The organism is Reinekea blandensis MED297 (assembly GCF_000153185.1).
GTDB classification, from domain to species: Bacteria; Pseudomonadota; Gammaproteobacteria; order Pseudomonadales; family Natronospirillaceae; genus Reinekea; species Reinekea blandensis.
This window is the reverse complement of sequence record NZ_CH724150.1, coordinates 588,683-646,353: the sequence shown is the minus strand read 5'-3', so window position 1 is coordinate 646,353 and position 57,671 is coordinate 588,683. Positions and strand designations below refer to the sequence as shown.

Here is a 57,671-nt window from a genome sequence, read left to right as displayed (position 1 = left end):
CAAGACGACTCAGGTCGTGGCAGGGCCTGGCGCAGGGAGTAAGCTGCGCAAAGCTGAAGAGCTGGGTGTACCGGTGATGGATGAAGCTGAGTTTGTTGAATGGCTCACCCAACAGGGGCTGTGGCAAAGCTGACAACAAAAAAGTCTGTGTAACATTTGTTTTGCAAACTGCCGCACGAGGTTTTAACCTCGCAATCGGTACACTGGTAAGAATGTGGATTAACTGGGTTGAATCATGGATCAAGAAACCATCGTATACGGAATCATCAAAGACGTACCATCTGGCGACGCTGGGTTTCAGCTGAAAAGTCGTCTGATGAACTGCGATGCCTTACTTGAGCTGAACGAAACGGACACCTTTCCGTACCTGACCAGCAGCATGTTTTCAATTCCTGAAGAAGACCTGGAACACGGCACCTATCAGACTCAGGTCATTCACTTTGCAGCGTCCTACCAGGCGGTTGAATATCACTGGGAAGAATGGATGGCTAAGTTTGAGGCTCTGTTGAAGAAGATGTATTGGGTCTCCGCCACCGTTCACCTCGAAACCGAACTGTCTGGCAAGCACACCTTTTACTGGGAAAGCCCGGGGGCCTACCATGCCCCGAGTGACGAACTGTCGGTTCGGTGCGAATGGGAACAGGAACTGTCGTTCCGAATGAACTCTTAATAGGCGCGCGAATGATTGTACCTGCAGACCAGCTCAGCCAGGAGGCGCTTCGGGGCGTGATTGAAGAGTGGCTGACCCGTCAGGCTCAGGAAGCTCTGGTCGATCATTCTGAATGGCCAACACAAGTTGAAAACGTTAAACAGCAACTACTGAGCGGGCGATTATTGCTTACCTGGGATGATGAACAGCAGTCGTTGAACATCCAGCGTGCCGAGGACTTGTCCTGACCGGTCCCAGACTCACCCCTTGAATCAACCACGAAGAACACCACTATTCCCCGAAACAAGTGAAATATTTTCTGCTGGAGCCCTGCATGCTGACCACTGTATTGTTGATTATTGCGCTGTTGATTATTGCTGGACTGGCGACTTATGCCTGGATCCTGGTACGCCGGGTACGCACTATTCAAGCGGAACAGGCCCGAAAACAGGCTCAACAGCAAGCCAAAGATGAAGCGCAACGAGACTATATCGTCAACAGTCTACGAATCATTTCAGGAAACGTCGTGGACGAAGATCTGAATCTGTCGGAAGCGACAATCCGATGCAAAGTCTTGCTGGACGCACTGTTATTACCGGAGTCTGAGCGGCAGCGTTATCAGATTTTGGACGATGTCTTTGAACAGGTTCAGCATTTCGATACGCATTCGGCGCGAAAGTCCCTTTCCCGTGAAGAGCGTCGGCAGCAGGATCAGGACCGAGAATTGATCGAAAGCCGCCATCAGGAGGCTTTAATGGCTTGTTTTCGCGATCTGCGTACGTTTTCCGACCCACTCGGTCAAAAGGGCTAACGTCTTCGTGTGTTTATGGGTTGATTTGAATGCGGTAACGAAAGGTCGCGGTCTCTCCCGCAGGCAGGCTGAAAATTACCCATTGAATGAAACCCACAGTGTCGGCATCGAGCTCCGCTTCGGCCGGGAAAAAGTCGCTGCCGTTGCGCGAGAGGCGGTATAAGCCATTATTGAAGTTAGTATCGATGGTGTCTAAAAGCAGCTGCACAGGGCCGGACGGGACGACATTTGTCAGTTCAACATCCCTCAGAGTTTCATCGCTGGCATTATTTGCCGCAATGACGATTTCTATCAGGTCTCCGGGTTTAGCTTCCTGAGTTGCCGTGCGGGTTTCCGATCCGGTTTCAGGGTCTGTGGTCACACGGAAAAACGTTTCGGATACGTTCACCACATTCACTTTGACGTTTTCTTCTTTGGGTTGACTTGAACCATCTGTTATTTCAGGGCTCTCTGTTGTTACCTCGTTTACGTCCGTTTCAACGGGAGTGTCAGTGCTGTCTACCGTTGCTTCGTTCACGTCAAACTCAACGGGGTTTTCAATGATGGGCTCGACCTGTTCAGGTGCGGTTGGTTCCGGAATATCCTCAAGAATAATGACATCGTCGGCAGTGACTGCGCTGATTGGAATCAGCATCAGAATCAGGCCGGTAATCAAGGGGGTCAGTTGTGGTGCTCGCATCATTGATTGTCTGTCCGTTAGACCGCGAATAAGGGGTCATTTCACCATAACTTGGCGGGGTTGCCTATAGTTTCAGAAGGACCTGCCTCTGCGCAGGCAGGTCTTCAGGGTGCATCAGACCGCTTCTACGGCCGTATAGGGCTCGATCAGTTGCAATAAATGGCTGACGGTATCACTCATCAATATGGCGTCAGAACGAGGGTCTTCATTGTCGTGCGCTTTTTCCAGCAACGCCTCCTGATACTTCAGTCGTTTAATCTGCAGTTTTTCGTTAATGACAAACTGGCAGTGATCAATCAGGTTCATCGCCATCTGCCGAACTCTCATGCCGCTTTCCAAGGCCTGCTGAATTTCCGGCGCACTGAGATCGAGATTTTTAAAGCGTGCTTTGACGGTCGGATCCTGCACCATGGTCAGTTCCAGATCCGCTTCCAGCTCGGTGTCAGCGGGTCGCGTTGTGGCGTCCATGAACCATTCTGTCAGCAAGTCGCTGCCCGATGTCGACTTAGCAAAAGGGATAACCTGTAACGTACCCAGTGCTTCTCGAAGATGCGCGGTGAAATCATCGGCTGACTTATCGGAACTGGCATTGACGACTAACCATCCCTTCGCCGGATCAATCCAGGCACTGAGTTGGCGGGTTTTGTTGAAGGCTTTGGGCAGCAGTTGGGCGCGTATGTCTTCTTTAAGTTGTTCGCGCTCTTTCCGGGCCGGACGCCGGCCTTCCTCTAACTCGATGGCGTCCAGTTTTTCGATCAAATGGTCATTGATGACGCTGGCCGGCAGGATTTTGTCCTGAATCTGCGCCGTAAAAAACAGCCTGCCTGAGACCTGTTCACAGAACAGAGATGAATCTTTGAACGAGGGGACCCAGCCAAAGCTGGACTCCTGCATTTGGCTGATCGGGGTAAATTCATGTTGTGCGAGTCGCTCGTTCACCTGTTCCGCGGTAAACTGAAAGGCGTCAGTGAAAGAAAAGACCTGTAGGTTTTTGAACCACATGAATCAAAACTCCGGAAATGAAAAGTGGCCGGCATTGTAACGTCTCAGACAGGAATTGCATGTTGAGTTTTCGTCCTAAATCATTGCTCGCTCAGCTCGTTCGGTCACCGGCCCATTCGGCGTTGATCTGCCTCGCGCTGCTAACGTTATTGGGGTCGTTATCCTGGTCGGTGGATTGGCTTGGGTACGACGCTGTCGCCATGCGGAGCGGAGAGTTCTGGCGACCGTTCACGGCGTGGATAACCCAGTTAAACCTGCGTCATTGGTTGTTGAATCAATGGGGGCTCATTGTGTTGTGGTTGTTGTGGCCAGCTCGTCAGCCGCTTAAAGCTCTGCTGCCTTACCTGGTTGTCTGGTTGTTATGCAGTGTGGCGCTGGCCGTATCGGACTATGACCGGTATGTAGGCTTGTCGGGTCTTTTGTATGGCTGGCTGGTGATCGGGGCTGTGCGCACACGAGCGTACCCGGTGTGGGTCCAGCTGCTGTTTCTGCTCATTCTCAGTGGCAAGGTCATTCTAGAGAACATTCAGCCTTCGGGCGGACGTGATTGGGTCGGAGAGCTGATTGCGGCCGATGTGGCTCATGAATCGCATTTGTGGGGGTTGCTCAGTGGCTGGTTGTGTGTGGTGATTGACTGGCTTCGACAGCAAGTTCAATCAATGCGCGTGTCCCCCGACTGACCGTACGTCTACGATGTTGAATGATGCCGAGATTACGCGACAGTTCGACCCGTTCAATGCTCAGGCAGGTCAGGTTTTCGTTGAGCATGACTTCCGGTAACAGACTCCAGCCAAGGTTGTGGCTGACCAGTGCTCGTATCGTTTCCAGATAATTTACACTCATCACCCGTTTTAACGGGATGTGGTGCCGTTCAAAGGTTTTCTCGATAATTTGAAAGGTTGTTGTCTGACGATCCGGTAAAATAGCCGTTAGGTGGGCGAGTTCATTTAACCGCAAGCGATCTTTTCTGCCGGCCAGTGGGTGATCTTTCGACACCACAAAATGCAGTTTGTCCTGCCACAGCGTTGTCGCCTGCAGATCCCGATGCAACGGGCTGGGAATCGTGGTCAGTGCGATTTCGATATCCCGTTTCAGTAAGGCGTTGACGGCCTGTTCGGATTCCATGAAGCGAACGTCCAGTTTGGCACTGGGGTTGTTGGACACAAACCGGCGCAGAATGGGGCCAAGATAGTGCAGGCCGATGTGGTGGCTGCTCGCCAGATTTAGCTGGCGGATGTCGTTTGAGGTGAGTTGCGTAACGGAGCTTTGAATGTCGCGCAGTTCATCAATCAGAGTTTGAGCCCGGTTCTGCAGCATTTGGCCGGCTTCCGTCAGATATACCTCGCGTCCAATACGATCAAATAACGCGGTGCCAAGCTGACTTTCGAGGTTGGCAATGCGCTTGGAAATGGCGGGTTGCGTTAAAAAGAGCCGTTCTCCCGCCCGGGAGAAAGAGCCCAGTTCGGCCACGGTCAGGAACGCTTCTAAACTGTTCAGATCCATATGGATAACCATTTGGAATGGAATTCATAAAAATAATAAATTTGAATTATTGGTGTGTCCAATTAAAATGGAGCCCATTGTTTCGTCAGCCGCAGGTAAGCACAAAAATGGCACAGACTCTTTACGACAAACTCTGGGACGCGCATGTTGTCAGTCAACGAGAAGACGGGACGGCGTTAATCTACATTGATCGTCAGTTGCTGCATGAAGTGACATCGCCACAGGCGTTTGAAGGTCTGCGTTTAGCTGGTCGGAAACCCTGGCGGTTAGACACCAACATCGCCACCCCGGATCACAACGTACCCACAACGGTGATCGAGCGGCGCAGCGGTATCGACGGCATCGCCGATGAAACCTCCCGGATTCAGGTGAAGACTCTGGATGACAACTGCTCGCACTTCGGTGTCCGTGAGTTTGATATGGGCAGTGAATCTCAGGGCATTGTGCATGTCATGGGGCCGGAGCAGGGCGCAACCCTGCCGGGAATGACCATCGTCTGTGGCGATTCGCACACCTCGACGCATGGTGCAATGGGCGCGCTGGCTTTCGGTATCGGTACATCTGAGGTTGAGCACGTTCTGGCGACTCAGTGTCTTATCCAGCGAAAAATGAAGAACATGCGCATTCGTGTCGATGGGCAGGTTCGTAACGGTGTGACCGCCAAAGACATCGTTTTGTACATCATCGGGAAAATCGGCACGGCTGGCGGCACCGGTTGCGCGATCGAGTTTGCCGGAACTGCGATTGAAGCGTTGTCGATGGAAGGACGGATGACGGTTTGTAATATGGCCATCGAAGCGGGCGCACGGGCCGGTATGGTAGCCGTCGATCAGACAACGATTGATTACTTTAAGGGTCGGCCGTTTGCGCCAACCGGTGAACTCTGGGATCAGGCAGTCGCTTATTGGGAGACTCTGGTCAGCGATGCCGACGCACATTTTGATCATGAACTGGTCCTCGATGCGGAAGATATTGAACCTCAGGTGACCTGGGGAACGTCGCCGGAAATGGTCCTTGGCGTCTCTGCTCAGGTGCCCAATCCAGAACAGGCCGACGATCCTGTTAAAAAAGCCGGTATTGAACGGGCGCTCGAGTACATGGGACTGAAAGCCGATCAGAAAATTTCCGATATCCAGCTCGATCGTGTGTTTATCGGTTCCTGCACCAATTCAAGAATTGAAGATTTGCGTGCTGCGGCTGCCGTTGCTAAGGGTCAGCAGGTTGCCTCGTCGCTTAAACAGGCCTTGGTGGTGCCAGGTAGTGGCTTAGTAAAGAAACAGGCCGAGGCGGAAGGGTTGGATAAGATTTTCACCGAGGCAGGATTTGAATGGCGAGAGCCTGGCTGTTCGATGTGTTTGGCGATGAATGCCGATAAGTTAGGGCAGGGTGAGCATTGTGCCTCAACTTCTAACCGGAACTTTGAAGGGCGTCAGGGTTTTGGGGGGCGGACCCATTTGGTGAGTCCGGCTATGGCGGCGGCTGCCGCGATCGCAGGACACTTTGTCAATATTGCAGAACAGGAGGTCGCCCAATGAAAGCATTGACCGTTGTCGAGGGGCTGGTGGCTCCGATGGATCGATCGAATGTCGACACCGACATGATCATTCCAAAACAGTTTCTTAAATCTATTAAGCGCAGTGGTTTTGGTCCCAACCTGTTCGATGAGTTGCGTTATCTCGACGAAGGCCAGCCAGGCATGGACAACGCATCGCGGCCGTTGAACCCGGATTTTCCGTTGAACCAAGAACGCTATAAGGGAGCCAGTATTTTACTGAACCGTGCGAATTTTGGTTGCGGATCCAGTCGTGAACACGCGCCCTGGGCGTTAGAGGACTATGGGTTCCGTGTTGTTATTGCCAGCAGTTTCGCCGATATTTTTTATAACAACTGTTTTAAAAATGGCATTTTGCCCATCGTGGTCGACGCCACGCAGATTGATCAATGGTTCAGTGAAATGGCGGCACAGCCTGGATTTTCACTGACCGTAGATTTGCCGAATCAGGTCATTCGTGATGCGCAGGACAACACAGTGCCTTTTGAGGTGGATGCATTCCGTAAACATTGTTTGTTGAACGGGCTTGATGACATCGCCCTGACACTTCAGGATGCGGACGCCATTCGGCAGTATGAAGATAAACGTGCCCAGGTACATCCCTGGGTGTTCGGGCAGATTAAATAACAGGAGAGCTTATGTCCCGCAACGTATTGATTTTGCCCGGAGATGGAATCGGACCGGAAATTGTGGCGCAGGCCGAGCGTGTGTTGGCGTCTGTCAATGATCGCTTTCAGTTGGGTATTGATACGGACCATGCGCTGGTCGGTGGCAGTGCCATTGACGCCGACGGAGTGCCTTTACCTGAAGCGACGCTGTCTAAGGCGAAAGCCGCAGACGCCATTCTGCTGGGCGCGGTCGGCGGTCCGAAATGGGATGGCCTGGAAATGGCGAAGCGTCCGGAAAAAGGCCTGTTGGGATTGCGTTCTGAGCTGAACCTGTTTGGCAATCTGCGCCCGGCCATCTTGTATCCTCAGTTGGCGGATGCCAGTTCTCTGAAGCCAGAACTGGTCTCTGGCCTGGACTTGCTGATTGTTCGTGAACTGACCGGAGGCATTTATTTTGGTCAGCCGCGCGGCATTCGTGAGTTGGAAAACGGCGAACGTGAAGGCTTTAACACCTACGTTTATTCGGAGTCGGAAATCCGCCGGATTGGCCGTATGGCATTTGACGCTGCACGTAGGCGTGGCGGTCGCCTGTGCTCTGTCGATAAAGCGAATGTGCTTGAAGTGACCGTGCTATGGCGCGAGATCATGAACGAGTTAGCCGCAGAGTATCCGGATGTCGAACTCAGCCACATGTATGTCGATAACGCGGCCATGCAGCTGGTTCGGGCACCAAAGCAATTTGATGTGATGGTCACCGGCAACATGTTTGGTGATATCCTCTCTGATTGTGCGGCGATGTTGACTGGCTCAATTGGTATGCTGCCGTCGGCATCGTTAGATGAGAATAATAAAGGGATGTACGAACCAATACACGGTTCCGCACCCGATATCGCAGGTCAGAATCTGGCCAATCCATTGGCGACGATTCTGTCCGTTGCCATGATGTTGCGATACTCGCTGGATGCCGCTGAAGCGGCCGAAGCGATCGAAGCCGCCGTCGGTCAGGTCTTGGATCAGGGGTTGCGTACCGCTGATATCCATGCCGATGGCAAACAAAAAGTCACCACCGAAGAAATGGGTGACGCCGTTCTAGCGGCACTTAACGCGAAAGAGGTTTGATATGTCTTTAACAGTAGGATTTGTGGGTTGGCGAGGAATGGTCGGCTCAGTGCTCATGCAGCGGTTGCGTGAAGAGAATGATTTTAATGGAATTGAGCCGGTATTTTTTACCACCAGTCAAACAGGTCAGGCGGCACCAGATGTGGGTCAGGGTGCATCGGTACTGCAGGATGCGACGGATCTTTCTGCACTGGCGGCCTGTGATGCAATCATTACCTGTCAGGGCGGCGATTATACTTCTGAGGTTTATCAGCCGTTACGTGATAAGGGTTGGAATGGTTACTGGATCGACGCGGCATCGTCGCTGCGCATGGCGGATGACTCCATCATCGTTCTCGATCCGGTCAACCGAGCGCAAATTGATCAGGGCATTGAGCAGGGGGTTAAGACCTTTGTTGGTGGCAACTGTACCGTTAGCCTCATGTTACTCGGACTGCACGGACTGTTCCGAGAAAATCTCATTGAGTGGGTTTCACCGATGACCTACCAGGCGGCTTCCGGTGCCGGTGCGAAGAACATGCGCGAACTGATTGCACAGATGGGCTCGATTCATCAGTCGGCTCAGTCTCTGTTGGATGACCCGGCGAGTGCCGTGCTGGAACTTGACCGTACTGTCGCCGAGCACATTCGCTCAGATGGCTACCCGACGGATCAATTTGGCGTGCCGTTGGCCGGCAGCCTGATTCCATGGATCGACAAAGCCATGCCTTCGGGTCAAAGTAAAGAAGAATGGAAAGCACAGGTTGAAGCCAACAAGATTCTGGGACGAGCTGATTCACCGGTCCCGATCGATGGGCTTTGTGTACGTGTTGGTGCCATGCGGTGCCATTCACAGGCCATGACCATTAAGTTGAAGCAGGATGTTTCTTTGGAAACCATTGGTCAGCTGCTTGATGGCGCTAATGAGTGGGTCAGCTACGTAGAGAATGACCGTGATCAGAGTATGCAGCGACTGACGCCGGCCGAAGTGACCGGCACGATGAACATTCCGGTCGGTCGGGTACGTGAACTGACCATGGGTAAAGGCTATATTAGTGCATTTACTGTCGGAGATCAGCTCTTGTGGGGCGCAGCAGAGCCATTACGGCGAATGCTGGCGATTTTGAAGGGCGACCTTCAATAAAAAAGCTGATTCAGTGCATTCGGCAAAGATTAGACCATTTTTCGGAAAAAAATCTTTGTTTTTCATAAGCTTGTCTAAAAAGGCGGTCCAATAGGGCCGCCTTTTTGCTGAGTACGGTGTCAAATTTTGGCGATAAAAACCGGAAGTTGAGACACCCCCTAGTTGCTAAAAGTCCTTTTATAAATAATACTTAGCCGCAGTTTGTAATGTGCTTTCTACATTTAGTTGCAGCTGAATTCGTCGTAGCGATCTTAAATGAGAACTGGTTCTCACTTAATCTCGTTTCGGTTTAATAAAAAAAGAGATTCCTCTTCAATACGCTCTCAGCTTCGGCATTGATGGTCAAATTGGAGATAGGGAAAAAGGATTATGGTAAAAAAACAGGCGTTTGTAGTATTTCTGACCGTCATGTCATTTATCGGCTCAGCATTTGGGTTAGGGTTGGGTGACATCGAAGTCAAATCAAACCTTAATGACCCTCTGGAAGCCGAAATTGAACTGATCCAGCTTCAGGGATTGACGGCCGGAGAAATACTGCCGACTCTGGCAAGCAACGACGATTTTCGACGGGCAGGCGTTGAGCGCAGTTTTTTCCTTTCCAATATTCAGTTTCGAGTTCGGGAAAATGAAGCCGGTAAAACGGTAATTACCCTGAATACCAGTCAGGCGGTTCGTGAACCGTTTCTGAATTTTCTGGTTGAAGTAAACTGGCCCGGCGGTCGGTTGCTGAAAGAATACACCGTATTGTTGGACCCTCCGGTCTTTGATACCGGCTTATCCGTGGACGCGCTGGTTGTTGAACCATCGTCAAACAACCAGGCTTCTGATCTTGTCACGACAACGGTGGTTTCCGGTGCTGAGTCCACTGAAACCGTTGCGACGACACCTGCCGTGGAACCACGTGAAGATAATCTGCCGGAAGGCCAGTATCGGGTCCAGCGAAATGACACGCTGTGGGAAATCGCACTTAAGGTACCCGGACGTGGAAATTATTCCCCTCAGCAGGTCATGCTTGCTATTCAGGACCTGAATCCGGAAGCGTTCCTTGGTAACAATATCAACCGAGTTAAAGCTGGCAGCGTCTTAACCTTGCCGGATGGTCGTCAGATTTCGACTCGAAGCCTGGATGAAGCCATTGCCGAAGTGCAGGCACAAAACCAGGGTGCTGCCCCGAATCTGCGTGCGCCTGTCAACGAAGCTTCAGAAGTTCAGTTGTCGGCAACCGATTCAACATCCTCAGCGTTACCATCGGCTGATGCTGAAAAGAATCCGGACGGTTACCTTGAGCTGACAGCCGATGCTGATTCCAGCTCCACCACAGCGTCCGGTGAAGCAGCGGCGACCATCGATCAGTTGCAAAACCAGTTGGCCGTGGCTGAAGAGCTGAACGATCAATTTGAACGTGAGCGTGATGAGTTAGAGTCGCGCGTCAGTGAACTTCAAGAGCAAATCGCAATAATGGAGCGGTTGCTGGATGTTCAGAACTCCGATCTGGCCGAAGTTCAGCAAGCATTGGGTCAGGAACAGGACTCTGCTGAAGACGCAACGGCCCCTGCTGATAGTGCTTCCGACAGTGCAGCAGAAACAACTCCGAGTGCTGATGCTGCGGCAACCGATATGCCTGCAACCTCGGACTCAAACGAAGCCAGCACACCAGCGCAGCCAGAGCCGCAACCTCAACCACAGCCGACTCCGCAGCCAGTTGCTCAAGCGCCACAGTCCACGCTGGATAATATCCTCGGTTTCGCTCAGGACATGTCGCGAAAAGCCTCGGATTGGGTCATGGCCAGCACCGTTAATATGGCAATTACCGGCGGTGGCCTGTTGTTGTTGATCCTTGTGCCGCTCTATATTCGCAGTAAGCGCGCCGGCGGTGATCAAACCTTGGATGAGATCAATGCTCAAGAAGAGCCGGTGTTCACCGAAACCAATGAGCTAACGGCCGATTTCGATGAAGACCTTCTGGCGGATGTTGAAGATGATTTCGACGATGATTTGGTCGCCGATGAGCCTGAAACGCTGGATGCGGTGGTCGAAGCTGAGATGTACATGGCCTACCAGAAGTACGATCAAGCCGAAGAGAAGCTCAAAGAAGCGTTTTCTGAACACCCGGATCGTAGCGACGTTGGTCTCAAACTTCTGGAAGTGTATGCGGAAACAGGTGACTCAAATGCGTTTAATGAGTTGGAGTCTCGCCTGGCGCTGAGTTCTGATCAGCAGCGTGAGGTTGAAGACCTCAGAGCGAAATTGCCGATTGCCGGTAGCAGCGATTCAGTTGAGTTGACCGATGATCTTGATGATTTTTCGATGGATCTGGACGACAGCGACGATCTCGACCTGGGCTCTGATGTCAATGACAGCACGACGTCTGATCTAGACTTCTCCATGGATCTTGATGATCAGCCCGCAACCGAAACTGCTTCCGACAGTTCAGATTCAGATTACTCGATGCCGGAAAGCGAAGCCTCCAGCACCGATGATGATTTAGATTTCAGTTTGGATTTGGGTGATTTGGAAACGGAAACCCCAGCATCGGACAGCAGTGATCTTGATTTCAGCTTAGAAGATGAATCCTTAGACCTTGAAACAACAGATTTTGGTGCCGAAACCGAGTCTGCAAGTGACAATGATTTAGACTTTTCGCTGGATCTTGAAGATGCCGATGACACTGAATCGGAATCAGATCTGGAGTCACTGGATTTCGGCGACGAGTCGTTGAGTCTGGAAGACGACGATCTGGATCTGAGTGGTGTTGAAGAGTTAGATTCTTCAAGTACTGCCGAAGCGACCGAAGAACCAACCTTGGAGTTGGATGATACCGGTCTTGATTTGGATATCGAGAGCGCGGACGATTTGGACATGCCTTCGGTTGAATCGGGCGAGCCAGATGCGGACCTGGATTTCGAAGTTGAGGATTCCTTTGCGCCTGCGGCAGCTGAATCAACCGATGATGGTGATGCGCTGTCTCAGCTGGCTGACTCCCTCGACAGCGATGCAGACCTGGAAGACGATGAGTTTGATTTCTTATCCGGTAACGATGAAGCCAGTACCAAGCTGGATCTTGCCCGGGCTTACATCGAAATGGATGATAAAGATGGTGCTCGTGACATTCTCGAAGAAGTTGCTGTAGAGGGTAATGATGAGCAGAAAGCTCAGGCTCAGGAGTTGATGTCGCAGCTTTGATGAGCGAGTGCTCTTGATTTGGTTAAAGCCGCCCACGGGCGGCTTTTTTAGTTTAGTGGTCAGTGTATGAGTGAAGTTTTCCCGTTTTTAAGACCAACCGATCATCATCGGATAGTTCTGTGCCTTGAATATAAGGGTACCGCTTTTCATGGTTGGCAGATTCAAAAAAGCGGCGTATCAACGATACAGGCGGCGCTCGAAGCGGCCATAGCGAAGGTGGCGGATGAACCGGTGTCTACAATTGTGGCTGGTCGTACGGATGCGGGCGTCCATGCGACGAACCAGATCGTCCACTTCGATACCCGTGCTCAGCGCAGCGACTATGGTTGGAAAATGGGGATTAATGGCCGCTTACCGGACGACATATCGGTGAAATGGGTGACTCAGGTGGATGAGCATTTTCATGCCCGTTTTTCTGCGCAGGAACGTGCTTATCGCTTTATCATCCACAATAATTGGGTCAAATCTGCTTTGTTACACGAAGTTACTACCTGGGAGCAATACGAACTAGACGTTGGCCTGATGCAGCAAGCGGCCAATCGATTGCTGGGAACACACGATTTCAGTTCTTTTCGTGCGGCCGAATGTCAGGCCCACTCACCGGTACGAACACTCAGAGAGCTGACAGTCGCGCGATTTGGTGAGTTTATTGTGATTCAAGCGCGCGCCGATGGCTTTTTGCATCATATGGTGCGCAATCTGGTCGGTGTGATGTTGCCGATCGGGCGTGGACGAAAACCCGTTGACTGGGCGTCCGATGTCCTAAATTATAAAGACCGGCGTCGTGGCGGTGTGACGGCAAAAGGTAACGGGCTGTACTTTGTCCGAGCGTCTTACAATGTTGGCGATTTGCCAAGTGCAGATCCTGGTCCCGCTTTTCTCTCGCCGATTTTGTCGACGAGTACGTCCTTATTTGACCCGGTGTAAATTATGAAGCAAACCCGTATTAAAATGTGTGGCATGACTCGGGCCGAAGACGTAAAAAGCGCCTGTGAGTTGGGGGCTGATCTGATCGGCATGGTGTTTTACCCACCCAGTCCGCGTTCTGTCACGATTGAGCATGTTCAATCATTGGTCAGTGCGGTCACCCCGGGGGTGTCGGTTGTCACGTTATTTGTTAACGCCGATGCCGGTTATGTCCGTGAAGTGGTGAGCGAAGCTCGTGCCGACCTGATTCAGTTTCATGGGGATGAATCGCACGACTATTGTCAGCAATTCGGTACGCGCTATCTGAAAGCAATCCGCGTGAAAGACGAGCAACAGTTAACAAGTGCATGCGCACAACATCAGGAAGCCGATGGATTGCTGCTGGATGCCTATGTGAAGGGTCAACCGGGTGGTACCGGGCAGGCGTTTGACTGGGGCTTGATTCCCGTTTCAATCGCGCCAAAACTGTTTTTGGCAGGTGGCTTAGCACCGGACAATGTTTATGAAGCGGTGTCCTCAATTAAACCCTATGCAGTGGACGTCAGCGGCGGTATAGAGGTCTCCAAGGGGGTTAAGTCGCCCGAGCGAATGGACGCCTTTATCCGTGAAGTGCGCCGTGCGGATGGGTGGGTCCGTGAAAATAGTTCATAAGTGTGTCCGTTGCGCGGTTGTAAAACAACAGGCAAGATTCATAGATAATAGATCGTGAACCAATACACCAAGATGGGGACAATATGAGCAGTTGGTTGGAGAAAATCGTTCCATCGATTATTCGATCCGATGCCAAAGGCCGTTCGAACGTACCGGAAGGGCTCTGGAAAAAGTGTCCGAAGTGCAGTGCCGTACTGTATCGGCCCGAACTTGAAAAGAATCTGGATGTCTGTCCGAAATGTGATCATCACATGCGCATTGGCGCTCGACGTCGTTTGGATATGTTTCTAGACAGTGAAGGGCGTGAAGAAATTGCCGCTCAGGTCGCGCCGGAAGATCGGCTGAAGTTTCGTGACAGTAAGCGTTATAAAGATCGCTTAACCGCTGCTCAAAAACAAACCGGTGAAAACGATGCACTGGTGGCGATGTCCGGAACGGTAGAAGGGTTGCCCGTCGTTGTTGCGGCTTTCGACTTTAACTTCATGGGCGGTTCCATGGGCGCTGTGGTTGGCGAGAAGTTCGTACAAGCGGCCAATCAGGCGTTGTCACGTCGTGTTCCATTTGTATGTTTTGCCACATCGGGCGGTGCACGTATGCAGGAAGCCCTGTTTTCATTAATGCAGATGTCCAAAACCAGTGCGGCTTTGGAAAAACTGAAGCAGGAAGGGGTGCCTTACATTTCAGTGATGTTGGACCCTTGTTTTGGTGGCGTGTCGGCTTCTTTAGCCTTGCTGGGTGACGTAAATGTCGCGGAACCGAACGCTCTGATTGGCTTTGCCGGTCCCCGTGTCATTGAGCAGACAGTCCGAGAGAAGTTGCCAGAGGGCTTTCAGCGCAGTGAGTTCCTGATGGAAAAAGGCGCGGTGGACATGATTGTGCGCCGTCATGACCTCCGGCCAAAGCTGGCAGGCTTATTGAAAAAGTTTGTTCATGCACCGATCGACTGATCTTAATGAATGGCTTCGGTACATCGAAGCCATTCATCCTACCGAAATTGAACTGGGTCTCGAACGCCTGAAACGCGTCGCCACCGAGCTTCTGCAAAAGACCCCGCCAACCGTAATGACCGTGGCCGGTACCAATGGCAAAGGCACCACCAGTGCTGCCATTGCTGCGCTTTGTCAGAGCGCCGGAGCAAAGGTTGGGCTGTATACGTCACCTCATCTGTTTCGATTCAACGAACGCATACGCATCAATAATGAACCGGTTGCCGATCAGCTATTGGTTGAAGCTTTCCAGGCCGTTGAACAAGCCCGCGGTGACGTTTCACTATCTTACTTCGAATACACCACATTGGCGGCGTTCTGGGTCTTTGAGCATGAGCAGTTGGACGCCTGGGTGCTGGAGATTGGTCTGGGAGGACGGTTAGACGCGGTTAATCTGATCGATCCTGACATCGCCGTGGTAACCAACGTGGGCCTGGACCATCAGGGTTTTCTGGGTGATACGTTGGAAGAGATCGGTCGGGAAAAAGCCGGTATCTGTCGAACGGGGCGGCCCTTGGTGCTTGGCTCGGAAGTCCCTGAGTCTGTGCTCAACACGGCCCAATCTGTCGGTGCTGAGCTTTATCCATTTGGACAAGAGCATGGTCTCAACAATGACCGGCTGTACTGGAAAACCGGTGAAACACGTCAATCAGCGCTGGGTTTGCCACGGGCGAATGCCGCCGCGGCCTTGCAAGCCTTCGCCCTGTCACCCTGGTCTTTACCGGTCGAAGAGTGCGCATCGGTTTTGCAGGCGCTCTCGGTGCCGGGTCGTCTGCAGTCGTTTCAACATCAAGGTCGTCGGGTGATTGTCGATGTTGGGCACAACCCTCATGCAGCTGCATATATTGCCAGTCAGTTGCTGCCTGAGCGTTTTCATGTGGCCCTCGGGATGCTGGCCGATAAGGACAGTGATGGTTTTATCCGGGCATTGCAGCCGGCTATGTTAAGTCTCAGTACTGTGAGTCTTAATGTCCCCAGAGGCCTGACGGCACAAGCGCTGGGTGACCGAACAACACAACCGGTGCTGTGTCAGGCTGATACGATCGAAGAGCTGATGGCGGTCCTGGATCGTGAACATCCCGGAGAGCCCTTGTTTATTGGCGGTTCTTTTTATACCGTTTGCGCCGCGATGGATTTTTTGGAGAAGTGAGTGGAACGGTCACTGCAGCAGCGTTTGGTGGGTATTTTGGTCTTAGCCGCCTTTGTTTTACTCATTGCCCCGGTTTTACTGGATGGGGAAGGGCGTATTCCAGAAAAAATCACCAACATTCCGCCACAACCCAAACGCCCTGATTTGACCCATATTCGCACGGTTGAAGCGGATCAAACTGAGTTGCCACCTTTACCGGACGCTCAGTCTCCCGGTTTTGTCATCGAGGCGGACACGCCTGCTGAGCCCGAACCAGAATCGACGCCGAGCGTCGAGCAACCTGTGGATCTCTGGAGTGTTCAAATTGCCAGCTTTCGTGACCCCGGCAAAGCAACGGTGTTTCGTGATCGGTTAAGGGCCGCAGATTACCAGGTATATGTTCGCGAAAAACTGCTGTCCGATGGATCGGTCTTTACTCAGGTGTTTGTAGGGCCGTTAACGGAGAAATCCGACGCCAATGCTTTAAAAACGGTTTTGAAACAGGAGTTCGGAGAGCAGGGGTTAGTGGTCCGTTACCGTGACGACTCCTGATTCATGGTTCGCTTACTCTGACCTGATCAATTGGTCAGGTCTTATGAAAAATATTCACAAAAAGAGCATTCCTGATAGAATGCGCGCGTTTACGACTTCGGTACCGTCATGATTTTCTTAGATTGGGCAATTCTCGGCATTCTTTTAGTTTCCGCATTAATCAGTATCCGGCGTGGCTTTACCAAAGAAGCGATGTCCCTTGCTTCTTGGGTGGCCGCTTTGGTGATTGCCCGACTGTTCAGTGACAACCTCGCTTCGTTGCTGACGGGCTGGTTGGCGGACGAGGCTCATCGCTATACCGCATCGTTCATTATCCTGTTCCTTGCCACCCTGATTGTGGGATCACTGATCAATCATCTTCTCGGCGAGTTTGTTCGCATGACCGGACTGACCGGAACCGATCGGGCCTTAGGCGTGGTCTTTGGGTTGCTGCGCGGAATTATCATCGTGGTCGCTGTGTTGGCGCTCGGGAAACTCTTTGCATTGGATCAGTTCTGGCAGGACTCGGTCCTCATTCCTTATTTCGAGCCGGTAATACGTTGGACCGGTGAAAACATTCATAAAGCATCCGGTGCCATTCTGTCGGTTGGAGGAGAGTAACTATGTGTGGTGTTGTCGGTATTACCGGACAGGCCCCGGTCAATCAGTTGTTGTACGACGCATTAACAGTATTGCAGCATCGCGGTCAGGACGCCGCGGGTATTGTGACCGAGCAGGATGGCAAATTTTATCTGCGAAAAAGCAATGGGCTGGTGCGAGATGTTTTTCATCAGCGCCACATGCAGTCGCTGGTTGGCAACATCGGTATCGGTCATGTGCGATACCCGACAGCCGGTACCAGCAGCACGGCAGAAAGCCAGCCGTTTTATGTTAACTCGCCTTACGGCATTGTGTTGGCGCACAACGGTAATCTGACCAACTCAGAAGAGTTAAACCGAGCGGTTTTTCAGTCCGATTTACGTCATGTGAACACCACTTCAGACTCCGAGGTGTTACTCAATGTCTTTGCACACGAGTTGCAGATGTTGGGTAAGCTGAAACCTAAGGCCGAAGATATGTTTGCAGCGGTACGGGGTGTTCACCGTCGTTGTCGAGGCGCTTACGGTGTCGTGGCGATGATCAGTGGCTTAGGCATGGTGGCGTTTCGTGATCCCAATGGCATTCGCCCGCTGGTCTATGGCAAACGGACTGCTGCGAATGGTGCTACTGAGTACATGGTCGCCTCGGAGAGTGTGGCGCTGGATGTGATCGGTTTTGACATGATCGACGATGTTGCACCCGGCGAAGCCGTTTATATAGACGCGCAAGGCGAACTGCACATTCAACAGTGCGCAGAAGAGACCGGCAAAACGCCGTGCATGTTTGAGTATGTCTATTTTGCCCGTCCTGACTCGATTATTGACGGTATTTCTGTTTACAAAGCAAGATTACGGATGGGTGATGCGCTGGCGGATAAGATTCTGGCGTTACGGCCCGATCACGATATTGATGTCGTAATCCCGATTCCGGACACCAGCCGTACGTCAGCCCTGCAACTGGCGAACCGACTGGGAGTGAACTTCCGGGAAGGGTTTATGAAGAACCGGTATATCGGTCGTACGTTCATCATGCCCGGTCAGACCCAGCGGAAGAAGTCAGTCCGTCAAAAGTTGAATGCCATCAGTCTGGAGTTTAAAGGTAAAAACGTTTTGCTGGTTGATGACTCCATTGTACGGGGCACGACATGTAACGAGATTATCGAGATGGCCCGCGATGCCGGCGCCAACAAGGTGTATTTTGCCTCGGCAGCACCTGAGGTGAAGTATCCGAACGTGTATGGCATTGACATGCCTGCGGCCAAAGAGCTGATTGCACATGGTCGGACAACCGAGCAGATTTGCGAATCCATCGGTGCTGATTGGCTGGTATATCAGGATCTGGACGATCTCAAACGTGCAACACAGACGAAAAAGTCGGATGTACACGATTTCGACTGTTCGGTTTTTGATGGCTGTTACATAACCGGAGACGTCGATCAGGCCTATCTGGATGCGTTGGAAGCTCGCCGGAATGACGATTCCAAGCAGAAAACGGCCACGGCCGACTCCTCCTTGGTTGATTTGCATAACGACGAAGCCTGATTAGTCACGGTTCAGCAAACTGAAAAGACTCTGTAATCGGCTGGTCGATCTGCTATAAAGTTAAAAGGCGTATCTGTTCCGCAGATAGGCCTTTTTTGTTGTCAATCAGAGGGTTCAATGTCGCATTTATCTACCTTGACGGATCGGTTACTGGAGCAGGCTTCTCAAGTGGTGGCGGGAAAGCCGGAGCAGATACGTCTGATCTGGGTGTCCTTGCTGTGTGGCGGGCATGTCCTGCTTGAAGACTTACCTGGTGTCGGCAAAACCACGTTGGCCCAAGGGCTTGGGCGACTGATGGGGCTGGAGTACCAGCGCATCCAGTTTACGGCCGACCTGTTGCCGTCAGATGTGATCGGGGCTCAGATTTTTGATCGTGAAAAACAGGCGTTTCGGTTTCATCAGGGACCCGTCTTTACCCAGTTGTTACTGGCTGATGAACTGAACCGTGCAACCCCAAAAGCGCAATCCGCACTGTTAGAAGCGATGGAAGAAGGGCAGGTGTCTGTCGATGGTGATGCCCTGAAACTGCCGCAACCGTTTTTTGTCATTGCTACCCAGAACCCTCAGTCCCAATCAGGGACCTATCCGTTACCGGAAAGCCAACTGGATCGCTTTTTTATGCGCATCAGTTTGGGTTACCCCGAAGAAGCCATTGAAAAGCAGTTGTTGCTCGGGCATGTCGGGCGAATCAATCTGGATCAGCTCTCACCCTTGGTCAAGCCAGATCAGTTGTCTGAGTTCCGCTTGGCACTGAAGGATGTCAGCATCAGTGATGCCATATTGGATTACATTATGCGTCTGGTGCAAAAGACCCGGGACTCATCCGTATGTGCGCTTGGCTTGTCTCCCCGTGCGTCTCAGTCCCTGGCGAATGCGGCACGTGCCTATGCGCTGACCTCTGGCCGGGATTACGTCACACCAGATGATGTTCAGGAGGTGTTTGCGCCCGTTGCTGCACACCGGATTAAAGCACACCGGTCATTGAGTGCCGATACCCTGGTACGACAGATCCTGGACACTGTTGATGTGCTGCGGATGCCCTGATTGTGATTGGCCGGTTTCGTAAACGGGTTCGTAAGAACCTGGATCAGTGGGTTGAAAAACGTCTGCCTCAGCAGAATGACATCACCCTGAATCAGTCACGTATTTTTATTGTGCCAACTCGTCAGGGGTTGGTTCTGTTGATTATTGCCGTACTTGTGCTGCTGTTGGCCATCAATTTCGAGAGTGCCTTGAACTATGCACTCGCATTTTGGCTCATGGCCATGCTCTGGATGGCTGTGCATTTAACCTATCGGAATCTGAGTGGATTGACGTTGACCGCGCAATCCGGAACCTTGGTGGAAGTGGGTGATGTGTCTGAACTGACCTTGGCGCTGTCCTCTACGCAAGCCCGATCCCGAGGTGTACTGGAGTGCATTCATCCGGTCTGGGGCGCGATAGCAGTTGATTTGCATGAACATGAACAGGTGGTCACCATACCGGTACCAGCAGAACAGCGCGGGCCGGTGATGCCACCCCGATTCCGCATTGAGTCTCGCTATCCTTTTGGGCTGATAGTGGCCTGGAGTTACGTAAGCATCAATGTGAAGGGGTGGGCCTATCCAAAGGCGGTTCGACAGGATCGTCAAGCGGTATCAGCCTCCGGGGATGAGGATGAGTCGACGCTGAACGATCACTTTTATAAAGAAGGCAGCGAAGACTTTCATGGATTGCGCACATACCAACCGGGGGATCCGATCCGTCGTCTACACTGGCCGGGTTTTTCCAGAGACCAGTTATTGGTGAAGTCGTTTACCGACTACCAGGCCACTGATGAAACCATCGATTGGGAGCAGTTCCCCGGACTGTCAACGGATTCTCGATTGGCGGCGATCGCCTGGTACTGTCAAAAGTTCGTTGAGCAGGGACGGCCCTTTGGCGTCGTATTACCAAATGCTGAGATTCCTGTCGGTAAAGGGGAAGACCATCTCATGCGTGTGCGCAGGCAATTAGCTGAGTTTGGTTATGACTGAGTCTGAATATATTCCGCCATATCGTCGGGTGCTGTCCCAGGCCGCCATTCGCACGTTGCTGGTTGCCCAGTTTTTCATGTTTCTTGTCTTTGTACCGTACATGCCGAACTGGTTTGTATTGGTGTTTGTCTTTGCGGTGTTTTGGCGTTGGCGGGTGATTCACGGTCAACTCAAGAAACCACCGGTTTGGCTGGTGTTATCGATGATCGTGGCCGGGATAGCTGGAATCGTCGCTTCCGGCTTCAGTCGATATTCGCTGGATACTGCCGTGGCGTTTTGCTTGCTCGGGTACCTTTTGAAAAGTCTGGAGGTTCTGCGTCGGCGTGACGGTATTTTTCAGGTGTATCTCGGTTTTTTTCTGAGCGGGGTTTATCTGTTGTATCGGTTTGACCCACTCGGGGCACTGCTGCTGGTGTTTTTGGTACTGAGCAACTTGTTGGCACTGCAGGCGGTGACCTCAGAAGGTCATTTTCGACTGCGCTATGCGCTGAAACAATCGACAGTGTTGATGATTGGAGCCGTACCGATCATGGTTGCCGGCTATCTGTTTTTCCCACGATTGCCTCCGTTATGGAACATCCCAAATGACGAAAGAGGTGCTCAGACTGGCATGTCTGATGAGATGCGTCCCGGTTCCGTTGCTGAGTTGGCGCAGTCGAACGAGCCGGCGTTCCGAGTGAGTTTTAACGGTGAACGGCCGCCAAGGGATCAATGGTACTGGCGGGGCAACACGATGAGTGTGTTCGATGGCGAAACCTGGCGTGCTCGTTATACCGCTCGCAATCCGTTTGCCTGGCCCCGTAATATCGACCTGCCGGTTGCTGAAGGCTCACGCTATGACTATACCGTCATACAGGAAAAGTCGGGCCAGCGCTGGATGTATTTCCTGGATTGGCCGGTTCAGATTGATGGCGCTGATCGTCGTATTCTGCCTGATGCCAGGGCTGCTCAGATCCGCCCGATCAATAACGTTTATCGATATCAGGCCGTCAGTAGTGATCGGGTGAGTTGGTCTGAAGAGACCGGGGCTCAGCGTCTGGATCTTGCCTTACCTCAAACGGGGAATGAGGCCTTAAGAGCCTGGGCGAACGAACGTTATCAAGAAGCGGGGTCGGATTGGGCATTTGTCGAACGGCTGTTGACTGAAATCCGGGAACAGGATTTTTACTACACGCTGCGTCCGCCACTTTATCGGGGCGAAGACAGTATCGAAGCCTTCTGGTTGGGCGAGCGACGCGGTTTTTGTGAGCATTATGCCAGTGCTATGGCCTTTATGCTGCGAGCCGTGGGGATACCGTCCCGTATTGTCGGCGGTTACCTCGGCGGCACTTACGTACCCGGTGGCGACTACATTCAGGTTCGTCAGCGTGAAGCCCATGCCTGGGTGGAGGTTTGGATCGACAGTGAATGGCATCGCGTAGATCCCACCGCTGTGGTATCACCGAATCGAATTGAAATGAATCTCGACGAACTGTTTATGGGTTCGCAGCCTGAAGAGCTATCGGTGGGAGCCCGGCTCGGTAGAGCGACATTGGTGAACCAGATGATCATGTACTGGGACAACCTCAATTATCAATGGCAGGTACTGGTGTTGGACTATGATAATAATCAGGCCATCGGCTGGTTTACATCGGCCTTTGGGGAATTTTCGCCGCTGAAAGCCGTGTTAGCCTTGCTGTCTGTGATGGGGGGATTAAGTCTTGCCTTCGGACTCTGGCTGGGGCTGATACCCATTCCCAAAGTTCAAAAAGAGCCCTATCGGTCATTGAACAAGATCGAGCGTCTTTATGGCGGTCGGGGGCAGGGTGAAACTTTGCATCAGTATGCGCAGCGTTTAGCCGGTCAGTATCCGCACCACCAGGCATTGGGGCCGTTATTGCAACAGATTGAACAGTGTATTTATGACCCTGAAACTGATCTGGACCGATACGAACTGCGTCATTTATGGCAAACTCTGCAGCAAGAGAGGAAGCAAGATTCATCACTTGTCTGAAGGTCGGTCATCCCAAGCTGTAAGACAATTATCAGGTAGCGCATTCACGTGTCCGAAGAAAAAAAACTACAACTTGAAAAGCTAAAACAACATTTTGGGCGTCGCGTCCACGAGCAGGCGCGTAGCATTGTCAACAGTTGGGGAGCGTTGCAGGAAGTTCACTGGAACGAACACTGGTATCAGGAGTTTCTGCAGTCTGCCGGAAAACTGAACAAGTTGGCCTCCCGGTATCAATTCGACCAGCTTGCCGAGTCATCTGAAGAGCTGGTGACCATGTTAGGCGAGTCGGACCGTAATCGAGCGCCAACGTCAGCCGTACTGGAACGATTGAATCAGTGCATCAGCGACATCGCGGACACCTGTTCGCGCTCGAACGATGACTTACCTCTGCAGCAGATATCTTCAGGACGGAAACCGGTTTATCTGTGTTTTAAAAACACAGACATGGCCGATACGATCAGTGAACAGCTGCATCATTTCGGAATTCCAAGCAGTCATTATCCGACTGCTGATGCGTTGCAGCAATCCATCTTGTACCGACTGCCGGCGGCGATTGTCGTCGATACAGAGTTTGACGGTAATGGAATCGATCTGATTTCCCGTCTGCAGCAGAACATGCGCGCCACCATTCCGGCCATTTTCTACAGTGAAGAAACACCAACGATAGAACAGCGACTGTCAGTGGTCCGAGCCAATGGCATCGCATTTTTTGATCACAACCTTGATTTTGGGCGTCTGGTCGAGCACCTGATGGGCATCTACGCCATGCGCAATGAACAGCCTTATCGGGTGCTGGTGGTGGATGATTCCAAATCACAGGCGTTTTACGCCGAGAAAGTCCTGAATCATGCAGGTCTTTTCACCCGTACTGTCCTCGAGCCGTTAAAGGTTTTAGAAGTCATCGACTCTTTCCAGCCGGATGCCATTCTGATGGACATGTATATGCCGGGTTGTACCGGCCCCGAACTGGCTAGGGTGATCAGGCAGCAGCCCCGATACGATGCGATTCCAATTCTTTATCTGTCTGCGGAGTCCGACGTTGAAAAGCAACTCGATGCCGTCAGCCAGGGCGGGGATGACTTCCTGACCAAGCCGGTGCCGAAAGAAGTATTGATATCGACTGTGATGAATCGCTGCCGTCGGTATCGCGGTCTGCATGAGCAGGTGATTCGCGATGGCCTGACGGGGCTGGTCGATCACAATCACAGTCTCGAGGCATTGAACCGGGCAATCGAGTCGTCCGAAGCCGAAGGTCGGCTAGTGTCTTTTGCCATGCTGGATATCGACCGATTTAAGAGCGTGAACGATACCTACGGACATGGTATGGGCGATCGCATTATTCATGCGTTAGCGCTGTTTTTAAGTCAACGGTTTCGGGTCACGGACACCATCGGTCGATACGGCGGTGAAGAGTTTGCCATCGTCTTGCCGGATACCGATGAAGCAACGGCTTGCAGACTGCTCGACGAAGTAAGAGAAGGCTTCGCTCAGGTAGAGCACCGTCGGGGTGATCTTGCCATTCAGGTGACCTTCAGTTGTGGGGTGGCACAAGCGAAGCCCGATGATGATGCGTCATCGCTAGCGCAACGGGCCGATGAAGCCCTGTATCTTGCTAAGAAGCAGGGCCGTAATGCCGTCTGTGGGTCGGATCAGTCCGACCACTCGTAAGGTTCGGTTGCAAAAGCGACGGACAGCGTACCCGGCCCCAGATTAACGCCACCAGACAGTGACATCGGCGAGACGATGAGCTGATATTTGCGCTGTTTGACGGCCGTTCTCAGGTCATTAAAACCAGGAAGGGATTGCAGATCAGACGGGTCTCCGGCGTAGCTGACCGCAACAAACGGGGACAGCAACCCATCATTCACCTTGTTGATGGTATGTTGAAACAGGAGCTCAGCCGCTTTTGAAAACTGGCGGACTTTGGTCACCGGAAAGGTCTGATCATCCAAAGCCAGGACAATCGGGCAAACATTCAGAGCTCGCCCAATCACAGCTCCAAACCAACTGACACTGTTATCGCCTTTCTTTCGAGCTCGCTCGCGAAGGTAGTACACGTCCTTCGGAACCTGATAAGCGTGTACTTTCGAACTCAGGTTATCGATGGTCCGTCGCAGGCGAGTACCGACGATATCTTTTTTAATCAGCGCTGCCGTATGTGCCGCCAGAACCGCCTGACCGGTAAAAATCGTTCGACTGTCCTGTACCCGCAAACCGATGGTTTTATCGGCATGGCGTTTCTGGATGATCGAAATCGCTTCCACGGCGTTTTCGTAAGTTGGGCTGCGTACCCGATTGACGGTTTGGATCAGAATGTCCGTGTCGCCCGCTGCGACGGCCGATTCGAGTATGCGCACAATATCGTTGGTCGACGTGGGGGCCGATTCACTGTCGGTGTTCTTGTTAAACACATCTTTGCGATAGAGCTGGATAGTTTGCTCCGTTTCACGGAAGTCCTGCATTGATTTCTGATCGTAGATGATGGTGGCAGGTAATAAGCGGATGTTCAGTTTTTCAAGCAGTGGTTTTGGCAGATCACAGGCTGAATCCACAATGAGCGTTGTCATCCTTGAATGGCTCCCTCAGGCAGTCTCGTAATGATGGTTTAAGTTGGTTATTGTAATTTTGAACAGCTTAGTATGATAAGCAACTTTTTGCACTATAGCGTAATGTGGCATGACAATCGCTTTTAATAACCAAACGAATGCGGTTTGTTTCATTGGAATCGATCAAACGGAGGCAGAATGACAGCGATAAACACGCCCGATTGGGTTAAATCCGCAGTATTTTATCAGGTATTCCCGGATCGATTTGCTCGCGGCAAGCAGCATCAGCCGCCGGCGGGGATCACCTTTAAAGACTGGGGGGCGGATCCAGCTGAACAAGGGTTTCAAGGAGGCGATCTCTACGGAGTTGCTGAACATTTGGACGACATTCAAGCGCTGGGTGTGACGGCGTTGTATCTGAACCCGATATTCAGTTCCGCATCGAATCATCGCTATCATACCTTTGACTATCGACAGGTCGACCCGTTACTGGGTGGCGATGAGGCGTTGCGCTTTCTGTTGGATGAGGCGCATCGGCGAGGCATGAAAGTGATGCTCGATGGTGTGTTTAACCACGCCTCCCGTGGCTTTTGGGCGTTTCATCACATACTCGAAAACGGTCCGGAGTCGCCGTATCTCGATTGGTTTCATATCGAGGACTTTCCATTAAATCCCTACCCGAAAGACTCTGACGAAGCACTCAATTACCGGGCCTGGTGGGACTTGCCAGCCTTGCCAAAGTTCAACACTGACAATCCTGGCGTGCGTGAGTATCTGTTTTCCGTTGCCGAACAGTGGATTCGTTTTGGTATCGATGGCTGGCGCCTCGATGTCCCGGGTGACATTGACGATGATACGTTCTGGCAGGAATTTCGTCGTCGGGTGAAAGGATTGAACCCGGATGCCTATATTTGCGGCGAAATCTGGGGTCAGGCTGAGCGATGGCTGCAGGGTGATCAGTTCGATGCTGTCATGAATTACCCCATGGGCACTGCAGCACTGAGTTACTTCGGCGCATCGACCATAAGAGAGGGTTACCAGCAGAACGAGTACGACATTGCCGCGCTGGATGCCGAAGACTTCTGTACCCGGATTGACACCGTTCAAGGTTGGTACCACCGCGACATTAACGCGGTACAACTGAACCTGATCGACAGTCATGATACGCCACGGGCTATGTGGTTGGTTCAGGAGAATGAAGCCGCTGTCGGATTAGCATTGTCGTTTTTGTTATTGATGCCCGGCGCTCCTTGTCTCTACTACGGAACAGAAATCGGCATGAGCGGCGGTAATGATCCGGATTGTCGTGGCGCCTATCCCTGGGATGACCCAGACCAATGGAAGCCGGCCATAGGTGAGACGTTCAAGGCGATGGCAAAAATCCGGCAGTCAGAGTTTTTCCATACCGATGCCGAGGTCACGTTGACCGCGTTGACCAACGACGTCCTGCTACTGGAACGAGTGTCATCCAAAGGACGACTCGTCGCCTTTATAAATCGAGGGCAAGAAGCAACGGTGTCGGTTCCGGAGCATCTGAACAATCTGTTTGCACTGTCTGAGACGGCTGAAAAGAGCAAACACCGACTAAAGGATGACATTCAACTGAAAAAAAATGCGACAGAAGTTTTCGTAAGTTAGTTTCATTTGAATGTGAAGAGTTGGATAGCAGCAAGGTTTATCAATGTGGGTGATGAATTTGTGGTAATAAAAATACAAAACAGATGGTCGCCTCGTTTATCAACCTTGTTTGACTGAAAATTGCTGACAAAGCGACTGGTTTGCAGCCCGCCAGTTCACTAGCATCGCGCGCTCAAAGACAACACACAAAGGCAAGCGCATGAACAAAACGATGGTGGCTGAGACGCTCTCGCAGTGGCAACAAAAGGAAGCTTTGGCGGAGTCGATGATTCCGATGATCGGGCATTTGTACCGCAATAATGATGTCATCACATCCATTTTCGGACGGCAGATCATTAACCAATCCACCGTTGGGTTATTGAAGTCACATCGGTTTGTAAAACAGATTGAAGGGCATGAGCTCTCGGTGACCGATACCCATGCCGTTCTGAAAACGCTGCAGACCTTAAATCTCGGCGCCGGCCATATCGACATTGGTAAGCTCGCGCTGAAATACCGAGCCCAACCCGTCGGGACGGTATTAGAACATTACCTGCGTGACGAGTTGGCCGATCTGGTTGACGGCTACGATATTAATCGACCTTACGAACGATCACCGCAAGATGTTGTGTTGTACGGCTTTGGACGTATCGGTCGCTTGCTCGCGCGCATCCTGATTGAAAAGTCTTCGGGCTCTGGCCTGCGTTTGCGCGCCATCGTGGTGCGTCCTGGTAAAGCGAAAAATGATCTGGTCAAACGGGCCAGTCTGCTGCGTCGTGATTCAGTCCATGGCAGTTTTGAAGGCACCATTCAGGTCGATGAAGCGAACCAGGCTATCATCGCCAATGGCACGTCCATTCAGGTGATCTATGCCGCGTCACCTTCCGACATCGATTACACCGCCTATGGCATTGAGAATGCCCTGATTGTCGACAACACCGGCATCTGGCGCGACGAAAAAGGTTTATCTCAGCATCTGGAAGCGAAAGGCGCGGGCAAAGTGCTGTTGACGGCTCCGGGCAAGGGTGAGTTGAAAAACATCGTTTACGGCGTGAATCAAATGGAGTTGACCGACGAAGATCGGATTGTATCTGCCGCGTCCTGTACCACCAACGCTATCACGCCGGTGTTGAAGGTATTGAATGACCAGTTTGGCATCGAAAGCGGGCATGTCGAAACCGTTCACTCCTACACCAACGATCAGAATCTGATTGATAACTACCATGCCGGTGAGCGTCGCGGTCGATCCGCTGCATTGAACATGGTGATTACCGAAACCGGTGCCGCAAAAGCCGTCGCCAAAGCTCTGCCGGAGTTGGCCGGTAAACTTACGGGCAACGCGATTCGGGTGCCGACACCGAATGTATCGATGGCGATTTTGAACCTGAACCTTGGTGCCGAAACCGACGTGGATGCATTGAATGACTTCTTGCGTGAACAGTCGTTGTATTCATCGTTGGCAAAGCAGATTGACTTTACCAATTCACCGGAAGCGGTCTCGAGCGACTTCGTTGGCAACCGCAAAACGGCGATTGTCGACAGCGGTGCAACCATCGTTCAGGGTAAACGCGCCATTCTCTACCTGTGGTACGACAACGAAGCCGGTTACAGCGCACAGGTCGTACGACTCATTCATCAAATGGCCGGTGTCAGCTACACCGTTTATCCTCGATAACGCTGAAATTGCGTCCCGAAACTCTCTCAAGGAGGTCTGTTAACAGACCTCCGTCGTGGCTATAATCGCCTGCTTTCGAACTTCCTGACTGAGAGAGACCCATGAGCAAGATTCGCACTCGTATCGCCCCGTCCCCGACAGGCGACCCGCACGTCGGCACCGCCTACATAGCACTGTTTAACAAGGTGTTTGCTGAAAGTCAGGGTGGCGAGTTCATTCTGCGCATCGAAGATACCGACCAGGCCCGTTCAACGGCTGAATCGGAACAGGCAATTCTCGACAGTCTGCGATGGCTGGGGCTGAACTGGGTCGAAGGCCCGGACGTGGGTGGTCCGCATGGGCCCTACCGTCAGTCTGAGCGTCGCGATATTTATCAGAAATATGCCCAACAGTTGATCGATCAGGGTCATGCATTTCACTGCTTCTGTACGGCTGAACGGTTAGATGAAGTGCGTGAGCAGCAGCGTGCCGCTGGTGAAGACATCGGTTATGACGGTCACTGTATGCACCTGGACCCGTCCGATGTCGCCAAGCGCATCGCCGCCGGCGAAGAGCATGTGGTCCGCATGAAAGTGCCTCAGGAAGGGGTTTGTACCATTCATGACGAGCTTCGCGACACCGTCGAAATCGATTGGAAACAAATCGACATGCAGGTGTTGATGAAGTCCGATGGTTTGCCAACCTACCACCTGGCCAGTGTGGTGGATGATCATCTGATGGAAATCAGCCACATCATGCGCGGCGAAGAGTGGATCTCCTCGACACCAAAACAGATTGCCCTGTATCAGTATTTCGGCTGGGACGTGCCAACCTACGTGCATTTGCCACTGCTGCGTAATGCCGACAAGTCCAAGCTCAGCAAGCGAAAGAACCCGACCAGCGTCACCTACTATCGTGAACTGGGCATTTTGCCGGAAGCCTTATTGAACTTCCTCGGCATGATGGGATGGACCATGCCAGACGGTGAAGAAGTATTCAGCCTGGAGCAGATGAAAGCAAAGTTTTCAGTAGAACGAATTTCTCTGGGTGGCCCGGTCTTCGATCAGGAAAAACTGAACTGGCTCAACGGCAAATACCTGCGCGAACATCACACGCCGGAGCAACTGTTGCAGCGGCTGGTTGATTGGAAGTTCAATGCTGAGTTCGCCACTCAGTTGATGCCGTTGGCTCAGACGCGCGCTGAAACCTTAGGCGATATTGCGCCGCTGCTCGCGTTCTTCTTCCAGGGTACCTTGGCCATTACCGAGGACAGTTTTGCCTCGGTGAAGTTGGAAACCGAAGAGCTTAAACAGGTGCTTCAGTTGATTCTGTGGAAGCTGGAAACACAGCGCCACTGGGAGAAAGACAATATCTTTGCGGATATCAAAGCCATTGCCGACTTCAAAGAACTGAAGTTCAAAGACATCAACGCCCCGTTGTTTATTGCCATAACCGGTAGTACCGCATCGGTGTCGGTAATGGATGCCATGGCTATTCTCGGTCCGGATATCACCCGTGGCCGCATCCGCTATGCGATTAATGTGCTCGGTGGCCTGGGCAAGAAGAAGCTGAAATCGCTCGAGAAAGAGTACAAAAGCTTCGCTCAGTTCCTGGATTGATTAAAAGTTAGCTAACTTATTGAATTCGCTGAAAAAAAACTGATAAAAAGCGTTGACAGGGCAGTGAGGCGTCTTTACTATACGCCTCACCTGTTTAGGGGCTATAGCTCAGCTGGGAGAGCGCCTGCATGGCATGCAGGAGGTCAGCGGTTCGATCCCGCTTAGCTCCACCAAATTTTAAAAAGCCACTCGTTCGAGTGGCTTTTTTCGTTTCTGGGTTTTTATCATTGAGCTAACAGCTAACAGCTAACAGCTAACAGCTAACAGCTAACAGCTAACAGCTAACAGCTAACAGCTTGTCGCTTACATCTAGCCGCCCGGACCTTCCGTTCTGTATAATGCCGCAAATTCGTCATGGGCCTCTGTATGACCAACCCCCTCTATCGGAAGGATATCGTTTCCATTTCAGATCTGAGTAAGACTGACCTGGAACTGATCGTGAAGTTAGCGTCTATCTTCAAAAAACAGGGGCCCGGTCCCTATCTTCAGCAAAAAGTCATCGCCAGCTGCTTCTTCGAAGCCTCCACCCGCACTCGACTCTCATTTGAAACCGCAGTTCAGCGCTTGGGTGGCTCATTGATCGGTTTTTCAGACGGGGCCAATACGTCGACTAAAAAAGGCGAGACCCTGACCGACAGCATTCACATGATTTCTTCCTATGCCGATGCCATAATCATGCGCCATCCGCGCGAGGGCGCGGCCCGGTTGGCCGCCGAGGTTGCTGATGTCCCGGTGATTAACGGCGGTGACGGTGCCAACCAGCATCCGTCCCAGACACTGCTGGATCTGTTTACCATCTTTGAATGTCAGGGAACGCTCGATAATCTTTCAATTGCCTTTGTCGGCGATCTGAAATACGGCCGCACCGTGCACTCTTTGGCGCAGGCCATGTGTCACTTTAATCCGACCTTTTACTTTGTCGCCCCCGATGTCCTGAAAATGCCCGGTTACATAGAAGACGGCCTGGTGGCGCAGGGCGTGACGTTCGAGTACGTGTCGTCGCTGGAAGAGGTCGTTGAGAAAGTCGATGTACTTTATATGACCCGGGTGCAGAAAGAGCGCTTTGATCCGACCGAGTACATGCACATTGCCTCTCGCTACGTATTAACGGCCGACATGTTGAGTTCAGCCAAGCCAGACATGAAAGTGCTGCATCCACTGCCGCGGGTGGATGAAATTCACCCGGATGTCGATCGAACCCGTCATGCCTATTACTTTACCCAGGCCGAAAATGGCGTGTATGCGCGTGAGGCTCTGATGTCATTGGTCATGAATGAGGTTATCGAGGAGCTTGAGTATGCGTGAGACCATGGCCGTAGAAGCCATTGAAAATGGCACCGTGATTGATCACATCCCAGCAGGGCAGGGATTGAACATTTTGTCCCGTATTCAGGTGCGCAATTCCCAGGCACGGGTGACTGTCGGGCTCAATCTGAGATCCGGAGGCAATGGCACCAAAGACATTATTAAAGTGGAAGGCTGGCTGTTCAGCGAGTTCGATGCTGCCGAAATGGCCCTGTACGCGCCGAATGCGACCGTGAACATCATCGAAGATTACCAGGTCAGGAAGAAGTTCCCGATTGGTTTACCGGCGGAGTTTACCGGCATTTTTGATTGCCCGAACAGCAATTGCATTTCTCACACAGAGCCGGTTGCTACCCGGTTTTATGTGCGAGAACAGGTCCGGCCAATCCAGTTGACCTGCCATTTTTGCGAACGCAGCTTTACCGACAGTCTGTTTACCCGAAACGGGTAGGAAATGCTGTTAGATCAGTTGCTTATTTCTGTTCCTTCCTTATAGTGAACGCCTTTTAGGTCTACCGATTGACGGGAGTTTTGACGGTACATGGATACCCTGAACAAGCTGCATGAAGACGCGCTGGCAGCTGTAAATGACGCAACCAATGCGCAGGCGCTGGACGAAATTCGAGTCAAATATCTGGGAAAGAAGGGTGATATCACCGCTCAGCTGAAGTCACTTGGTCAGTTGTCGCCGGAAGAACGTCCCGCCGCGGGTGCCCGCATTAACGAAGTCAAAGAAGCGGTGGCAGAAGCCATCCAGGCTCGTAAAGGCTACCTCGAAGAAAATGCCCTGGCCGAAAAGCTGGCGGCGGAAACCATCGATGTGACGGCACCCGGACGTCGTAAAGCCGCCGGTGGTCTGCATCCGGTGACCATGACACTGCGTCGGATGGAAGGCTTCTTTACCAACATCGGGTACGACATCGCCACCGGACCGGAAATCGAAGACGATTATCACAACTTCGAAGCCCTGAATATTCCATCGCATCACCCGGCACGGGCGATGCACGATACCTTTTATTTCGATGCCAAAACCCTGCTTCGGACGCACACGTCTCCCGTTCAGGTCCGAACCATGGAAAACTCGGAACCACCGATCCGCATTGTCTGCCCAGGTCGCGTTTATCGCTGCGATTCCGACTTAACGCACAGCCCGATGTTCCACCAGATGGAAGGGTTGATGATCGATGAAAAAGTCAGTTTTGCCGACTTAAAAGGCACCCTCGAAGAGTTTCTGCGGGTCTTCTTCGAAAAAGAACTGCCGGTCCGTTTCCGACCATCCTACTTCCCGTTCACTGAACCCAGTGCCGAGGTGGATATCGAATGTGTCATGTGCAGCGGTGAAGGCTGCCGTGTTTGCAGCCACACTGGCTGGCTCGAAGTGCTCGGTTGCGGCATGGTGCACCCGAATGTTCTGAAAGCGTCCGGTGTCGATCCGGAGAAATACCAGGGCTTTGCCTTTGGTATGGGGGTCGAGCGTATGGCGATGCTCCGTTATGGCGTCAACGATCTGCGCCTGTTCTTCGAGAACGATCTGAAATTCCTGAGTCAATTCAATTAAGAAAGGTAAGGACGACACAGTACAATGAAATTCTCTGAAAAATGGTTACGTCAGTGGGTTAACCCGTCTATTACCTCACAGGAACTGATGGATCAGGTCACCATGGCCGGTCTGGAAGTGGATGGCTCTGAAAAAGCCGCTGAAGACTTTTCAGGTGTGGTCGTGGGTGAAATTTTATCCTGTGCTCAACACCCCAATGCCGACAAACTGCAGGTTTGCCAGGTGACCAACGGAACCGATACCGTCCAGGTCATTTGTGGCGCACCTAACGCACGCCAGGGCCTGAAAGTTGCGTTTGCCGAAGTCGGTGCGGTTTTACCCGGCGACTTCAAAATCAAAAAAGCCAAGCTTCGACAAGAAGAAAGCTTTGGCATGCTGTGCTCGGAAAAAGAACTGGGTTTGTCAGAGGCGCACGACGGCATCATGGAACTGGCTACCGACGCCGTCGTTGGTGCCGATCTGCGTGAGTATCTCGAACTCGACGACCTGATTATTGATGTCGACCTGACACCAAACCGCGCTGACTGTCTCTCGTTGCGAGGCCTTGCCCGTGAAGTGGGCGTTCTGAACAAAGCATCTGTTACCGAACCAACCATCGCGCCGGTGGCTGCGGTTCATCAGGAAACCTTCCCGGTTAACCTGATCGATACCAAAGGTTGTCCGCGTTATGTAGGCCGAGTGCTTAATGATGTGGATGTGTCCGTATCGACTCCAGTGTGGATGGCTGAGCGCCTGCGCCGCAGTGGTATTCGATCCATCGACCCGGTCGTCGACGTCACCAACTACGTCATGCTTGAACTGGGTCAGCCGATGCACGGCTTTGATCTCGATGAACTGGCTGAACGCATTGACGTTCGCCGTGCCGAAAAGGGTGAAAAAATTACCCTGTTGGACGGGCAGGAGATTGAGCTGACCGAACAGATTCTGGTGATTGCCGATGCCAAAGGGCCACTGGCCATGGCAGGTATCATGGGCGGCGAAAACAGTGGTGTGTCCACTAAGACCACCCGGGTGTTCCTGGAGTCGGCATTCTTCGCACCGATTCAAATCGCCGGTAAAGCCCGCGGCTACGGTCTGCATACCGACTCAAGCCACCGCTTTGAGCGTGGTGTTGACAGTCAGTTGCAGGAAATGGCCGTTGAACGCGCAACTCAACTGTTGGTGGACATCTGTGGCGCCAAGCCCGGTCCTCTGATCGTTGAAGAAAACAAAGACACCGTACCGGTGCCGGCCGAAATTGAACTCTATGCCGAGGTGGTATCGTCCAGTCTGGGTATGGAACTGAGCGACCAAACCATTCGTCAGATTCTAACCGGCCTTGAGTTCAGCATTCTGGCGGAGCAGGACGGCTACTGGAAAGTGCGTGCACCGTCCTGGCGGTTCGATATGGCCATTCAGGCTGACCTGATTGAAGAAATCGCCCGCATTTACGGCTATAACAACCTGCCGGTGACGGCACCCATGGCGGCCATGAAACCGCAGGGGCCGAAAGAGCAGGCGACCGATGTGAATCTGCTGGTCGACCGAATGGTGTCTTTGGGCTACCAGGAAGCGATTACCTACAGTTTTGTGGAACCAGCGGCGCAGAAAGCCATGTTCCCGAAAAAAGACGGCATCGAACTGGCCAATCCGATCTCAGCGGATATGTCCGTTATGCGGGTGTCTCTGTGGCCTGGCCTGTTAAAAGCCCTGCAGCATAACCTCAACCGTCAGCAGGACAACGTTCGCCTGTTTGAAACCGGTCAACGCTTCCGTCAGGAAGAAAAAGGGCTGGCTCAGATCGACATGTTGGCCGGTGTCGTGACCGGCTCCCGTTTGGCACAGGGTTGGTACGAAAGTGGCGAAACTGTCGACTTTTATGACGTAAAAGGCGATTTGGAACAGCTGCTGGCCCTGATCAAAGGCGTTGAGTTCGAATTTGTCACCGGCAAAAACAGCGCATTGCACCCCGGTCAATGTGCCCGAATCGAACGAAACGGCAAGCTGGTGGGCTATATCGGCGCTTTGCACCCGAACCTTGCTAAGCAGTATGGGTTCAAAAAGGACGTATTCCTGTTCGAACTGCGGCTTGACCGAACCTTGCCAGCTGAGCTGCCAAGCTTTGAGCCACTGTCACGTCACCCGGCGTCGACCCGCGATTTAGCCGTGGTTGTTGATGAAGATGTCTCGGTCAGTTCAGTGATGGACACCGTTCGAGAAATGGCCGGAGAGGACCTGATATCCTTAAACCTCTTCGACATCTATCGAGGCAAAGGCATTGATTCCAAACGAAAAAGTCTGGCAATGGGCTTGACCTGGCAGAATCCTTCGCGCACTCTTACTGATGACGAAATTAATCGATTCATGGAATCGATCATCAAAACACTGCAAACCAGACTGGATGCGGTGCTCAGAGGTTAAGGAGCTGGCATGGCCCTGACTAAAGCTGAAATGGCCGATCGTCTATATGAAGAGCTGGGCCTGAATAAGCGCGAAGCAAAGGAAATGGTCGAGATCTTTTTCGAGGAAATTCGGGAAAGTCTCGTCCATAATGAACAGGTGAAGTTGTCAGGATTCGGCAACTTCGATTTGCGTGATAAGCGTCAACGACCGGGTCGGAACCCGAAAACCGGCGAAGAGATCCCCATCTCTGCACGTCGGGTTGTCACGTTCCGTCCAGGCCAGAAATTGAAGGTAACCGTCGAGTCTTATGCTGGAACCCAGCCAGAATGATGAATTACCTGTAATACCAGGGAAACGGTATTTCACCATTGGTGAAGTGAGCGAACTGTGCGCTGTAAAGCCGCATGTCCTACGTTACTGGGAGCAGGAATTTCCGCAACTCAGCCCCGTTAAACGACGGGGCAATCGTCGTTACTATCAACGTGACGACGTTCTGCTCATTCGTCAGATTCGACATCTCCTTTATGAAGACGGCTTTACCATTGGCGGTGCTCGCCAAAAGCTTTCGGAACCGGGCGATGCCGAACAGGTGCAGCAGGAACAGCAAGCGCTGATCCGCGAAATGATCGTCGAGCTGGAAGCCGTTTTAGAACTCCTTAACGTCGATTAACTTTTAAAAAACTCTTTACTTTTCAATCGGTTAGAATAAACTAGCCAATCTTAGTCGGGCATTAGCGCAGTCTGGTAGCGCATCGTCATGGGGTGGCGAGGGTCAGAGGTTCAAATCCTCTATGCCCGACCAATCTTCTTTCCCCAACTCCAAACTCAGTTCTCGAAATACGCCACCTAAAGCGGTGTGGGCCAGAGCCGGTTGCGGCGCAGTCCAAATACACTATGCCCGACCAATATCTTTTAACTTAGAATGCCCTGCTATATGATGTCATTTTGACAAGAGCTGATTGTTTGGTTGTTTGTTGTAGTGGTTCTTGCAAGTTTTTTCATCCGCCATATCGGTCATGATTCATGAAAAATCTACTTATTGTGATAGTTGTGATATTTGCCTTATCGAGGTTGGTACCTTCGTATCTTGATAATGGAAGAACACCAGCTGTGAGCGAACCGTCAGAGATCGTGAAGCAATATGAAAATACGTTGAATGAAACGGTCAGTCAGAGGTTTGTCTGTGATGGGCGCGAGTACTGCAGTCAAATGACTTCTCGCGCGGAAGCGGTCTACTTTACGAGGCATTGCCCAAACACCAAAATGGACGGCGATGGTGATGGTATTCCTTGTGAAAGCGATTCTCGTTGGTAAATGCGACGGGCTTTGAGCAGAAAGAAGATAAACAGTGCTTCGAATGCCTTTTTAAAGTGAAGTGCGTTGTATCAACCTGCTCGTAAGATGACTTGTAATGTTCACGCTGATCTGCCGGAAATGATCAGGTTCGTCACTTCATTTTCAAAACGGCCATCAACCACGATGGCCTTTTTATTGGCTGTAAACTTTTCATCCGCTCCTTCAGTTTCTTAACCGTTTCTGAATTGAAAGGTGCTATTACCGTCATTGATGTGTTAATTGCGCAAGAGTGACCAGTATCATTGATTTAAGGGCGAATGCCGGAGGCGACGGCCTGTTTATCGGCATCGATTACGCCCGCATGGTGGAGCTGTTCCGCCACGGCAACGGGCAGGGTGTACACATGGCCGCATTTGAGCTGGTGCGGGGTGTTATCGACCAGAGCGAGCACGTCGACGGTTTCGGGTGTATCGCCCTGTTCAGGATCGGGCGGCGGTTGTTTACTTGCAGGCGGCGGAGTGGTGGATTCTGGCGGGGTTTATTATTCATCGGGTGGGGTTGTTTGTTCAGTGGCGGGCTTTAGGTTATCGGGTTCGGTTGGTTTTGCGGTTTGCCATGGTTTTTCTCCGTGGTTAGAAACGAAAAAGTCCCGCTCGGTGGCGGGGCTCTGGTTTGTTTTTAATGTTAGCCTTAATAGTTATTTTCGGCTTTTGTGTCCGTGCTTTTTTGGATCTAGATTTATTTGCTATTCATTTAAAACTAGGTAGCATCAATTAAGCTTATTGAATAGCCTGAGCGTGAGATTTCGGCTTTTTTATATTTACAAGCCCAATCTTTGGTTGCTCTTTTAACAAAGTTTTTGTCTTCTTCAGAAATATTCCATCCAAAAATGATAGATTTTACTGCTTGCGTATTGATAGGAGATTTTTGTTTCAAAGCAGCTTCTTTTTTGCGTCCTTTGACAATTCTAAACTCTTTTTCATAGCCCCAATCTTCGTACTTTGTTTCAATTAGTGTTTCTATCAAACTAACGGTTCCGTCTATTGAAGTTAAATCAAAGCTTGAGAAACTTATCTTTGGTGGATGTTTGCGATATTTCACTTCGATCCAATGCCTTTCTTCAAGTTCGTTTAGAATATTCATAGGTTCAAATTCTAGAACCCATCCTTTGTAGTTATTAGTGTAGTGGGCCCACTGGATTGGACTGTTGGGGTTATTAGACGCTGAAAAAACTCCTCCGGCTGTCTCAATGTGGTTCGCAATGAACTCAATCATAAGATTGTTCAGTTCTCTCTTAGTGTTCTTGTTTCCTCTATATTCGACGGAATAACGGACTTGGTCTTCATAGGTGATGTGACCAAATTTATACTGAAGTTCCAAAAACTTATCAGTTGATTCCGGTGAAATGTCGATTTGACAACTAAACTCAAACGGATCATTGAGTTGCACCGGTTGTGAAAAATAAAAGTAGCCCTGTTCAATGGCTTCTCGATTGTACTTTGTTGGACTAAAAAATTTATAAAGAGATGTAGGTATCCTCTTCATTGCACACCCTGATAGTTTAAAAACTTCATTAGTCTTGACTATAAAACACAAGATCCCTGCAGTTTCAATGTCGCTGCAAATTCAGCGGCCCGGAGTTGGCGTTCTGGACTCGATGGCGGACACACCGCCCTAGAAGCGGTTTTTTTGTGCCCGTAGCACAGGCGGGCCGTGCGTGGGGGCCTTGTGCCCACCGGATCCAATGAGCCGGTACGCCAACCCGTACGGTTCCGCTCACCCAAGTTGGCGTTTGGGTGAGTGGCTAGCAGACTCGATGGAGATCGTTATGAACACTCAATCAGTGACCACCGTCGTGTTTCACGGCCACCAGCTCACCACCTTGGAACACCATTCAGAAACCTATGTTGCGATGAAGCCTGTCTGTGAGGCTATTGGCCTGCAATGGGAAGCTCAATTAAAGCGGATCCGCCGTAATCCGGTGCTTAGAACCAGCATGTCCATGATGGACATTCAGATGGAAGGTGATGATTAACACCGTAAAGTGGCTTGCTTACCCCTCAAGTACCTCAACGGCTGGCTATTCGGCGTCGACGCCAACCGAGTCAAACCCGAAATCTGCGAAAACCTGCTGATGTACCAGCGCGAGTGCTATGACGTGCTACACCAGCACTGGCAGCAGCGCCACAGCGGCGATCGGATGCCGGTGAGCCTATCCGAAGGCGATGTGATCAATTCTCATGCCCTGGATGTCCATATCGAGCATATCTACCGGGATTGGGTCGAATCGGTCGGTCCAGCCCTGCGGATGATCGGGTACCCGAAGTGGGGTGACCTGAATGAACTGATTCAGGTTTAGCATTGGTTGGCGAAGGGGTTGAATTTGAAGAAGCGGTTGTGTTGATGGAGAAAGCCCAGCGGTTGCAAGGCTACCATTGCAGTCTGGGTGCAAGCCATTTTAGTGCACTAAAACTGCACTTTCTGATCCACCTGAAATGACGAAAAGGATTATGCCGCCAATAATTAGCCAACCAATCAACTTGCCTTGCAAAGCATCGACTTTTCTACTCCTGCCAGATTTAGTAGTAGGAATTCCGGTAGTGGTAGCTATTTTTCTTTTGAAGTTCCTTTTTGATTTCTTCAGTGGGTTCATCGCCGGAGTCCTTCTTATTCGTTGCTGAGGTTTGGACTATAGTCATAATTGCAAGTATATTCCAGTGTCTTACTAATCACTCAAGCAGCCTATAAATTATGACTGTATCAAGACGGCTGTAACGGTCCTACGGTAGACTGTTTAGCCGAAGTGGAGTGACCTGAATGAGTGGACTCAGGCGTCGCTTTGGCTATCAATGGGATTGAGTTTGAAGAAGGAGTTGCATAGATGGTGAAAGCCCTGCGTTTGCGGGGCTTCATTTGCCAATTGTGTGCTTAGGAGAGTCAACCGCAGTTTTTCAATGAATCCCTTCAAACTTCTGAACTTTTGTATCGACTCGGATCGTGCCTCTCACGGTAGTCCATTTGGGTCATTGCTTCCGGAATATCTGACAACCTTTGAACTGATGGCTCAATGTGGTTTTTACTAATATTGAACTCTGGGTACTTCCCATAGATTCTAGGATGAAGTTCAGCCGCCACAGCAACATCTGCTGCTGATACGTATCTGCCTGCCCAATATTCGATCTTACTTTTGAGAGATGTCCCATCCCACGTTTTAGTTTTAATTTTCTTTTGCGCATCAAACCACTGATACGCAATTCTCACACAATCTGGGTGTTCATGTAGCCGGTCTGCTTTTGGAATGCCTCGACCATAATCAGTCCTTTTTTTCGCTTCTTCTATATCGTTATCAGTAATCATCGATTCACCTCACATTTCAAGAAAATGTCTTTCGACTATCTCACAGTTTTTTTGACAATAAAATGGATGGTTATCGGTATATGTAAGTGGGTTATGCGTGCTGGACGCGGAAGCGGGAGGCGCTCTTTTTAAAGGCTTCGAATGAGTCGTTCTTATCGACACGCGCAGGCGCTGCGTCACGGTTTTGAACCCGAACGTAGTAGCGTTCTTGCTGTTCGCGTTTGATGTCTTTGATTGACTTCATATACAAGCCTAGGTTTTTTGCTAGAGCATTTAAATATTAGCGTAGGAGCTAACAAAATTTAGCTCAGAGTTAAATCTTTGTTAAGTGGCAACATAGACATTGTGGTGAAAAAATCTACATTTAATGGAGGTTCTGGGCTTAAAATGCCTTTATAACACTGTTCTTAGTATGCATAACCAGTTAAGAGAGGCTTACCCTCCCTTAACCTGCCAATGAACGCAGAATTAACTCACCGCATTCTGATAAGGCTTCACAGCCCCACCCACATCCATCAGGCCGCCACCGGCGCGCATCCAGCACAGAAAGCCCACCTGGCCTTTCTCGGCGTACTTTGAGTCGGTCATACGGAACAGCAGAATCTGCATAACGTCCCGGATAAGGTACTTGGAGAGGTCACCAAACAAAATAGACTTCGCACTGGCGGCCATTTTCGGCATGTGCTGGTTAATGGTGTAGCCGTAACCGTTAATAGTGTCGGGCTCTTTCACGTCAAAACCGGGCATCCAGAGCGGTTTTTTGGTGGTTGGGTCCGTGAGCTTTTTCAGGGCTTTCAGGGTCATGTCGTGGAACATGAACCAGGCGTTGTTGCGGTAGGCGGGGTCTACGAAGTGGATCAGGTCCAGCACGTCGTCGGTGATGCTCTAGGCAGTCTCATTTTACCCGAAATCAATAGCAGTAGATCAGGCCGCGGTCTTTGGCCGTTTTTCTTTACGCTCTTGACAAACCCCTGTGAAATCGAGGTTTAATGCAAGTCGGAACACATGGGTTCTCTAACTTGGGTGAGGTCACGATGGCTTCGCTCCTTACGTGGTTCAATGCCACCGTTGGCAAGATTGACTGTGTCGTTCTAAGTTGAAAGCGTAACCTATAGGACGGTGGTCGGTTTTTGCGACGCAGTCCTCAGGTGTCGGATTGCAATGCGCCTCAACGCTTCTTAAGCTCGAGTTCTAAGGAGAGCCAAACCGTGCCAACCAAACCGATTAGATTGTCGTTTCAAGTCAAAGTGGCGCTCGGAAGCTTGATTGCCATTGTCCTGGTGTGGTCGGTTTTGGCTGTTCTCAGCTTTACGGCGACAAATGCGCTGATCGATAGCACAAGCCGTAAGCTCTACGCTGCCCACGCCAACGAGCTCACTCTACAGGTCCAGGCGACCTATGAACCGCTTGTTCTGAACACCGCTCTGTTGTCAGAGCATCGCTTAGCGACGGCCAATACATTTGCCGAAAGAATGCAGTCGGTCCCCATGTTGATGAGCGTGCTCAGGCAGGCCCCTCAAACAACCGCAATTCTGGCCGGGTATGAGAACGGCGATCACTTTATGCTACGAATGTTCAGGAATGATGAACTTCGGACGCGGTTAAATGCCCCCTCGAATGCGGTTTTTGCCATTGATCACAGTTACGGTGACCGACGAGAAACGCCGTTTAGGCAGTTTTTGGATGCGGATATGAACCTGATTCAGCAGCAAGACTTGCCAGACTATCGGTTTGACCCGCGTACACGTCCTTGGTACCTCAGTGCCCAAAAATCAAACGGGGTCGTATCGACAGATCCTTATGTGTTTTTCTCATCTCGGGAAATTGGCATTACCATTGCCATGCATTCTCCCGATAAAAAGGCTGTGCTGGCACTTGATGTCGCGTTGAGCTCTGTTTCCGATTATCTCTCGCGTCAACGTATTACTGAAAATACTGAGGTGGTCTTAAGGAATCAGAATGGCATGGTTGCCTGGAGCGGTAACGCCTCGTTAGTGATGAGTGCCGATACGCTTCGCCAGCGCCGTCTCGACGATATTGATCGAGAGCCATTCCGATCTTTAGCGGATGGTTCCGCTCCGACTGACTGGCTTATACACCGGGAACCCATGAATCTGGTCTTCGGTGATGACATGGAAATGCTCATTGCCGTGCCCAAAGATGAGTTTTTGGTGGAGCTTCGGCAAACCAGAAACCGGATACTTTTTTACTCATTTACCATCTTAGCGTTGCTTGTTCCTATGGCCTGGGTATTGTCGAATCGATTGGCCGGGCCAATACGTGAGCTATATGCCGCCGTCAGCAAAGTGGACAAGCAAACCTTCGAACTCGAACTGCCACCCGTCCGAAGTAATGACGAGATTGGCGCTCTGAATCGCGCACTGTTGGCTATGAGTGAGGCGCTGCAACACTATATTGTGGACCTGGAGGCCGCCACGGTTGCGAAACAAAAGCTGGAAAGCGAAATGGAAATTGCGCGGCGCATTCAGATGGAGTTGGTGCCCGGTGGTGGCGAACTGGAGAAAACAAACAACCATGGCGAAATCTACGCGCATCTGATCCCTGCTCGTGCCGTGGGTGGCGACCTCTATGAGGTACTAAAACTGGCCGATGGGCGATATTTTATTGCCGTAGGGGACGTCTCAGGTAAAGGGATGCCGGCGGCGTTGTTTATGTCCCGAGCGGTCGCATTAACAAAGATGATGGCACCCACGGCTCCGTCAGCCGGGGCGTTTTTGTCGAGGTTGAATGACGAGCTGGTGAAAAATAATGAATCCTGTATGTTTATTACCATGTTATGTGGCTTTTATGATGCGCAGACTGGCAAATTTCAGTGTGCGAACGCCGGGCATAATCCACCGGTGTTGACTAAAGAACAAAGCTCGGAGTTCCTCCATCTTGAATCGGGGTCCGCTTTAGGGGTTTTTGAAGACAATGAGTTTCCAGATCAAACCATTGCTTTAGAGTCAAAGCAGCAGTTGTTTATTTATACGGACGGCATTACCGAAGCGTTCGATATGGAGCAACGGGAGTTCTCGGATGAGAGGTTGTTGGCGGCACTGTCGGACGATAATGTGCAGCCTTCCGCGCCTGAACAGGCAACCAGCGTCATCAGGGACGTTGAAGCATTCGCCGCGGGCGCGCCACAATCCGATGATATTACCGTTGTCGTCATGAGAAGGCGCTGATGTCTGAGTTAATTGAAGAGTTCGAGGTTTTTGCCTCGACGACACTGGACGATATCAGCGCAAGGCTTGAGGTTTTGGTTGCCATTGAGCAACTCCCCAACGGGCTCGTTAGCGATGTATTAATTATTCTGGACGAGTTGATCAGTAACTTGTTTAAGTATGGCGGTGGCAAACGACTTGAAGTAAAACTCTACAAAAGTGCTGACGTACTTGAAGTACGATGCAAAGATGACGGTGCACCCTTTAACCCGCTGATGACACAACGGCCAGATCTGGAAGTGCCTATGGAAGATCGAGCGATTGGTGGTCTTGGGCTTGAACTGGTTTTAGCCATGACCGACTCGCAGAATTATCACTACGATGGCAACTGTAATCACCTAACACTGACTCTTTCCCTTTCTTGATCAGGAGTACACCTATGGCATTAAACATTACCGTGACTGATGAAACGGACAGTACCCTTCGGTTGAACCTTGACGGGTCATTAGACAGCGATACCTATGCTCAGTTGGAAAGTTTGCTGGCAAGCAAGGTCACTGATCACACCAAGCTCGTCGCGATGAATCTGGCTGACTTGAAATTTATCAGTTCATCGGGTTTGCGTGTCTTTTTTAAAACGATTAAACAGCTAAAGAAAAACGGCGGTAAAGTGGCCGTTTCCCATATGCAGCCGGGAGTCAAAAAGGTGTTTGAAATTGTTAAGGCGCTGCCTGACCTGAGTATTTTTGCCAGTGTTGAAGAATTGGATGCGTATCTGGCCAGTTTCCAACGCTAAGTAAACGTCGTCTTCAGACAGAAGCTGTACCGATCAGCAACTGTCTGATTCGTTACCAGGTTGGTTTCTTTGCTCGGTTAATAGCTGTCGCGCAAATGATGTACGATTAACGCGGAAGCCTCGACATGTTCCTGTTGAATGCTCCCACACCAAGTAAGCGTTTTGGGTTTGTCGGGTAATAGAGTGAAGCTGTTATCAGAAAAATGCCCATTAAACCCTTCAGTGCCTGCCCACCCAAGTTGAACAAAGTGTGCAGGGACGTCCGTTGTTAAGGTGACAGACAGTCGATCGGCTTGTTGAACTATGGCAATGTCAATCGATGCGGTCGGTAAGTTCATTCGCTTCCAGGGCCCGGCATAAAAGGTGTTGTTCCGCTGATCGTCGTCATCTTCGTAACTCCAGAAGCGGTTATTCGCCTCTGTCCGATACCGTTCATCCGTCAACACCAACAGTTCAGTACTGCTCTGCGGGGGCAGAGTACAGTCAACAGGAAAGGCTTCGAGCACGTTACCCATTAAGTCGCGCTGACAGAGTTGCCCCTTGAGTGCGACCGGTGTCAGCGTGTCGTTGATGCCCATCAGCGCGTGTGTGTTCTGATCGGGTTGCCGGGCTAAAGTAACCAGTACAGGCGCATAAAAGCGTTTTGCGTGGTAATGCAGTTGCTTCCAATGACCGCCGTGCTCCAAGCTCGACCAGGAGGCGACCGGCCAGTTGTCGTTCAGCTGCCAATATAATGTCCCCATGCACACCGGTCGTAATGATCGCCAGTATTCCACGGCGGTTTTAATGGCGACAGCTTGTTGCACCTGACTCAGATACAAGGTGTGTTCAAACGATTTCGGGAAGCGGAAGTACCGGGAAATCATCTCGATAATGATGGAATTGCCACGCGGATTTTTCTGATGGTTTTCCATGACCGGTGAGGTCAGGTTCCAGTCGTCCGGTTGAGCAAACTCGCGCACGGTGGTCATTGACGGGAACGACTGGAAACCAAATTCGGAACAGAATCGGGGTTGCACTGAATAGAAGGCATCAAACGATTTTCCGCTGTGCCAGACATCCCAGAAGTGCATGTCTCCACTGGCATCGTCGTGCCAGGCATCGCCATAGTCGAGTGAGCCATTGCACGGTGAGCTGGGCCAGAAACGACGGCTGGGGTCCAGTGTGGTCATCGCCTGTTCCAGTGTTCGGTTAAGACGATCGTAGTTCACCACATAACGGTCTCGGTTATTGATGGATTCCGGGTACCAGGTCAGGGCACCAATGACTTCGTTATCACCGCACCACAGGGCAATGGACGGGTGGTGTTGTAATCGGCGCACCTGATCGTTCAGTTCCTCGGTGACATCCTCCAGAAACTCGGGTGTCGATGGGTAGAGTGAACAGGCAAACATCAAATCCTGCCAAACCAGCAGGCCAAGTTCGTCACACAGGTCGTAGAAGGTATCGCGTTCGTACATGCCGCCGCCCCAGACGCGCAGCATGTTCATGTTTGCGGCTTTGGCGCTTTCGAGCAGGTCACGATAGCGTGGTTCGGTGCTGTCGAGCGTTAAGGCGTCTGCTGGAATCCAGTTAGCGCCCTTGCAGAAAATATCGACACCGTTCACTTGCACCACCAGGGGCGTACCCACGGCATCGGGTTCTGTGCGAATGTTGAGTTCACGCAAGCCGATTCGCCGTGACCATTCGTCGCCTTGGCTGTTGACGGTCAGGGTGGTCAGAGGTTGTTCGCCGTACCCCGCTGGCCACCACAGGTTGGGTTGCTCAATCGTCAGTCGATGTTCCAATCGCTGACGTCCGGGCCTTGCCTCAAACGTTACAGTGTCGTGAGTATCGCCTAGCGACAACGCCAGCGTTTGTTGGTCGTTGCTCTGAGTATTTGAATAAACCTCAATCTCGACCGTGCATGTCGCGATGAGCTGGTCGTTTTCAAGGGACTGATCAACGGTGGTGGATAGGATTCTTGTGCCGTTACCCCAGGTTAAGGTCGGTGCTTCATACAGACCGGTGACCATCAGGCAGATGCCCCAATCCCAACCGGCGTGACACTGTGTTTTACGCAGGGTGTTCATGTGTGGAATCTGGTTATTTCCTTCACTGTAGGGTACCGGGAAGGGCAATCGACTGGCCCGGTCGGCGGCTTCGGTTGCTGCGGGCTTCAGCTCAATGCGCAGTTCGTTCTCGCCAACGCGAGCCACGTTTTTTAAGTCGACGCGATGTTCCCGAAACTGATTGCTGGCGTTCAGCACGGGCTGATCATTGATGAAAATCTCGGCGACGGTGTCCAGTTGACGAAAACTCAGCTCAGACCAATCGGCGTTGAGTTGGGCTTCGGTCAGTGAGAAGTGCGTCGTCAGTGTCCAGGCTTTCTCGGCGACCCACTGTATAGCCGATTCGTTGTCGCCGATATAGGGGTGCGGGATTTTGCCTGCATCCAAAAGAGTCCGATGTGCTTCGAAAGGCAGTTGGGTTTGTGTACTGAAACCAATGTCTGGACAGGTGACCGTCCAGTGTCCATCGAGCAATGCGCGGGTCATCGAAACACTCCTGCAAATAGCAAAATTCGATTCTTTCGAGGTCAGTGCAGCTTGTCAATGACCCAAGTGGGTAACTTCAACAGCGGCAATTAATACCGCAGCTGTTCTCGACCACAAAACGCATCCACCGGGCTGTACTGGTTAAACGTCAACTGACCGGTCAGCCCTTTAACAACAGCCCGCTGAACGTCAGGTAACGCGCAGTAAGCGTTGATGTAAGTTGGCACACGTGGCGCATCGTAGAGATGATAGGGGTAGCCGAAAGAGATCATGACGGCGGGCAATACGTTCCAGTGGCGCTCCATGGCGCCTTCAAAACCGCCACAGAGCGACATCCAATCGATATAGATGTGAGACTTTAACAGGGACGATTCGTCCGCCAACAGATACAGGACGCAATCGTAGTCGTTTGCATCAATGCGCATGCCGGCCTGGAACAATGTGACATCAAAGCCGGCCTGTTGTAATAACTCCGGAACCTCTAATGGCATCGCGTGTGGGATAAAGCTGTGGCGAATGCCGCTGGAAAAAACAAGCACCCGACGGTGTTGCTCCACAGTGAGAGGCAACAGTTGATGACGATCTTTGATCAGGGTTGGGGTGGCATCGATCGTCTGTTGTGCAAAGGCAACGTCGTCTGGCTGTTTCAGTGTCTGAGTCAGTGCCGTGGCGTCGCTGCGCTCATTTGCTAACTCAGTTAGCCCGACACTGGCTTTTAAGGCCAGGATGCGCATAACCGATTCGTTTAAGCGGCGTTCAGAAACCCGACCCTGACGGACCGTATTCATTAACAGGGCGAAGTCTTCTGCCGGGTTACGATTAAACAGAATCATATCGCAGCCGTTTTCAATCATATCAGCAAGGACCGTGGCGCGGTCGGCCCAGGACGAGGCACCGGCCATGGTTGAGGCATCTGAAACAATCAGGCCGTTAAACCCGAGTTCGCCTCTGAGCAGGTCTATGTTCAGGTGTCGGTTCAGGCTTGCGGGGCGATACCATTCTTCCGGATCATCCGTCACCGTTTTCATGTACTCAGGCAGGGCAATGTGCGCGGACATGATTGTTTTAACCCCGGCTTCAATCATCGTACGGAACAGTTGGCCGTACTTGTTCTGCCATTGGTCCATGGGCAGGTCATTGACCGAGGTCACCAGGTGCTGATCCCGATCATCCTGCCCATCTCCCGGCCAATGTTTGGCCGTAGCGGCCAGACCATTGGATTGAAACGCCCGGATGTTGGCCTGACCGAGTGCGGCGATGACGTCGGTGTCTGAGCCATAAGATCGGGTCCCAACAATGGCACTGCGGAAATGATCATCGACATCGATGACCGGCGTGAACGACCAGTTCAGTCCAAGTTGACGAGCTTCGCGCGCCATGATGCTCATGGCCTGTTCGGCACGTTGTGGATCATTTAAGGCAGCCATACCCAGTTGATTGGGTACCGGAGTACCAAAGGGCAGGCTCATACTGCCGCCTTCGACATCCGCACTGATCAGCGGCGGAACGGTCAGCCCGTCGCGGATATCGTTCAGCATCTGGCATTCTCTGCTCAGCTCGGGGCCAAAGAATTTCGTCACGCCGCCCGGCTGTAAGGCGGTGATGCCTGCCAGGGTTTCCGGTGAGTTGTCCATGACCATCATGTTAAACAGCTGGCTCACCCGGGCTTCAAGGTCCATTGAGTTGAACTGATCAGAGACCCATTTCAGTTCGGCGTGGCCGAGGTGAAACGGCGCTTTTTTGAACTCTTCGAGTGTCTGTCCGGTCACAATGAAACCCCTTGTTCAATAATGGTTTGCACTATTGTCTTCAGGCGACGGTGTTCGGCCTATCCCTTTTTTGTTCTGTTGACCGGTCATTTCTTGTGGTCGTCGAGGAAGAGATCAGTTTTCTTCAGCCAGGGCATCATTAAAGCATCGATGCCGGTGGTATCAAATCGTCCGTAGTGAACCCCTGCGGGTGTTGACGGTGCGCTCTGTTGTTGCTGGCGAAACTCGCTTGGCGTGCATTGATATTCGCGCTTAAAAGCGCTGTTGAAGGCCTTGATTGATGGAAAACCGTGTTCAAGCGCCAACTCAGCGACCGTGCTGTCGGTTTGAATCAGATCCGGCAGGCAGCGTTCAAGCCGCAGTTGGGTCAGCCATCTCACCAGTGTCGATCCGGTTTTATCTTTAAAATAATGGCTCAGATAAGTCTCACTCAAGCCGAAATGCTCAGAGAGGCTGGTAAGGCTGATCGGTTCCCGATAATGCGCTTCCAGATACCGGGTAATTTGCTGAATCCGCCAGGAAGCATCATCCCGGCTCTCGGCCGGTGCCGGTGAGGCTGAGCTGAAATATCGCAATAAGATCAACTGAAGCTGAGCAAGTCCGTTTTCAGTGGCGAGTTGCCAATGTGCCGGTTGGTATTTCTGTTCCCACCACAGGTGGGCAAGCGTTGTACGAAGGTCATTCAGCCGGGCTTTTAATACCGGGTTTGACGTGCCCGGTGCTACGGATACATTGACCAGTTCTTCAAACCGATGTTGCAGGCACAGCACCAGGTTGTCATCGCTGGCGGCTTCGGTGGCATGGTGATCGTCGGCATTGATGAACAGCAGATCGCCATCACGCAATGAATATTGGTGATCATTCACTTGAACACGAATGGCACCCTGCAACACCCATAAGGCTTCGGTTGCCTGGTGCCGATGCAGACCACAAGCCTGCACACGATGGATGAACAGACGGGTAGTTTGCTGAAGGAGTTCCGAGGCGCTGACAATCGGGTACATTGTGAGAAATCGGTTAGAGGCTTAGGTGCTATTAAAGCATATTCGTAACATGACCTGTATGTGCTGACGCAACCGAGAACACCAGGTGATGGTGTAGAGCCAATAAGTCGTGAAGGGAAGCGGAGACTGAAGCGCTAAAAGAGCACGCAGACAACCGTTGGTAAAATGGGAAAGGTAAAACCAGCCTGCGTCATACAGGCTGGTTCTGACGGTTTACGGTCAGCTTCTATGGCTGAACGTAGGTTGTTTTTGCGGTGTCGACCGCGTAATCACCCGTCCAGTAGGTAAAGTTGTATTCAATAACATCACCCGGGTTCAGGTCATACAGCGTCAGTACATTTTTTGATCCCAGTTGTTCCATACGCACATTGATTTGACCGCCATTGTTAACCGTGTAATGAACGTCGGCCCAGTCACTTGTATTGAGGAACACCTCGGCGGTGTTCGCGTCGATGTAGTTCACACCGGAGGCGTTGGGTTCGTTGGAGCTGTCGTCTCCATTGCCGTCGTCGCTGCCATCATCACCGTTGCCAGAATCACCGTTATCTGTACCGGCTTTAACGATTTTAAGGCTGGACAGAACGTCATTAAAGCCGTCTGCTACCAAACATCCCTGATCGGCGGTAATGATCAACGGTTCGCCAGTCAGGTTGTCACTGTCGTACAAGTGGGCTTCGTAGCCTTCTGCGATTTTAATCGACGATGCGTCGTTGTTGAGTCCGCCGGCGGCCATCAGGTCGGCTGAGTGGTAGTCGCCTTCCTCGAACGTTGCTGACCAGCCACCGTAATTACAGTGTTGAAACAGTTCAACGACAGTGTCGTGAACGACGTCGCCACCACCGACATACAAAATGTCATCAATGGCGTATTCAAAACTGTGTGTTGGTGCTGAAACGTTGGCAATGGCAAACAGGTATTGCATGGACTGCAGTGCAATCAGATCGCCGCGAACATCGCTTACCGGAATCGTTACCTCGCCCCATTGACCGTCCCGTACCAGACCATATTTGTTCTCATAGGCAGGGAAGTTGATCCAGTTCTGGTTGGTGTAGGTATCGGTAACGCCGATTTTAAAATCAATGTCAGCGGGAATCTTAATCTTAAAGGTCAGCTCACCGTCTTCAAAAGCGCTGAGATCACGAGCCTGGCGGGTTTGAACACCGGCGCCAAACCAGGAGCCCGGGTTGCCAAAATAATAGGTCATGACATTGTCACCCTCGTAAGGGGCAATGGCGCCTTCGGAGCTGTTGGTATCCCACAGGAAAATATCAGAGCTCACACCAGCTTCCAGTTTGTTATCGGTGTAGGACTCATCGGTGAAAACACCGAAGGTGCCACCCTCGGGTTGGACTGTACTGCCTTCAAAAATTTCACCTTGGCCGTCGAGCTCATACACCCGAACGTAGTCGATGTACATTTTCCCGGGCATGGGTGCCTGAATGTCACTCGGTTGCATTAACCCAGTGAAGGTTCCACCGACGGCAAGGTCCAGCAACAGATGAAAGGGTTGCTGAAACTCACTGGACGCTTCAGATATGGTGAAGGGCTGCTCGTACATGTCATGTTCGACCCCGTTATCGACCGTGGTGAAACGAATAGTCGTGTCGGTCCAATACAGACGATACGTTACAAAGCGATTGTCCAATCCATTCGGGTTTACATAGGCATTGTCAGTTTGCCAAGCGGTACTGGCCGCACAGGTTGGATTGCCATCCGAACAGGCTTCATCGGCGTAGAAAATCAGGTTAGAACCAACATAATTGTTTCGGCTGGGAGCTGCTGCGTTGTTATCGTTCGGATCGTTGTTTACCTGCCGCCAAAGTTCCCGGTCTTCTAAGCGATGACCTTGCTCCATGATGTCAATTTCACCTTTTGCAGGCCACGTCAATGTCGTGGTGCCGAGCATCCAGGCAGCCGGCCACAAACCCGATTCCAGATCCGGAACGCGGATGCGGAACTCAACCATGCCGTATTGGATGGCGAGTTTGTTTTCAGATTGTACTTTACCGGAGGTAAACGAATAGCCATTTGCATTTTCCCGGCGGGCTTCTAACACCAATGCGTTGTTACCGGGTTCGCCTGGAATGGCATCGATGTAAACATTATTTTCACTGTACCATTGCAGCTCCTGGTTTCCCCAGCCACACAGGCCTTTGTCACAACCATCACCGACATCAATGTTCCAGATGTTTTGGTCGAAGGTGTTGAAATTGTCTTCCCAGAGCAGACGGCCAACCTCTGCATTTACGGCTCCTGTCGTGCCCAGTGCAATAGCCAGAGCCATTATCTTGATCGGCTTGCTGTAGATAGCCGACGTGTTCGTCGTGAACATGGTGTGTACTCCTAACGGTCTTTTTAATTATGGTGATAAACATCGAACGATTCCAAATATAAAAATTGGTATTTCATTCCAAGTACAATGTCTCGCTACAGCAAACTTCAGCGATGTTGAGTTTTGATTCATCATGGTGAAACAAAAAGAGCGGGGGATTCTATGGAAATAAAATTGAAAGTTCTGATGTGTTCGACACAGTTTGTTTTTTGACGAACTGTTTTTAAGACATGGTTCTAAAGGATGAAACAGAACCTGCCCAAAGTAAGGCACAGATCAACGAGTAGACAGCTATTTAATATTTTTAGTTGACGTTAATAGCGATTGCTTTTTTCAATCGACGATTAATTGGTATTTAACCTGGAGTTCAATCAGTTGTTTGATGAGAAAGGCTAACAAGACTCGACAAATAGTCAGCACAGCTAACAAAAAAAGGCGCGGGAGTGCGCCTTGCTTTGGTTCGAAACTGCATTACTGATTAGGGTTCGATGATGTCAACATCAAAGTAATGCTCTACACATTGGCGATAGTTGCCAGGAATAAGCGCACTGTACGCCGTTTGATACCCGACCAGTTTGCACGCAAACGAAGCCCCTTCGGGATTGTTGGGGTGATAAGCCCAGTCTTGATCCCAATAAATTAACATGCCGCCCGCGCCTTGTACTTCGAATCGCCCCTGGTTTGCACAACCCAGTGCTTCGTCGTCAGGTACAGGCACCCCCAGGTAAGCGGCATGGGCTTTGTAGTAGGTAATACGGTTTTTTGATTGCTGCTTTTCGACACCGCTGGCCGTGCCACATTCAATGCCGCCGTTGATGATGTTGGTGGTTGCACCGAAACCTTTTTCAATGTTTAACGAGCGGTCGTGGGCATTCGGCTCCCAGGTGCCGTCAATGACGTGTAACATGCTGGGTTTTGGTGCTTGAGGTGTGACAAAAAAGAATACTGCAGAAGCCAGATTGAGCCAGGAGTCTGCAACCCGATCCGGATGATTGAGCAGCACGGAGACATCACCGTAAATCACCTCTGAAAAGGGACCATAATTGTAGTTGTAGCTGAGTTGTTTAGCGCCTCGACCAAAGTATTGTTTGAACGATCCATCTGGCTGCGTTCCGCACGGCCAGGTTTTTCCCTGCCAGGTCGCTGGGTTGCATTCGGCATTGTAGCCGCAGCCTGATCCGCCTTCGGTACAGCCAACCTCGCGCAGATAATAAAGGCCTTGACGGTATTCATCGACTGGTGAGCTTAGGATATGGGCGCCGGTTTCCTGTGTGAAGTGAGCAAACATGGTCGCCAGACTTTTACGGCAGATGGCGTCGGAATCCCGGCCATCGTCATAGGTGGCGCAGAAACCCTTAAACTTCGCAACGGCCTGTAAAAACCGGGTGTAGTTGTAGGCTGGGTCGGCTAACGCAAAAAGATAGTTCCAATCGGCTTGTGAAAGCAGTCGTTCAACGCGTTTTACATTGTCCGGGTTGTCTGCTCGACTTGGTCGAACCCGTTCAACCGCGTCGTTGTTTAATGTCTGTATAGAATCTTTTACCAGACGATAGAGTTCAGTATCAGTGATCGCGGCTTCCGTGGCATCCAGATCCGATTGACAGAGCGTATAACCGCCGTCTGGTTTCGGTTGAATGCCGCAATCATCCGATGGCGGATCCGTTGGATCGCTCGGGTCGGTTGGGTCTTCGGTTGCACCGTTTTCTACGGTGAACGTCAGTGGATTGCTGCGAGTGCAACCGTCGGCGTTGCATAAGTCGACCGTCAGTACGTGAGTACCAGCCACGAAGTTCGATGTACATTGGCCACTTTGCGCATTTCGCCCATTGGTTGGAACTGAGCCTTCACAATGAATCTGGTTGTTGTCGTAAAGTGTCCATTCATTTCCATTCTCTCCCCACCACATGTTCCAGGTGACGGTAATATTTACTCCGCTTTCGATGTTACTTGGCATCCAGGCGATAGAGGGTTGGGTCGGTATTGCCGAGTAGACAAAAGGGGTGACTAAACAGATTGATAAGAAAACTGAAACAATTTTTATCTTCATGGAAGGATGACCTCCGGGTGCGATAGCGGGTGTGTTTTTCAACCTTCGGGCTAACAAGTTTGGTACCCGATATAAGATGATCGCGACTATAAATAGCCGCCGTCGTATCGGACAGATACTGTCATTGACCTCAATAAAAGAATGAGAAAACGGTTTAAAAAGTGACGGATTGTTTTAAAAGTGATAACGGATGTTCGTTAAAATGGACTGGTGCTTTTATGTGGTTGAGAAATTATTGGTCTGTTGGTGAGGACCAATAATCGTTGTGAAGAGAGATTATGAAACTTATTGAAAGCTAAGTGTTCTGGTAATAAATGCACTCACTGCAAAGACCCCTGCAGTGAGCGCTCATAATCGATGAATGTCGATCGTTTTCAGTGGTTTATCCTGATGCCAGTTTGACGGAGTTAGTTGTCTTCAAAAACAGGGATTCGCCTTGGTATGCGTCCTGTCCATTGCAACACCGGTTTCATGCATTTGTGTGCTGAGTCGACAGGTTCGATATGCATCATCGGGCAGCCGCCATCAATAATGTTGAGTCCTTTCTGGCGCCCCAGTTCGACCGCAATCGGGTCGACGCTGTTACCGAAAGATTTGTGCAACCAGATCCAAGACACGCCAGCGCGATGGGCTTGAGTCAGAACATCCTGAACATGGATGGGTTTGGTGATGACGACGACCGCCTCAACCGGATGGGGCAGGGCTGCAAAATCGGGATAACAGGGTATGCCTTTGACTTCTGACTCGGTCGGGTGAAGCGCATAGACAGTGTACCCCGAAGATTTCAGCTTGGTGTATATGGTTTTTGCGGTGTCATCTTCGCCGCGTGAAAGCCCCACGACGGCGATGGAAGAGTGATTCAGAAACGCCTGGGCGGCGTCATTCAGACTGATCGAGTGATTGTTGGTGTCCATTCGCACTCCTTTTTATCCAATCCGTTCATCCTAAGGCTGCTAGTGTCATGAGTCAGAGGTTCGTCTGCTTTCAGCGTGCAATTCAAGTTCTCTGGCAAGGCGTGTCTCGAAGATAATGGTTGTTCCATTGGCAAGAGGCAGAACGAAGCCAGAGGGCTTGAATGACGCGCCCGCAGGGAGCTCATGGAAAGCCCAATTACGGCGTTGCTCTTCTTGAAAAGATGACAATATTTCCTGTGAAGTGCGCCTTGTCCTAGACCTTTCCATAAGCTCTGAAGCTCGACGAACTTCCGACTCAGGACACTAGGCTATGCTTTTGGAGGACTCAGGTTTTGAGCTGGGTCATATGATGGTGTTGAGGGGCGGGACTCTGTTTGAACTGGGTTGCCGAGGAGGGCTTGTCCGTAATGCGGATCAATGCGGACTTGAACCCATTCTCATTTAGCTTCAGGATGGCGGCTGCACAGATCGCCGACCGTCTTTTGAGACCCGGCCAACACCGACACTCATGGTTATGTTCAATTAAGGAAGCCGTATGGACCCAGTCATCTCCATCCAAAGCCTCGAGAAAACCTACGACAATGGGTTTGAGGCCCTTAAAAAGGTCGAGTTAGAGGTCATCTCAGGCGAAATCCTGGCGTTGCTTGGCCCGAATGGCGCGGGCAAAACCACGTTGATCAGTACGGTATGCGGGATTGTGAACCCAACCGGCGGGAAGGTAACGGTTGGCGGTTATGACATTATTCATGATTACCGGAAAACCCGGCAGATGATTGGGTTGGTTCCTCAGGAATTACACACAGAGTCGTTTGAAACCGTATGGGCGACGGTTAACTTCAGCCGTGGCTTGTTTGGGTTGAAGCCAAATCCGGAGTATATCGAAGGTATTTTGAAAGACCTGTCACTTTGGGATAAAAAAGACACCAAAATTATGCAGTTGTCCGGTGGTATGAAGCGCCGATTGTTGATTGCCAAAGCCCTGTCTCATGAGCCCACCGTCTTGTTCCTCGATGAACCCACCGCGGGCGTGGATGTAGAGTTACGTCAGGATATGTGGCGGGTGGTCGAAAAGCTTCGTCAGAATGGGGTAACCATCATCCTGACCACGCATTACATCGAAGAGGCCGAAGAAATCGCCGATCGGATCGCGATTATCAATAATGGCCGAATAGAACTGGTTGAACGCAAAGACGAACTGATGCGTAAACTCGGCCGCAAGCAGTTGACGTTAGAGCTGCGGGAACCGCTGCAGTCGATTCCAGATAATCTGGCCGACTTTAATCTTGAACTGCAGGCTGAAGGCTCCCGGTTGGTGTATGACTATGACGCCACCCAAAGCCATACCGGAATCGCCGGTTTAATGCAGGCACTTTCTGAGCAGGGCATCGCCTTCAAAGACCTGGCGACCCGACAAAGTTCGCTGGAAGACATATTTATCGATCTGATCAAGGAGTCGTCATGAACCGTCATTCGGTATCCGCTATCTATCGCTTTGAAATGGCTCGCACGCGCCGGACCATCTTGCAGAGTATTGTGTCCCCGGTGATTTCGACTTCGCTGTATTTCGTGGTGTTCGGAGCCGCCATCGGGTCGCGCATTACGTCCGTCGAGGGTGTCAGTTACGGGGCGTTCATTGTGCCGGGTTTAATGATCCTCTCGCTCATGACGCAGAGCATTTCCAACGCTTCCTTTGGTATTTACTTCCCCAAATTCACCGGAACCATTTATGAGCTGTTGTCAGCGCCGGTTTCATTTTTTGAGATCATGCTGGGGTATGTCGGGGCGGCGGCGACCAAGGCCATCATCGTCGGCAGTATCATCCTGATTACCGCTGCGTTCTTTGTCGACCTCACCATCATGCATCCGTTCTCGATGCTGGTGTTTTTTATTCTGACGGCCGTCACGTTCAGCCTGTTCGGGTTCATCATCGGGATCTGGGCCGATAATTTTGAGAAGCTGCAACTGATCCCGTTATTGATCGTTACACCCCTTGTTTTTCTCGGAGGCAGTTTTTACTCCATTTCCATGCTGCCTGATCTGTGGCAGAAAATAACCCTGTTGAACCCGGTACTCTACTTGATCAGTGGTTTCCGCTGGAGCTTTTATGGCGTATCCGACGTAAACGTATGGGTGAGCTTTGCCATGATTATCGGCTTTCTGGTGATCTGTTCGTACGTCGTCTGGTGGATTTTCAAGACCGGATATCAGATCCGGGAATAGAAAGGAGGGGTCTCATGACCATTCTGCAGCAATCTGTTGGTTATCCGGTCGCGCGTCTGACATCCAGGCAGAGCAAAGCTCTGGCACTGCTGAATGCGGAGTTGATTCAGGACGAGGGTCATTCAAACAACCTGTCGTTGTTGGAGCTCGAAACCCGGATGACGGAATGGCTCGATGAAGAAGAGTATTTCTGCCATGCCGTGTTGCACCGAAACTTACCGGTCTCCTATTGCCTGTGGCGGGAAGAAGCATCCCATATCCATGTCCGGCAATTGTTTACCCTGCGCAATTATCGCGGTCGGGGCTTAGCAACCAAGCTACTGGATTTCCTGCAGGATAAGTTTGCGATCGATAAGCCGTTGCGGCTTGAGGTCTTAGCCAGTAACAAAGCCGCCATGACCTTCTATCAGAAACATGGTTTTGAGCTTTACGCCCATACTTTTCAGAAAAAACCAAACCCGCAGGCATAAAAAAAGGGGAGCAAAAGCTCCCCTTTCTTTGAGTTTGGTTATCAGTCGATGATTTGAACTGAAACGGTGTTGGTTGATTCAAACAACGCACCGGCTACAACGACGATGGTATCGCCGGATTTTGCCAGACCGTATTGCAGCGCTTTTTCTTTCGCTTTTTCGTAAAGTGAATCGCTGCTCTCAAAAGGCTCAACATGAGAGGTTGTGACACCTTTGGTCAGACACAGGTGCTGAGCGGTCTTGGTGCTGCGGGTCAATGCCAGAATCTGAGCACGAGGGAAGTACTTACGTACCGACTTCACCGATTTGCCGTGTTCAGTGGCGACAACGATCAGGTCGACACTGAGGTCTTGAGCGATGTTAACAGCAGACTTACAGACGGATTCAGTCACCCGGAGATTACCGGCATTCACAGGCAGCGGACGATCAATTCTGCTTCATGGCGTCATCGGTGCGCTCACAGATTGAGCCATGATTCG

General features: G+C 51.3%; 54 protein-coding genes, 2 tRNA genes and 1 pseudogene (1 of these 57 cut by a window edge). 41 read left to right on the top strand and 16 right to left on the bottom strand.

The features are described 5' to 3' along the window. From ligA to MED297_RS08340, 4 genes are all read left to right on the top strand, one after another. Positions 1–133 carry the 3' portion of an NAD-dependent DNA ligase LigA gene (ligA, locus tag MED297_RS08355; protein ID WP_008044022.1) on the top strand. It extends 1,892 nt beyond the left edge of the window, so the window shows 133 of its 2,025 coding nt (coding positions 1,893–2,025); the start codon falls outside the window, past its left edge; the stop codon is at positions 131–133. Between the two features lie 102 nt (positions 134–235). Next, positions 236–670 carry a hypothetical protein gene (locus tag MED297_RS08350; protein WP_008044021.1) on the top strand — a complete coding sequence of 145 codons (435 nt, stop codon included), beginning with the start codon at positions 236–238 and terminating at the stop codon, positions 668–670. A gap of 11 nt (positions 671–681) precedes the next feature. Further along, positions 682–897: a YheU family protein gene (locus tag MED297_RS08345; protein WP_008044020.1), complete on the top strand. Its 216-nt coding sequence runs from the start codon at positions 682–684 to the stop codon at positions 895–897. An 86-nt stretch (positions 898–983) separates the two neighbouring features. Continuing rightward, a complete protein-coding gene (locus MED297_RS08340) occupies positions 984–1,460 on the top strand; it encodes a DUF2489 domain-containing protein (RefSeq protein WP_008044019.1) in 477 nt (158 codons plus the stop codon). A 13-nt stretch (positions 1,461–1,473) separates the two neighbouring features. Here the strand turns inward: MED297_RS08340 and MED297_RS08335 are convergent, their stop codons facing one another. Together MED297_RS08335 and MED297_RS08330 are read right to left on the bottom strand one after the other, a co-directional pair. Continuing rightward, a complete protein-coding gene (locus tag MED297_RS08335) occupies positions 1,474–2,142 on the bottom strand; it encodes a hypothetical protein (protein ID WP_008044018.1) in 669 nt (222 codons plus the stop codon). Between the two features lie 111 nt (positions 2,143–2,253). After that, on the bottom strand, positions 2,254–3,141 hold the full coding sequence (locus tag MED297_RS08330; RefSeq protein WP_008044016.1) for a recombination-associated protein RdgC: 888 nt from the start codon (positions 3,139–3,141) through the stop codon (positions 2,254–2,256). Positions 3,142–3,200: 59 nt separating this feature from the next. Between MED297_RS08330 and rrtA the strand changes: the two genes are divergently transcribed. Then, a complete protein-coding gene (gene rrtA / locus MED297_RS21815; protein WP_161599287.1) occupies positions 3,201–3,821 on the top strand; it encodes a rhombosortase in 621 nt (206 codons plus the stop codon). Here rrtA and MED297_RS08325 read toward each other — a convergent pair. Then, positions 3,748–4,644, bottom strand: a complete 897-nt coding sequence (locus tag MED297_RS08325; protein WP_008044014.1) for a LysR family transcriptional regulator — start codon at positions 4,642–4,644, stop codon at positions 3,748–3,750. The two genes, rrtA and MED297_RS08325, sit on opposite strands and share 74 nt — an antisense overlap. 107 nt (positions 4,645–4,751) lie before the next feature. Here MED297_RS08325 and leuC point away from each other — a divergent pair, with 107 nt between their 5' ends. From leuC to MED297_RS08245, 16 genes are all read left to right on the top strand, one after another. Further along, positions 4,752–6,179, top strand: coding sequence for a 3-isopropylmalate dehydratase large subunit (gene leuC, locus MED297_RS08320; RefSeq protein WP_008044012.1), 1,428 nt, complete (start codon positions 4,752–4,754; stop codon positions 6,177–6,179). Beyond that, positions 6,176–6,823 carry a 3-isopropylmalate dehydratase small subunit gene (gene leuD, locus MED297_RS08315; RefSeq protein WP_008044011.1) on the top strand — a complete coding sequence of 216 codons (648 nt, stop codon included), beginning with the start codon at positions 6,176–6,178 and terminating at the stop codon, positions 6,821–6,823. The genes leuC and leuD overlap by 4 nt, the downstream gene beginning before the upstream one ends. Positions 6,824–6,834: 11 nt before the next feature. Continuing rightward, positions 6,835–7,923: a 3-isopropylmalate dehydrogenase gene (gene leuB, locus MED297_RS08310; RefSeq protein WP_008044004.1), complete on the top strand. Its 1,089-nt coding sequence runs from the start codon at positions 6,835–6,837 to the stop codon at positions 7,921–7,923. A 1-nt stretch (position 7,924) separates the two neighbouring features. Further along, a complete protein-coding gene (asd, locus tag MED297_RS08305; protein WP_040556755.1) occupies positions 7,925–9,046 on the top strand; it encodes an aspartate-semialdehyde dehydrogenase in 1,122 nt (373 codons plus the stop codon). A 369-nt stretch (positions 9,047–9,415) separates the two neighbouring features. Next, complete coding sequence (locus MED297_RS08300) at positions 9,416–12,229, top strand: FimV/HubP family polar landmark protein (RefSeq protein WP_008044000.1); 2,814 nt, start codon at positions 9,416–9,418, stop codon at positions 12,227–12,229. A gap of 66 nt (positions 12,230–12,295) precedes the next feature. Further along, complete coding sequence (gene truA, locus MED297_RS08295; RefSeq protein WP_008043999.1) at positions 12,296–13,156, top strand: tRNA pseudouridine(38-40) synthase TruA; 861 nt, start codon at positions 12,296–12,298, stop codon at positions 13,154–13,156. A gap of 3 nt (positions 13,157–13,159) precedes the next feature. After that, on the top strand, positions 13,160–13,807 hold the full coding sequence (locus MED297_RS08290; RefSeq protein WP_008043998.1) for a phosphoribosylanthranilate isomerase: 648 nt from the start codon (positions 13,160–13,162) through the stop codon (positions 13,805–13,807). Positions 13,808–13,890: 83 nt separating this feature from the next. Then, complete coding sequence (gene accD, locus MED297_RS08285) at positions 13,891–14,754, top strand: acetyl-CoA carboxylase, carboxyltransferase subunit beta (RefSeq protein ID WP_008043997.1); 864 nt, start codon at positions 13,891–13,893, stop codon at positions 14,752–14,754. Then, a complete protein-coding gene (locus MED297_RS08280) occupies positions 14,738–15,943 on the top strand; it encodes a bifunctional folylpolyglutamate synthase/dihydrofolate synthase (RefSeq protein WP_008043995.1) in 1,206 nt (401 codons plus the stop codon). Before accD ends, MED297_RS08280 begins: the two co-directional genes overlap by 17 nt. Continuing rightward, positions 15,944–16,474: an SPOR domain-containing protein gene (locus MED297_RS08275; RefSeq protein ID WP_008043993.1), complete on the top strand. Its 531-nt coding sequence runs from the start codon at positions 15,944–15,946 to the stop codon at positions 16,472–16,474. 108 nt (positions 16,475–16,582) lie between these two features. After that, entirely contained in the window at positions 16,583–17,074 is a 492-nt protein-coding gene (locus tag MED297_RS08270) for a CvpA family protein (RefSeq protein ID WP_008043992.1), read from the top strand. Positions 17,075–17,076: 2 nt separating this feature from the next. Then, positions 17,077–18,594, top strand: a complete 1,518-nt coding sequence (gene purF, locus MED297_RS08265) for an amidophosphoribosyltransferase (protein WP_008043991.1) — start codon at positions 17,077–17,079, stop codon at positions 18,592–18,594. Positions 18,595–18,711: 117 nt separating this feature from the next. Continuing rightward, entirely contained in the window at positions 18,712–19,638 is a 927-nt protein-coding gene (locus tag MED297_RS08260) for an AAA family ATPase (RefSeq protein WP_008043990.1), read from the top strand. Between the two features lie 2 nt (positions 19,639–19,640). Further along, positions 19,641–20,609 (top strand): DUF58 domain-containing protein, encoded by a 969-nt coding sequence (locus MED297_RS08255; RefSeq protein ID WP_008043989.1) that lies wholly within the window; start codon positions 19,641–19,643, stop codon positions 20,607–20,609. Next, positions 20,602–22,602, top strand: coding sequence for a transglutaminase TgpA family protein (locus tag MED297_RS08250; RefSeq protein WP_008043988.1), 2,001 nt, complete (start codon positions 20,602–20,604; stop codon positions 22,600–22,602). The genes MED297_RS08255 and MED297_RS08250 overlap by 8 nt, the downstream gene beginning before the upstream one ends. Before the next feature lie 48 nt (positions 22,603–22,650). Beyond that, complete coding sequence (locus MED297_RS08245) at positions 22,651–24,270, top strand: GGDEF domain-containing response regulator (protein WP_008043986.1); 1,620 nt, start codon at positions 22,651–22,653, stop codon at positions 24,268–24,270. Here the strand turns inward: MED297_RS08245 and MED297_RS08240 are convergent. Beyond that, positions 24,252–25,169: a DegV family protein gene (locus MED297_RS08240; RefSeq protein ID WP_008043985.1), complete on the bottom strand. Its 918-nt coding sequence runs from the start codon at positions 25,167–25,169 to the stop codon at positions 24,252–24,254. The two genes, MED297_RS08245 and MED297_RS08240, sit on opposite strands and share 19 nt — an antisense overlap. A gap of 177 nt (positions 25,170–25,346) precedes the next feature. On the opposite strand from MED297_RS08240, the gene MED297_RS08235 reads away from it, so the two are divergent. The 13 genes from MED297_RS08235 (at position 25,347) to MED297_RS22045 (ending at position 37,215) form a co-directional block, all read left to right on the top strand. After that, positions 25,347–26,786, top strand: coding sequence for a glycoside hydrolase family 13 protein (locus MED297_RS08235; RefSeq protein ID WP_008043984.1), 1,440 nt, complete (start codon positions 25,347–25,349; stop codon positions 26,784–26,786). Positions 26,787–26,985: 199 nt separating this feature from the next. Beyond that, the gene (locus tag MED297_RS08230; RefSeq protein WP_008043983.1) at positions 26,986–28,440 is read left to right on the top strand and encodes a glyceraldehyde-3-phosphate dehydrogenase; all 1,455 of its coding nucleotides are present in this window, start codon (positions 26,986–26,988) and stop codon (positions 28,438–28,440) included. A gap of 101 nt (positions 28,441–28,541) precedes the next feature. Next, positions 28,542–30,038, top strand: coding sequence for a glutamate--tRNA ligase (gene gltX, locus MED297_RS08225; RefSeq protein WP_008043982.1), 1,497 nt, complete (start codon positions 28,542–28,544; stop codon positions 30,036–30,038). A 97-nt stretch (positions 30,039–30,135) separates the two neighbouring features. Then, positions 30,136–30,211 (top strand) — tRNA-Ala (locus MED297_RS08220). Between the two features lie 193 nt (positions 30,212–30,404). Next, the gene (gene pyrB / locus MED297_RS08215) at positions 30,405–31,343 is read left to right on the top strand and encodes an aspartate carbamoyltransferase (RefSeq protein WP_040556754.1); all 939 of its coding nucleotides are present in this window, start codon (positions 30,405–30,407) and stop codon (positions 31,341–31,343) included. Next, positions 31,336–31,794, top strand: coding sequence for an aspartate carbamoyltransferase regulatory subunit (pyrI, locus tag MED297_RS08210; protein WP_008043980.1), 459 nt, complete (start codon positions 31,336–31,338; stop codon positions 31,792–31,794). The genes pyrB and pyrI overlap by 8 nt, the downstream gene beginning before the upstream one ends. 90 nt (positions 31,795–31,884) lie before the next feature. After that, on the top strand, positions 31,885–32,901 hold the full coding sequence (pheS, locus tag MED297_RS08205) for a phenylalanine--tRNA ligase subunit alpha (protein ID WP_008043979.1): 1,017 nt from the start codon (positions 31,885–31,887) through the stop codon (positions 32,899–32,901). Positions 32,902–32,925: 24 nt separating this feature from the next. Next, positions 32,926–35,301: a phenylalanine--tRNA ligase subunit beta gene (gene pheT, locus MED297_RS08200; protein WP_008043977.1), complete on the top strand. Its 2,376-nt coding sequence runs from the start codon at positions 32,926–32,928 to the stop codon at positions 35,299–35,301. Between the two features lie 9 nt (positions 35,302–35,310). Next, positions 35,311–35,613, top strand: coding sequence for an integration host factor subunit alpha (gene ihfA, locus MED297_RS08195; RefSeq protein WP_008043975.1), 303 nt, complete (start codon positions 35,311–35,313; stop codon positions 35,611–35,613). After that, positions 35,591–35,953, top strand: a complete 363-nt coding sequence (locus MED297_RS08190; RefSeq protein ID WP_008043973.1) for a MerR family transcriptional regulator — start codon at positions 35,591–35,593, stop codon at positions 35,951–35,953. The genes ihfA and MED297_RS08190 overlap by 23 nt, the downstream gene beginning before the upstream one ends. A gap of 55 nt (positions 35,954–36,008) precedes the next feature. Next, positions 36,009–36,085: transfer RNA gene (locus MED297_RS08185), tRNA-Pro, on the top strand. A gap of 221 nt (positions 36,086–36,306) precedes the next feature. Beyond that, entirely contained in the window at positions 36,307–36,597 is a 291-nt protein-coding gene (locus tag MED297_RS22605; protein ID WP_008043972.1) for an excalibur calcium-binding domain-containing protein, read from the top strand. 447 nt (positions 36,598–37,044) lie between these two features. Further along, positions 37,045–37,215 (top strand): hypothetical protein, encoded by a 171-nt coding sequence (locus tag MED297_RS22045; protein WP_008043970.1) that lies wholly within the window; start codon positions 37,045–37,047, stop codon positions 37,213–37,215. A 123-nt stretch (positions 37,216–37,338) separates the two neighbouring features. Here MED297_RS22045 and MED297_RS08180 read toward each other — a convergent pair whose 3' ends face one another. Next, the gene (locus tag MED297_RS08180; RefSeq protein WP_008043968.1) at positions 37,339–38,124 is read right to left on the bottom strand and encodes a DUF2971 domain-containing protein; all 786 of its coding nucleotides are present in this window, start codon (positions 38,122–38,124) and stop codon (positions 37,339–37,341) included. Between the two features lie 199 nt (positions 38,125–38,323). On the opposite strand from MED297_RS08180, the pseudogene MED297_RS22510 reads away from it, so the two are divergent. Further along, positions 38,324–38,938: pseudogene (locus MED297_RS22510) on the top strand (phage antirepressor N-terminal domain-containing protein). 99 nt (positions 38,939–39,037) lie between these two features. On the opposite strand, the gene MED297_RS22040 reads toward MED297_RS22510, so the two are convergent. From MED297_RS22040 to MED297_RS08165, 4 genes are all read right to left on the bottom strand, one after another. Next, a complete protein-coding gene (locus MED297_RS22040) occupies positions 39,038–39,232 on the bottom strand; it encodes a hypothetical protein (RefSeq protein WP_154650877.1) in 195 nt (64 codons plus the stop codon). 311 nt (positions 39,233–39,543) lie between these two features. Then, positions 39,544–39,936 (bottom strand): hypothetical protein, encoded by a 393-nt coding sequence (locus MED297_RS08170; RefSeq protein WP_008043962.1) that lies wholly within the window; start codon positions 39,934–39,936, stop codon positions 39,544–39,546. Between the two features lie 91 nt (positions 39,937–40,027). Further along, a complete protein-coding gene (locus MED297_RS22035; protein WP_008043961.1) occupies positions 40,028–40,180 on the bottom strand; it encodes a hypothetical protein in 153 nt (50 codons plus the stop codon). 224 nt (positions 40,181–40,404) lie between these two features. After that, positions 40,405–40,806: a phage major capsid protein gene (locus MED297_RS08165; protein ID WP_008043960.1), complete on the bottom strand. Its 402-nt coding sequence runs from the start codon at positions 40,804–40,806 to the stop codon at positions 40,405–40,407. 338 nt (positions 40,807–41,144) lie between these two features. Between MED297_RS08165 and MED297_RS21180 the strand changes: the two genes are divergently transcribed. From MED297_RS21180 to MED297_RS08150, 3 genes are read left to right on the top strand one after another with little or no spacing between them, the layout of a single operon-like run. Continuing rightward, entirely contained in the window at positions 41,145–43,124 is a 1,980-nt protein-coding gene (locus tag MED297_RS21180) for a SpoIIE family protein phosphatase (RefSeq protein ID WP_050762888.1), read from the top strand. Next, positions 43,124–43,528, top strand: a complete 405-nt coding sequence (locus MED297_RS08155; protein ID WP_008043957.1) for an ATP-binding protein — start codon at positions 43,124–43,126, stop codon at positions 43,526–43,528. The genes MED297_RS21180 and MED297_RS08155 overlap by 1 nt, the downstream gene beginning before the upstream one ends. Before the next feature lie 14 nt (positions 43,529–43,542). Continuing rightward, the gene (locus MED297_RS08150; protein WP_008043955.1) at positions 43,543–43,899 is read left to right on the top strand and encodes an STAS domain-containing protein; all 357 of its coding nucleotides are present in this window, start codon (positions 43,543–43,545) and stop codon (positions 43,897–43,899) included. 77 nt (positions 43,900–43,976) lie between these two features. Here the strand turns inward: MED297_RS08150 and MED297_RS08145 are convergent, their stop codons facing one another. From MED297_RS08145 to MED297_RS08120, 6 genes are all read right to left on the bottom strand, one after another. Beyond that, positions 43,977–46,436 carry a beta-mannosidase gene (locus MED297_RS08145; RefSeq protein WP_008043953.1) on the bottom strand — a complete coding sequence of 820 codons (2,460 nt, stop codon included), beginning with the start codon at positions 46,434–46,436 and terminating at the stop codon, positions 43,977–43,979. A gap of 89 nt (positions 46,437–46,525) precedes the next feature. After that, a complete protein-coding gene (locus tag MED297_RS08140; protein ID WP_008043951.1) occupies positions 46,526–48,205 on the bottom strand; it encodes a glycoside hydrolase family 3 protein in 1,680 nt (559 codons plus the stop codon). 86 nt (positions 48,206–48,291) lie between these two features. Continuing rightward, a complete protein-coding gene (locus MED297_RS08135) occupies positions 48,292–49,209 on the bottom strand; it encodes a helix-turn-helix transcriptional regulator (RefSeq protein ID WP_008043950.1) in 918 nt (305 codons plus the stop codon). A gap of 226 nt (positions 49,210–49,435) precedes the next feature. Further along, positions 49,436–51,541: a glycoside hydrolase family 16 protein gene (locus tag MED297_RS08130; protein WP_008043949.1), complete on the bottom strand. Its 2,106-nt coding sequence runs from the start codon at positions 51,539–51,541 to the stop codon at positions 49,436–49,438. Between the two features lie 478 nt (positions 51,542–52,019). Then, entirely contained in the window at positions 52,020–53,588 is a 1,569-nt protein-coding gene (locus tag MED297_RS08125) for a glycoside hydrolase family 19 protein (RefSeq protein WP_154650876.1), read from the bottom strand. 407 nt (positions 53,589–53,995) lie between these two features. Continuing rightward, positions 53,996–54,502 carry a CoA-binding protein gene (locus MED297_RS08120; protein WP_008043944.1) on the bottom strand — a complete coding sequence of 169 codons (507 nt, stop codon included), beginning with the start codon at positions 54,500–54,502 and terminating at the stop codon, positions 53,996–53,998. A 535-nt stretch (positions 54,503–55,037) separates the two neighbouring features. Here MED297_RS08120 and MED297_RS08115 point away from each other — a divergent pair. Genes MED297_RS08115 through MED297_RS08105 form a run of 3 tightly spaced genes read left to right on the top strand, consistent with a single transcriptional unit; the run spans position 55,038 to position 57,192 of the window. Further along, positions 55,038–55,964, top strand: a complete 927-nt coding sequence (locus MED297_RS08115) for an ABC transporter ATP-binding protein (protein WP_008043942.1) — start codon at positions 55,038–55,040, stop codon at positions 55,962–55,964. Beyond that, positions 55,961–56,722 carry an ABC transporter permease gene (locus MED297_RS08110; RefSeq protein ID WP_008043941.1) on the top strand — a complete coding sequence of 254 codons (762 nt, stop codon included), beginning with the start codon at positions 55,961–55,963 and terminating at the stop codon, positions 56,720–56,722. Before MED297_RS08115 ends, MED297_RS08110 begins: the two co-directional genes overlap by 4 nt. 14 nt (positions 56,723–56,736) lie before the next feature. Then, positions 56,737–57,192 (top strand): GNAT family N-acetyltransferase, encoded by a 456-nt coding sequence (locus tag MED297_RS08105; RefSeq protein ID WP_008043940.1) that lies wholly within the window; start codon positions 56,737–56,739, stop codon positions 57,190–57,192. Between the two features lie 41 nt (positions 57,193–57,233). On the opposite strand, the gene MED297_RS08100 is transcribed toward MED297_RS08105, so the two are convergent. Beyond that, entirely contained in the window at positions 57,234–57,584 is a 351-nt protein-coding gene (locus tag MED297_RS08100) for a pyruvate kinase alpha/beta domain-containing protein (RefSeq protein ID WP_161599286.1), read from the bottom strand. Between the last annotated feature and the right edge of the window lie 87 nt (positions 57,585–57,671).

Excerpts from the sequence above, each read along its gene's own strand:
- MED297_RS08350 (WP_008044021.1), top strand. The coding sequence starts at position 236 with ATGGATCAAGAAACCATCGTATACGGAATCATCAAAGACGTACCATCT.
- MED297_RS08345 (WP_008044020.1), top strand. The coding sequence starts at position 682 with ATGATTGTACCTGCAGACCAGCTCAGCCAGGAGGCGCTTCGGGGCGTG.
- MED297_RS08340 (WP_008044019.1), top strand. The coding sequence starts at position 984 with ATGCTGACCACTGTATTGTTGATTATTGCGCTGTTGATTATTGCTGGA.
- MED297_RS08335 (WP_008044018.1), bottom strand. The coding sequence starts at position 2,142 with ATGATGCGAGCACCACAACTGACCCCCTTGATTACCGGCCTGATTCTG.
- MED297_RS08330 (WP_008044016.1), bottom strand. The coding sequence starts at position 3,141 with ATGTGGTTCAAAAACCTACAGGTCTTTTCTTTCACTGACGCCTTTCAG.
- rrtA (WP_161599287.1), top strand. The coding sequence starts at position 3,201 with ATGTTGAGTTTTCGTCCTAAATCATTGCTCGCTCAGCTCGTTCGGTCA.
- MED297_RS08325 (WP_008044014.1), bottom strand. The coding sequence starts at position 4,644 with ATGGATCTGAACAGTTTAGAAGCGTTCCTGACCGTGGCCGAACTGGGC.
- leuC (WP_008044012.1), top strand. The coding sequence starts at position 4,752 with ATGGCACAGACTCTTTACGACAAACTCTGGGACGCGCATGTTGTCAGT.
- leuD (WP_008044011.1), top strand. The coding sequence starts at position 6,176 with ATGAAAGCATTGACCGTTGTCGAGGGGCTGGTGGCTCCGATGGATCGA.
- leuB (WP_008044004.1), top strand. The coding sequence starts at position 6,835 with ATGTCCCGCAACGTATTGATTTTGCCCGGAGATGGAATCGGACCGGAA.
- asd (WP_040556755.1), top strand. The coding sequence starts at position 7,925 with ATGTCTTTAACAGTAGGATTTGTGGGTTGGCGAGGAATGGTCGGCTCA.
- MED297_RS08300 (WP_008044000.1), top strand. The coding sequence starts at position 9,416 with ATGGTAAAAAAACAGGCGTTTGTAGTATTTCTGACCGTCATGTCATTT.
- truA (WP_008043999.1), top strand. The coding sequence starts at position 12,296 with ATGAGTGAAGTTTTCCCGTTTTTAAGACCAACCGATCATCATCGGATA.
- MED297_RS08290 (WP_008043998.1), top strand. The coding sequence starts at position 13,160 with ATGAAGCAAACCCGTATTAAAATGTGTGGCATGACTCGGGCCGAAGAC.
- accD (WP_008043997.1), top strand. The coding sequence starts at position 13,891 with ATGAGCAGTTGGTTGGAGAAAATCGTTCCATCGATTATTCGATCCGAT.
- MED297_RS08280 (WP_008043995.1), top strand. The coding sequence starts at position 14,738 with ATGCACCGATCGACTGATCTTAATGAATGGCTTCGGTACATCGAAGCC.
- MED297_RS08270 (WP_008043992.1), top strand. The coding sequence starts at position 16,583 with ATGATTTTCTTAGATTGGGCAATTCTCGGCATTCTTTTAGTTTCCGCA.
- purF (WP_008043991.1), top strand. The coding sequence starts at position 17,077 with ATGTGTGGTGTTGTCGGTATTACCGGACAGGCCCCGGTCAATCAGTTG.
- MED297_RS08260 (WP_008043990.1), top strand. The coding sequence starts at position 18,712 with ATGTCGCATTTATCTACCTTGACGGATCGGTTACTGGAGCAGGCTTCT.
- MED297_RS08250 (WP_008043988.1), top strand. The coding sequence starts at position 20,602 with ATGACTGAGTCTGAATATATTCCGCCATATCGTCGGGTGCTGTCCCAG.
- MED297_RS08240 (WP_008043985.1), bottom strand. The coding sequence starts at position 25,169 with ATGACAACGCTCATTGTGGATTCAGCCTGTGATCTGCCAAAACCACTG.
- MED297_RS08235 (WP_008043984.1), top strand. The coding sequence starts at position 25,347 with ATGACAGCGATAAACACGCCCGATTGGGTTAAATCCGCAGTATTTTAT.
- MED297_RS08230 (WP_008043983.1), top strand. The coding sequence starts at position 26,986 with ATGAACAAAACGATGGTGGCTGAGACGCTCTCGCAGTGGCAACAAAAG.
- gltX (WP_008043982.1), top strand. The coding sequence starts at position 28,542 with ATGAGCAAGATTCGCACTCGTATCGCCCCGTCCCCGACAGGCGACCCG.
- pyrB (WP_040556754.1), top strand. The coding sequence starts at position 30,405 with ATGACCAACCCCCTCTATCGGAAGGATATCGTTTCCATTTCAGATCTG.
- pyrI (WP_008043980.1), top strand. The coding sequence starts at position 31,336 with ATGCGTGAGACCATGGCCGTAGAAGCCATTGAAAATGGCACCGTGATT.
- pheS (WP_008043979.1), top strand. The coding sequence starts at position 31,885 with ATGGATACCCTGAACAAGCTGCATGAAGACGCGCTGGCAGCTGTAAAT.
- pheT (WP_008043977.1), top strand. The coding sequence starts at position 32,926 with ATGAAATTCTCTGAAAAATGGTTACGTCAGTGGGTTAACCCGTCTATT.
- ihfA (WP_008043975.1), top strand. The coding sequence starts at position 35,311 with ATGGCCCTGACTAAAGCTGAAATGGCCGATCGTCTATATGAAGAGCTG.
- MED297_RS08190 (WP_008043973.1), top strand. The coding sequence starts at position 35,591 with ATGCTGGAACCCAGCCAGAATGATGAATTACCTGTAATACCAGGGAAA.
- MED297_RS22605 (WP_008043972.1), top strand. The coding sequence starts at position 36,307 with ATGAAAAATCTACTTATTGTGATAGTTGTGATATTTGCCTTATCGAGG.
- MED297_RS08180 (WP_008043968.1), bottom strand. The coding sequence starts at position 38,124 with ATGAAGAGGATACCTACATCTCTTTATAAATTTTTTAGTCCAACAAAG.
- MED297_RS22040 (WP_154650877.1), bottom strand. The coding sequence starts at position 39,232 with ATGAACCCACTGAAGAAATCAAAAAGGAACTTCAAAAGAAAAATAGCT.
- MED297_RS08170 (WP_008043962.1), bottom strand. The coding sequence starts at position 39,936 with ATGATTACTGATAACGATATAGAAGAAGCGAAAAAAAGGACTGATTAT.
- MED297_RS22035 (WP_008043961.1), bottom strand. The coding sequence starts at position 40,180 with ATGAAGTCAATCAAAGACATCAAACGCGAACAGCAAGAACGCTACTAC.
- MED297_RS08155 (WP_008043957.1), top strand. The coding sequence starts at position 43,124 with ATGTCTGAGTTAATTGAAGAGTTCGAGGTTTTTGCCTCGACGACACTG.
- MED297_RS08150 (WP_008043955.1), top strand. The coding sequence starts at position 43,543 with ATGGCATTAAACATTACCGTGACTGATGAAACGGACAGTACCCTTCGG.
- MED297_RS08145 (WP_008043953.1), bottom strand. The coding sequence starts at position 46,436 with ATGACCCGCGCATTGCTCGATGGACACTGGACGGTCACCTGTCCAGAC.
- MED297_RS08135 (WP_008043950.1), bottom strand. The coding sequence starts at position 49,209 with ATGTACCCGATTGTCAGCGCCTCGGAACTCCTTCAGCAAACTACCCGT.
- MED297_RS08130 (WP_008043949.1), bottom strand. The coding sequence starts at position 51,541 with ATGTTCACGACGAACACGTCGGCTATCTACAGCAAGCCGATCAAGATA.
- MED297_RS08125 (WP_154650876.1), bottom strand. The coding sequence starts at position 53,588 with ATGAAGATAAAAATTGTTTCAGTTTTCTTATCAATCTGTTTAGTCACC.
- MED297_RS08120 (WP_008043944.1), bottom strand. The coding sequence starts at position 54,502 with ATGGACACCAACAATCACTCGATCAGTCTGAATGACGCCGCCCAGGCG.
- MED297_RS08115 (WP_008043942.1), top strand. The coding sequence starts at position 55,038 with ATGGACCCAGTCATCTCCATCCAAAGCCTCGAGAAAACCTACGACAAT.
- MED297_RS08110 (WP_008043941.1), top strand. The coding sequence starts at position 55,961 with ATGAACCGTCATTCGGTATCCGCTATCTATCGCTTTGAAATGGCTCGC.
- MED297_RS08105 (WP_008043940.1), top strand. The coding sequence starts at position 56,737 with ATGACCATTCTGCAGCAATCTGTTGGTTATCCGGTCGCGCGTCTGACA.